This window comes from Fervidobacterium sp. (assembly GCA_026419195.1).
Lineage (GTDB): Bacteria > Thermotogota > Thermotogae > Thermotogales > Fervidobacteriaceae > Fervidobacterium.
On record JANZZV010000003.1, the window covers coordinates 57,672 to 111,453 of the forward strand.

Below are 53,782 nucleotides of genomic sequence, written 5' to 3' on the forward strand. Positions count from 1 at the left end.
AGATGCGCTGGTTCTCGTGCTGTGAGGATCATACCAGTGTACGGTACAGCCAGTCTTATTATTGCAACTAATTTCTTGAAATCATCATCACTGACCTTAGCTGGTGGATTATAACTTAATTCACTACCAAGTGCTGGTTCAATCCTCGGGAACGATATCGTGTGGGGGCCCACACCAAATCGCTCTTCTAAATGAATTGTATGATAAATTAGTCCCATGACCTCATATTTCCAATTATATAAACCGAAGAGTGCGCCTATACCAACATCGTCTATACCAGCAAGCATCGCTCTGTCAAGACCGTATAACCGCCAAGCATAATTTGACTTTGGTCCTCTTGGGTGTAATTTTTTATACGTTGGTTGATGGTAAGTTTCTTGGAAAATTTGAAACGTTCCGATACCAGCTTCCTTTATGATCTTGTAACCTTCCACTGTTTGTGGAGCAGCATTCACATTTACTCTTCTTATCTCACCATTTCCAACTTTTGTATCGTAAATTATTCTTATAGTTTCCGCAATAAACTCCGGACTATATCTTGGATGTTCACCATAGACAACTATCAAACGTTTGTGTCCTTTCGACACAAGTGCTTCTACTTCTCTTCTTAGTTCTTCAAATGTTAGTGTCTTTCTATAAACTTCTGAGTTTGAATTTCTGAAACCACAGTATACACAGTCGTTAACACAATCGTTCCCTATGTAAAGTGGTGCAAAAAGTACTATCCTGTTACCGTATATCCTCTCTTTCAACGTTCTTGCCGCATGAAAAATCTCTTCAAGTAGCTTTTCGTCTTCAACATTAAGAAGTGTCGCAACTTCATCGGGTTCCAGCCTATTTTTGTTGAGAGACTTTTCAAGAATTTCCCTGACTTTCACTTTATCAGGCGATTTCGTAACTTCGAGTAACTCAAATATCTCTGCCTCTGGAATAAATGTTTTTTCATTGTCTATTTCTTTTGTGAACACATACATAAAAATACCTCCTTCATTTAATAAAATCATGTCTGTAGATTAGATAAGATAAAAGAGCCTTTAATAATTATTAATTTCAGTTCATTGATCGAGTTAAAATCTTTATCAAGCAAAGAAACAAAAATATAACAAACATCTTTGATCAATTCACCGCTATACTTTTAACTTTTACTCCTTTTATATTTCCAAGTTTTCCCGTGAATGAACCAATAATATCATTCGTCGCTTTTACTATTAAAAAAACAATCGCTATATTTTCATCTGGAACTGGATATCCAACCCTCAATCTAATAATCTCCGAATACTGATGTAATAATTCATTGACCTTTGAATACGCATTTTCCCTGTCGGTAACTATGATATCGATGGTGTAGTACCTTTCTCCCACATTAATCCCTCCATTATCCTTATGATCAAAAAATTAAATCCCCTTCCCTTGTGTACCAAGGAAAGGGGATAATTTTAGAAAGAAAACAAAAATTCGCACTCAACTCTCCCCTTTCCTTGGTGTCAGAAATGATTCCTCCACCTCAGAAAGATGTGTAATCCGATTATATGAGAAAATATTCACATGCTTTCGTATCTATTTTACTACGAAATATAAAAAAATCTACAGTCAAATATTTGAAAATGTCAAAACTTATCATCAATTATCATCAAATAAATGAAAAATATTTTAGCTATCTCAATGTTCATCTTTGTGCTATAATATGTAAAAAACTCAACTGAGAGAGAATGTCTAAATGGCAATCTTGATTGAAAAAGTTAACCACTTTGACGAAATAACAAAAAATTTAGCTTATGCGTAGTTGAAAACAAAAGCAGAACTTCAAAAATTCAAAAATGAGATGAATACACTCAAAGATGAATGACAACTTTATGAAAGCTCCAAAGATGAAATGAGCGGGTTCAAAGACTGATGTAAGAATACAACATAAAAAGACTCATGAAAGGTGAGAAAACTCTGGGGTGACTTGAAAAAAATATGAACACCTGTTGAAAATATATTCGCTCCATCAATTGACATCGTAATTGAGAAGTACTTTAAAGTAAAGCTTGATGATGTTAGTATGAATAGATTGATTAGCAAAGGTCAAGATACACTCAAGATAGATATTCTTGGTGTATCCCATGAAACAAAGAAAGCTTTTGTTTGGAGGTAAAAGAAGGTCCTGATCGTGTTGAATACGTAGAAAGATCCCAAGAAAGTCTATCTAGACTCAAAGAATCCTTACCATCCTTGGAGAATTATGAGATAGTAGGTATTTACGCAAGTTTAGACATGAGGGACTTTACGACTATCCAGCTTAACAATCGGGGAATTTATGCATTGATAATTCAAGCAGATATGTTTGAGATCCCAAATTCGATTAGTTTCGGTAAGGTTAAGAAACTAAAGCGGTGGAGTTCCACATCGTTTTAGTTTTAATAAGCAAATTCACTCGCGAGGTGCAGAGTTATTATATCCTTTGGTGGTGATTCTTATGCAAAAGAAGATTTTAACCCTTTCATTTTTCTTATTCGTCAATCTGCTATTCGCGGCTTTTGTAACATTCAAATCAGAAGTTTCTGTCTTTCCAGGTCCTGTGTTTATGAAGGATGTGATCGAAGAGACAGATATCGATACACCTACTCTCGAAAAAATTATTGTTGCTTATGTCTCAAGTAATTCAAAGTTGTCTTTAAATAAGAAGTATCTATTAAACTTATTGAAGCGTCATGTCGGGATTGTTGATACAAAACCTGATGATTTGCCAATTGTTATAATAGCAAGTAAACAAACAGTTGAAAGCAGCAAAAGCGATAGCAAGTACAATATTGTAACAAAAGATAAGGTTAACAGTATTGTGTTGCTTGAGTTGTACAAGAACTATCCCTCTGATACACAATTCAATTTAAAATGGCAATCAGGGAGTATTGTTGAACATGATGATTATGTTATTTCTATTCAAATTTCAAATAGAGCTTCACCTTTTGTACGAATAACATTACGAAGATCGGGTAAAGTAGTGGGTTATCTGACATTTCAGTACGAAGCTATACTTCTTAGGAAAGTTGCAGTCGCAAAAAGAAAGATAGAAAAGGAAGAAATTATAGGTGTAAATGATGTTGAATTTACAGTGATTAATGTGTACTCTATAGCCAAAATTCCAGTTTTGCCAGAAGATTTACCGGCTTTATCCGATAAGATTTTTCAAAAAGGCGAAATACTTGATGGTAAATACCTAAAAGATGTTCCTATAGTTGTCAAAGGGCAAATTTTAAAAGCTGTTAGTAATGTTGGCGGTGTGACTGTCTCAACCTTAGTACAATCTCTGGAGCATGGTTATGTTGGAAATGTTATAAGTGTAAAAAACCTCGATAGTGGAAAGATTTTAAGGGGTACTGTACAAGAAGATGGAACAATAATTGTTTTGGAGGTGAAGTAGTTGACTAGGAATGTTTTAGTTTTTTTATTCTTCGTGACTTTTACAATATTGTTCTCCTCTTCGCTTTATACAACATCTTCAAATAATCAATTCAAAAATTTGCTTGGAGAGTATAAAGCAACAAGAGTTGGTGATGCAATTACTATTGTGGTGTTTGAATCTCCACGGATTTCTACCTCATCTCAGGTCAATTCTCTCACAAATGCATTTATAAATGCTATAAACACTGGTACGAAACTTGTTGGACTCGACTTGAGTAAATATCTTCCAGCAAATCCTTCTCCAAATGACAAAAGGGATAATAAAAGTCAAGCCAATGCTGTAGTTCAATTGACAGCTGTTGTAAAACAAGTTGATGAGAGCGGTAAAATGTTTGTCGAAGGACGAAAACAGATAAAAGTAGGTAACGACTTAAGGGAAATAATCGTAACAGGTTGGGTGCATCCTCAGGCAATTAAACCAGGAAATATTGTAAATTCCACAGATTTGATAAACGCACAGATATGGGAAAACGGTAAGTTGGTTTTTCAAGATGATCCTCAACAAAGTACTTGGCTTGGATTGTTACTCTCAGCGATAGCCAGCTTCTTCAAATAAATTTAATAAAAAATGTGTTGGGAGTGATACAAGTGAAAAAAAGAATGCTTGTTTTGGCATCTTTGATTTTAATGTTTTTACTTCCTTCATTATCACTTTCAGTAAATGTTAGAATCAAAGATTTTGCCAAATTTAGAGGTGCTCGAGATAATCAGCTATTTGGAATTGGTCTTGTTGTTGGTTTGAATGGTACGGGTGACAGTGGGACGTTGAATTCAACATTACTTGCAAACATGATTAAAAACTTTGGGATAAACGTTAATCCCAACGATTTGAAGACACGTAATGCTGCCCTTGTTATGGTAGTTGCAGATATTCCAGCTTTTTATAAACCGGGAATGAGATTGGATGTTGAGATAGCAAGTATAAACGATGCAAAGAGTCTTAGAAATGGAATATTGCTACAAACGCCTCTTTATGGAGCAGATGGAAATGTATACGCCGTAGCTCAGGGACCTATCTCTGTGGGTGGCGAAGACGCGAAAGGTAGCGTTAATTTACAAAAAAGGTTTCCCGTTGTCGGCTATATACCAAATGGAGCCATTATTGAACGTGAAATACCATTTACAATAGTTGATTCTAACTCAGTAACTATATTAATTAACCGACCGGATTTTACGGTGGCAGCCAGGACTGCTTTGGCGATAAACACCAAGTTTGGGACCAACATCGCTAAAGCAATAGATAGTTCAAGTGTCAAAGTTGCTATACCAAAAACCTTTCTGGAAGATGTAATTTCATTCTTAGCATTACTTGAGGAGATAGAAGTTCCAATGGATGTAGCTGCTCAGGTAGTTATAAATGAAAGAACAGGAACAGTTGTTTTCGGAGGAGATGTAATCATATCTGACTTTGTGTTGTCCTATGGCAACTTTGTTATCACTATTGTAAACGGAAAAATAGAGGATAAAAAAGCAACAATAGGCAATTTAATAACTGCTTTGAAATCTCTCGGTGCTACTCCTCAAGACATAATAGCAATCGTACAAGAACTTCATAAAGCTGGTGTGATATTTGCACAGCTGAAAATAATGTAAAAGCGGAGATGTGGAGACGGAAAACATGGACTTAAGAATTAATTCTCAACAGTCTTTTAAAATAAATAACAACATTACGAAAATCATAGATCCAAAGTCCGAAGAGTACCAAAAGCAGCTTCGAAAAGTCTCGGAAGAATTTGCCGCTTGGTACATATACGAGGTTTTCAAAAAGATGTACAACACCGTTCAAAAAAGTGGCTTAATCCAAGAAAGTTTTGGAGAACGCTGGTTTCGGGAAATGTTACTTCAACAATACGCCCTTAAATCAGCGAAAACGGACTTGAAAGATCTATCTGAGATGATTTACAAAGCGTTAGGTGGCAAATTGAATGTGGAAGATATCCATTCAGCAAAAAATTCAGTAAATAGAAATGAAAATCTTAAATTACTGAATCTTTTCATTCTTCAAAATCAAAAATCTGGAGAGTGAAGGTGCTGATAATAATACATAATCATCTATCACGTCTACTAAAATGTATTGACTTCCAATTCGAGTAAGCGCACTTTTCAAGAAGTGCGCTTTTGTTTTTATTGAAAAGGACAAGTTAATTTCTATCTCCATACTTCCCCTGTAAGCAATTGGACCGTGCTGGGATACAACAACTAACTCCCCACTCCTTGTATACAGCTGAACATCAGAGAATCTTCCCAAGATAAGTGATCTTCTAAGTAACCTTTGAAGTTGTAAGCTGTTAATTCTCAGCTTGGGTTCAAATGATCGACAAAGATTTCTGATTCGATCTGGACTTTCTTCAGCCAAATCACCACAAAACGTATAATAGTTCGCCGCTTCTATATGTAATTTGAGTACCGAACCATCAAAATATATTGTCAATTCTTCAGTTTGCTCAGTATCTAATGCTTTAATGATGTGCCTTGACGAAACATACGGTATGCGAAGTGAAAATTCCCTGAATTCCTCATCTTTGTTTTCCAACTTAGATTCTGACTTTAATCTTACATAAGAAACAATTCCCATATGATGAGAAATGAACTCAACACCGTCCTTCGTTATAAAAAAATTTGTGTAACTTCCCTCTTCAAGAAAGCAAGAAACAAAATCAAGTTCATTGATAAACTTTTTTCTGGATAATCTTAATAATCTTATATGCAAATCCGAGATTTTTGGAAAACAAATTTCTTTTCCTGCATAATTAACGCGGAGTCTTAAGATTTCGTTCTGACATTTGAAAGTTATCATATTATCTTGAAATAGTAAATTTACTTTTCCATTAAGCTCCAGCGAAAATTGCTTTACCACATCAAGTGGTATCTCAAAAGGTTGGAATGTTTTTGGGAAAAGATATGGAGCCAAATCAAAATATCCGTATAAACAACCATCTGAGGCTAATAAATACAATTTACCCTCATATGAAAAAAGAGATATCTTCCTGTTTGATTGTTCGAGTGTGCCACAAACTTTATCAGCCTTTTTTAGAATGTCTTTAAGTTTTCCAGAATCAATCTCAATAGTGAACATTCCCATCCTTGTCTACCTTTCACCTGGTAATTTTCCATTATTTCATTCCCATCATTTCAAAGAAATTAGGTACAGGTTCTATTCTAAGAGTATCATATTTTCCTTCACGCAATTTTTCCATCCCCGCTCTTGCTATCATTGCCGCATTATCAGAGCAATATTCAAACGGTGGTGTATAAAAATTAAACTCATTAGAATATTGCTGAATTTTTTCCCTTAACCTACTATTTGCGGCCACACCTCCTGCTATAACTATGTCTTTGATTTCATTATCTTTTGCCGCTTTAATTACCTTGTAGATCAGTACATCTATCATTGCCTCTTGTGCACTTGCTGCCAAGTCGGCAATTGGCAGATTTTCTGCGTTGTATCCTTCTTTCGCTAATCTTTTCACTTCATAAAGTACGGCAGTCTTAAGTCCAGAAAAGCTGAAATTGTAATCAGAGTCATACATCTTTGGTCTTGGAAAATTAAAAGAGCTGGGATCGCCATACTTTGAAATTTTGTCTATCTCTGGTCCTCCAGGATAACCAAGTCCAAGAATCCGTGCAATCTTGTCAAAAGCTTCTCCAACAGCATCATCAACACTTCTTCCTAAGATCTCAACTTCATTTTGAACAGATACTTTCAAAATCAACGTATGTCCGCCTGAAACCATTAGTACTATATATGGAGGGTTTAGGTTAGGATAGACAAAATAATTTGCATAAACATGACCTATGATATGATTAACACCAACAATTGGTTTATTAAACCTAAGGGCGAGCCCTTTTGCAAAAGATATACCAACAAGTAACGCACCAATCAAGCCTGGACCTTGTGTTACAGCTATACCATCTATCTTTGATAAATCCACCTCTGCTTCGTTCAGAAGTTGCAAGAAAAGAAGAGGGAGCTTCTTAAGATGCTCCCTTGCAGCTATTTCAGGTACAACACCACCAAATTTTTTATGAGTTTGTATTTGAGAATAAACGAGATTTGATAATACCTTATTATCTTCAACAAGAGCAATTGATGTTTCATCACAACTTGTTTCTATTCCAAGAACTAACATTTGATCACCTTTTTCAAAGTTTATCGATCTTAAGCAGACTGTTTCATATAGATTTTTGGTCTTTCCCTTTTAGTAACACACTCTTCTGTAACGATGACTTTTTCAACGGCTTTCAAATCTGGAATATCGAACATGATATCAATCATTACTTCTTCAAAAACGCTTTTCAAAGCTCTTGCACCAGTTCCTCTGCGTAAAGCTTCTTTCGCTATTGCGTATAACGCACCTTGATCAACCTCAAGAGTTACACCGTCTATCTCAAAGAGCTTTCTGTATTGTTTTAAGACAGCATTCTTTGGTTCCTTTAATATCTTCACAAGATCATCCACACTCAAATCTTCGAGTGTACCTATAACCGGAAATCTACCTACAAATTCGGGCATAAGACCATACTGAACAAGGTCATCAGGTGTCACATGTCTTAAGATATCACCTAACCTCATTTGTTCCTTGCTTTTTACAGGCGCATTGAAACCTATCGTGCTGCCTTCTATCCTTCGTTTGATGATTTCGTCAAGTCCATCGAATGCTCCCCCAACGATGAAAAGTATATTCGTAGTATCAACTTTGATGAATTCCTGATAAGGATGTTTTCTACCGCCTTGAGGTGGTACGTTCGCAACTGTGCCTTCAACAATTTTCAGTAACCCTTTTTGCACACCTTCACCACTAACATCTCTTGTGATAGACGGGTTCGGTGATTTACGCGCTATTTTGTCTATCTCGTCGATATAAATTATACCGTATTGTGCCCTTTCAACATCGAAATTTGTAACTTCAAGTAATCTCAAGACAACGTTTTCAACGTCTTCACCAACGTATCCTGCTTCTGTTAAAGGTGTGGCATCCGCTATTGCAAACGGCACATCTAGTATCCTTGCAAGGATACGTGCCATGAGAGTTTTACCACTACCAGTTGGTCCAATGAGAATTATATTGGATTTTTCAATCTCAACATCACTTGTATCTCTTCCAAAGAATACTCTCTTATAGTGATTATAAACAGCAACCGACAAAATCCTTTTGACACGCTCTTGACCAATCACGTATTTATCTAACTCTGCTTTAATTTGAGATGGTGTTGGTAGTTCTCTTCTATCTTTTGGACCAACACCTACAGTTTTCAGTTTCTTGTCACTTTGCAAAATATCGTGAAAAAGCTCTACACATTCACTACATATATAGACATTACCTGGACCTGCTATCAATTTCTCAACCTTATCTGCTGCTCGTCCACAGAAAGAACAAAATTTTTGAGCCATGTAAATCCTCCTTCTTCGAGTCGTTTTTTAATCCTTTTATCCTTTTAATTTTATTATACAACAATCTTTTCAATTTTACAAAGTCTAATTTATTAAAATGAACTAAATTTTTGTAAACAGTGTAAAAATCCCCTCGTCAGATGACCGAGGGGATTTTTCTACGACATCTATTCAACAGTTACACTCTTTGCAAGATTTCTTGGTTTATCCGGGTCATATCCTTTTTTGTCAGCTATGTGATACGCAAACAGTTGAATTACAGGTGCCATTATCAAAGGATACAAATCTTCATGCACCTTGGGCACATAAATTACGTCGTGAGATATCTTACTAATTTCTGTGTCTCCCTCGGTTGCAACAGTTATTATCCTCGCATTTCTTGCGCGTGACTCTTCTATATTACTGCGCATTTTTTCGTACAAACTATCCTTTGGTGCAATCGCAAAAACTGGAAAGGTTGGATCAAGTAAAGCAATAGGTCCATGTTTCAGTTCACCTGCGGGATAAGCTACCGCATTTATATAACTTATTTCCTTTAGTTTTAAAGCACCTTCTAAGGCTGTAGCAGTGTTTATCCCACGTCCAATGTACATAAAATGGTGATAATTTTTATAATAATCAGCTAATTGTTTTATTCTATCGTCTTGGATAACTTTTTTAAGTATCTTGGGTGATTCGTTCAACTGTTTTGATATTACCTGCTGATCTTCACTCCAAATGTTTCTTTTTTTCATCATGTAAAGTGCTAACGCGTACAAAAGTACCAATTGGTTAACGTAAGTTTTTGAAGCAGCAACACCGATTTCTGGACCTGCATTCATAAGCAACGTCACGTCACTTTCTCTTGTTATAGTTGAGCCAACAACGTTTGTGATAGCAAGGACTTTTCCACCAACTTTTTTAACCGCTCTAACACTTTCGAGCGTATCTGCAGTCTCTCCAGACTGAGAAATTGCGATCGTCAAAGTTTCGTCCGTTACTCTTATCGGTCTGTATCTAAATTCAGAAGCAACATCTATTAGCACATCAACATCAAGGTACTTCTCGACAAAATACTTAAACACAAGCCCTGCATGATAGCTGGTACCACATGCAACAAGGAGTATTCTCTTTACATTCTCCAAATTGAACTCATCAAGCTCTTTCAAATTTGGCTGCAATTTTTCATCGAATCTCCCAACAAGCGCACTTTCAATAGCTTCAGGCACTTCGTTAATTTCTTTTAGCATAAAGTGTTTAAATCCACCTTTTTCAGCAGCTGATTCGTCCCATGAAATATGTGTATGCTTTCTGATAACAGTGTTACCGTGAATATCAGTAATTTTTACCCTGTTACCTTCTATATAAACTACATCTCCATCCTCAAGAAAAATTACATCTCTTGTGTATTTTATTATTGGTGTAACATCAGAAGCAAGTACACATCTCTCATCAGTACAGCCAAGAACAAGTGGACTTCCTTTTCTTGCACCGATCATCACATTTGGTACATCTGCATGTACAACCGCTATTGCAAATGCACCTTTCAATTTCTTAAGTGCATCGAGTACTGCCCTATACAAATCACCTTGGAAAGACTCTTCAATAAGATGACTTATGACTTCTGTATCCGTTTCTGATCTAAATTTGTGACCTTTTTCAAGTAATTCTTTCTTCAATTCCTGGTAATTTTCAATAATCCCATTGTGCACAACTGCAATCTTACCAGAACAATCTGTATGAGGATGTGCGTTCCTATCATTTGGAGCACCATGCGTTGCCCATCTTGTGTGAGCTATACCACCACGGACGATTTTTTGAGTTTCAACAACGTTCCTCAAAGCATCAATCCTACCTACACTCTTGCTAACGTATAAACCTTTTTCGTCAATAACCGCAACACCAGCAGAATCATATCCCCTATATTCAAGTTTTTTGAGTCCTTCTATTAAATCTTCCACCTTAAACTCATGACCAATGATTCCAACTATTCCACACATAAGGAACCCTCCTGTTTTAGCTGGAGTATTTTCAATTCCAGCCTCATCCTTGGAGACTAATCTTTTCCAATGAATTTTTCAATTTATCAATAATACCTTGCTCAACACCATCTGATGCAACTTTTAGCGCATTATAGATAGCAAATTTATCTGAATTTCCATGTGCCTTCACAACCACACCATCCACACCAAGGAAGAATGAACCACCATACGTTCTTGGATCAAGCTTCTTTTTGAGTTTTCTCAGTGTTCTTGAAAATATTAAAGCACCTATTATCCCATCTAAGCTTTTCTTAGCTTCTTGTTTTATTGTATTTGAAATAAGTTTTGCAACTCCTTCCATTGTTTTCATTGCTATATTACCAGAAAAACCGTCAGTTACAACCACATCAACAGTTCCAAGATTAATATCGTTGCCTTCCACGTTCCCAAAAAATTTATCTTTCAAAGATTCTTTTAAGATAAGATGGGCTTGTTTTTCACGTTCTGTACCTTTGTTTTCTTCGGTTCCGACATTTAAAAGTCCAACTTTCGGATTAGATTTTCCAAGGATCTTCGCATATTCAATTCCCATCACCGCAAATTGTAATAACCATTCCGGCTTGACTTCCGCATTTGCTCCGGCATCAATGAGTATTGTGAAATCATTCAAACTTGGTACAGGTACAGCAAGTGCAGGTCTATCGATGCCTTTAATTCTTCCAATAACAAGTGTAGCACAAGATAAAAGTGCACCAGTATTTCCCGCACTAACCAACGCATCAGCACATTTTTCTTTAACAAGCGTTGCAGCAATATACATTGAACTCCCTTTTCTTCTCAGTGCGTCAGTAGGTTTAATGTCCATTGGTAAGTAATCTTGAGCTTCTACAAGTTCAACCAGGTTTTTATAGCGATCAAAACCATTCAAGACATTGGAGGTGCCAACCAAAAGCAATCTTATATCTTTTTGTGTTTTATTCAATTTTTCCAAATACATAAGAGCGCCGGCTTTTATCTCTTCCGGCGCTCTATCTCCGCCCATTAAATCCAGCGCTATACGAATCATTTTGCTACCTCAAACACCTGCTTCTTTCCATAGTAACCGCATCTCAAGCAGACTCTGTGTGGTTGCTTAGGAGCACCACAATTCGGACAACTTGTTACCGATACACTGAATGCTTTGTAAATCTTTGCTCTTTTGTGGTGTGTTCTGCTTCTTGAACGCTTTTGCTTTGGTACTGCCATGTTTATCCCTCCTGTATATGTTTGATTTTTCGCAATATTTCGAACCTAGGATCTATCTTTTCTTCAATTTCTTTGCATTTATGTTCAGGTTCTTCATTTAAATCTGCCCCACAATAAGGGCACAGACCTTTACAATCCGGTTTGCAAACAAAAACATCTGGTGCGCTACTAACTATTGCTTCGATGATCCTTTCTTCAAGATCTATAATATCACCAGTTAATAGAATCTCATTTGACAAGTCTTTAAGTTCTTCACTTTTATGCGAATATTTCTTCTCAAAAGTATACACCGCTTCTATTATTCCGTCAATGTACATTTCTGAAATTTTTAAACATCTATCACATGGACGTTCTACGTAACCCCTTGCATAACCTCCGAGAAGTATTCTGTTGTCGACATAAGTTAAAACAAGTTTAACCTTGAACCCATCGTCAACGACTTTGTATGTCCCTGTGTGTAATTCAACCTCTTTAGTAAAGTATGTATCTTCAATTACCTTTCTCTTTTCATTTATAAGTTCTTTCACGCTTATTTTCCACATTGCAATCACCTCGGCACTTTGGTATTATAATTATAGTACCTTTTTCGGAAATGTTAACTGAGAAAAAATTAATATAGTGTAAATTTTCTTATATTTTTGTGATATAATTGGTTTTTGGTGGTGAAACGAAATGGAGTGGTTCAGGAAGATTGTCGACTGGTTTGCTAATTTCCCTCAATGGTGGAAAAGCTTACAAAAAGGTCAAAAAATGGTTATACTGATGGTTTTAGTATCTATTGTACTAACCACGGTTTTTCTTGCAATAGTAAATGCTCCAAGATATCAACTTTTACTTACGACAAGAACAGAGCAGGACGCAGGCACAATAATCCAACAACTCGAAAATCTTGGAATACCTTACAAAGTAGATGCTGGTAATAGAATATTGATCCCCACGACATACAATGTTTACGAAGTCAGAATGCGCCTTGCTTCTTCTGGTGTACTTTCAGGCTCTACAAAAGGATTTGAGATATTAGATCAAACCTCACTTGGAGCGACAAGTTTTGACAAACAAGTGCGATATCAAATAGCACTTCAAGGAGAGCTTGAACGAACAATCTCAACCATTAAAGGTGTTCAAAGTGCGAGGGTTGTTCTCACACTACCAAAGTACACATACTATGTTCGCGGAGAAATGTCAGAACCAAGAGCCTCTATAATGGTTGTTATGGATGTGGGACAAAGTCTAACAAAAGAACAAGTTAAAGGTATAGTAGCCCTTGTTCAGGGAGCAGTTGAAGGCATAAAACCAGAAAATATAAGGGTGATCGATCAAACAGGTCATGACCTTACAGCTATGCTGAACCTTGATCAATCAACTGCGTTGGCTTCAACCAAGTTGGAATTAAAGGTAAATCTTGAGAATTATTACAAACAAAAGATAAAAGCCCCACTTGAAAGCGTTTTTGGACCAGGAAGAGTGGAAGTTATTCCAGATGTGAATCTAAACTGGGAGAAAGTTGAGAAACAGATTAAAACATACACTGCCCCCAATAAGAAAGAAGGGTTAGTTAGGAGTAAAGAAACTGAATCTGAATTGTCTACAACACGCCAAGGAGTTGGTGGACCTGTTGGTACTGAATCAAATATTCCTCCTACAACATACGAAACTGTTGAAGGAACAGGTACGACAACGTATCAAAAGAGTCATGAAATTGTGAATTATGAATTGAACGAAATGGTGGAAAATATAGTGAAAAACTCCGAAGGCGAGATAGAAAATATAACAGTTTCGGTGATTATAGATTCATCATCCACTGTACTTGAAAAAGCATCAAAAAGTGAAGTTGAAAAATACGTTCAATCTATTATAGAAAAGAGTATCTACGCAAACACTCCAGATGGTTCAATAACCTATGCTGTTGCATTCTTACCATTCAGCAGAGAGCTCCAAGAGCAATTCCATAAGGAACTGCAAGCAATTAGTAATCTTCAAAAAGTGAGAACACGTTTGCTTTTGCTTTTGCTTGCCTCTACTCTAATCTTTTTTGCAACTTATCTTGGCTTAGTACAGTTTAGGAAAATTAAGGCTAAGAAGATTATCCAACAAAGGTACAAAATGCTGCAAGAAGAAGCTCAACGTGCTATTGCTGAGCTCGAAGAAGAGGAAGTTATACCTGGGAAGGAAGAAGAATTGCTGCTTGAGCAACTTAAAGGTTACTTGCAGCAAGTTGCAGAAAATACACCAGAAGAGGTTGCAACCGTGTTAAAAGTTTGGATTTCTGAAAAAGCATGATGAATTTAGGAAGGATGATATAAATGGCTGGTAAACTTACCGGTAGAAGAAAAGCAGCTATATTGCTGGTGACTATGGGACCTGAACGTGCAGCTAAGGTTTTGAAAAACCTTGAAGATTCAGAAGTTGAAGCTTTAACAGTAGAGATTGCTAACTTAGGTAAAGTCACGAACGAAGAAAGAAAGGCTGTACTTGAAGAGTTTCAAAGTCTAACAAAAGCGCGAGAAATGATAATTTCAGGTGGTATAGAATACGCTAAAGAAATGTTAATAAAAGCATTTGGTCCGGAAAAAGCAATGCAAATTATAGAAAGGCTTGTTTCAAATCTTGCCGTTAAACCTTTCGAATTCATGAAGTCAGCAGATGTTGTTCAAATTGTTAACTTTTTACAATCAGAACATCCGCAGACTATTGCTTTAGTTTTAAGTTTCTTAGATACGAGAATTGCAGCACAAGTTCTCGGCTCACTACCAGAGAATTTACAACTTGAAGTTATAAAACGTATATCGTTGCTCGAAAGAGCTTCACCTGATGTTGTCAAAGAAGTTGAAAAGTTGCTGGAGAAGAAATTCGCGGGTGTAGCAACGCAAACACTTAGTGCAGTGGGCGGTCTCGATACTGCAGCTGAAATTATGAACAACCTTGACAGATCAACAGAAAAGGCTCTTATGGAAAGACTCACCTACGAAACTCCAGAACTTGCTGAAGAAATTAGAAGAAGAATGTTTGTCTTTGAAGATATACTCAAGCTCGATGATAGATCTGTTCAACTTGTGCTTAGAGAGGTTAATACTCAAGATCTTGCTGTTGCATTGAAAGGTGCTTCTGAAGAATTAAAGCAGAAGATATTTAATAACATGTCCAAACGTGCTCAGCAGCTTTTAAAAGATGAAATAGAATTTATGGGACCTGTGAGGGTAAAAGATGTTGAAGAAGCACAGCAGAAAATTATAAATGTAATAAGAAGACTAGAAGAAGCTGGAGAAATCGTGATAGCACGTGGTGGAGGAGAAGAATTGATCACCTAAGTTTTGAAGTTTTAAGAAGGGGCTTTTTTCATGTGGGATGAAAATGTATACTGTTGTGTTGACATAGAGACTACAGGTATCGATCCTTCAGGTGGAGATAGGATTGTGGAAATTGCTATAGTTCCTGTATATAAAGGAAAAATTGTTAAGGGATGGATTTATTCTTCATTAGTTAACCCAAAGGTGCACATTCATACTTACGCTCAGAGTGTACATAAAATTAGAAATTCCGATGTAGAAGATGCACCAGGGCTTGAAGAAATAATTTCTGTGGTAAGAAGGTATTCAACTGACACGATAATGGTCTTTCATAATGCAAGATTTGATCTTACATTTCTTGATTATGCGGCAAAAGAGGTAGGGCAATTACCTCTCGATATTTACTATATAGATACTCTTGATATATCACAAGCGGTGTATGGTAAACGAAGAAAACTTGAAAGCTTAGCACAGGAGCTTAAGGTTAACCACAAAGTTACACATAGAGCTTACGATGATGCACTTGTTACAGCGAACGTATTTATAAAGTTTTTTGAAAAATTTGGTTGGGAAGTTATACATGAATTTTTGAAAAGATGGGTAGGAAAGGAGTATTGAACATGGTCAAAAATTACATCCTCGACACTAACGTACTTATCCATGACCCTGAAGCTATATATTCATTCGAGGATAATAATGTTTTCATACCGTTACCTGTTATAGAAGAACTTGACAAACTCAAAAGAGAGCAGGGAAGAGTGGGTAAGAATGCAAGAACATCCATAAGACTACTTGACGAACTCAGAGGAAAAGGGAACTTACACAGTGGAGTAAAGCTTGACACGGGAGGAACTTTAACTATACCCGTGCTGAGTGAAGCTGACTTCAACAGATACCAGGTTAAATTTTTATTTGAGAAGTACGTTGACAATTGGATAATAGCGTACAGTGTTTATTTGAAAGAACACAGGAAAGAACCAACGATAATCGTTTCAAAAGATATAAGTTTACGTATAAAGGCATCCGCGCTTGGAATAGAGGCTGAAGATTACCTCACCGACAAAAATGACCTTGCACTTTTACCACCTGGGTATATAAAAATTGATTCAATAAAAAAAATCGAGAAAGAAAAACTGACTCCAAATGAATACATAGAATCTGACGAAGGATACTACAGATTTAACGGAGATGATTTTGTAGAGATAGACTCAAAATTAAAAGTCTTCGGAATAACGCCAAAAAACAAAGAACAACTATTCGCACTTGATGCGTTACTTAACGATGAAATAAAATTTGTTTCACTTATTGGCATTGCCGGTACTGGAAAGACATTTCTAGCACTTGCAGCAGCACTTCACAAAACTTTACAAGAAGGGACATACGACAACATAATTGTGGCAAGACCACTCGTGCCAATGGGAGGAAAAGACATCGGATATCTACCTGGTGCACTTGAAGAAAAGATATCCCCATGGATGAGTGGTGTGATGGATAACTTAGAGTACCTTTGCAGGCTTAACAGCATTAGTTTTAAAGATTTAGTGAAAAAAGAAATCATAGAGTTAGAAGCATTAACATACATAAGAGGACGTTCGATTCCAAAACAGTTTATCATAGTTGATGAAGCTCAAAATCTTACACCTCTTGAAGTTAAAACAATATTAACGCGAGCTGGTGAAGGTACAAAAGTGGTTTTAACAGGAGATCCCTACCAGATCGACACACCTTACCTTGATGAAAGCAGCAATGGACTTGTGCATGCAGCATCAAGGTTTAGAGGACAACGTATAGCATGTCACATCATACTTAGCAAAGGCGAACGATCAGAACTTGCATCTTTGTCAGCAACGATTTTGTAAGAAAACAAATTAAACCTTGGGAGGAATGGTGAGTGATTGTTGAAGTTAACAATCTAAGATTGTACGATGATTACCCTGGTTTTGGAAAGTTTACTGATCATATATTTAAAAGCAAGGTTAACTTGTTAATTTATCTTTCAAAATCGTTTCCAGACGCTGAATTTGTATTTTATAACATCTTAGGTGAATACGGACTCATCGAAGAAATCGATGATTTGCTGAAAGGAATCTTTCACCGATACAGCATAGTTATTGAAGAGGAAGAAAAAGACTTCAACTCCTCACCGATCAACAACATTCCAAAAATAAAAGTTGATGGCAAAATACAAACATTGGAAGATGTTGAAACAATAGGCTTAATACATGCAGAAAGGCTTGAGAATTTTGTTTGCAACTACACAAATTGTTTTTACATAATTGAGAACTTTGCAGCAAAAACTTACCGTGATAACGTCATCACGTATACAGTTGACGTTACACCTAAAAACTTTGTTGAATCAAACATTATCAGTTCAGTCGACGAACCTGGTAAAAAATACTTCCTTCTCAAACTTCTCAGGGGTGAAGAAATATGTTTTTGAAGAAAGCTAAAATAGCCGGATTTGGAAAGATACTCGACAAAGAGTTCAACTTCAAACCTGGGCTAAACGTCGTATTCGGACCAAACGAAAGTGGTAAAACTACACTTGCTAAATTCATACTATACACACTTTCCACACCTTCAAAAGATTCTTTGAAATACAAGCCTTGGAACAGTGATATTTTTGGAGGAACACTTGAAACTTCTGAAGGAACAATGCAATTTGGAACTATAGATAACAAAAGATACGACAAGGAACTTTTAGAGAGTGTATCGTTTTTGATGGAAGATGATGATTTAGAAACTCTTAGAATTGATAAAGATATAATAGAAAACTCACTTAAAAAGAAAAGTGAACGTACAGAAACTGGAAGGATAATAAAAAACGCAATAGCTAATTTGGAAAAAATCGATCTAAGTAGGTGTTTCACAAGATTATCCACAGAACTTGACGATGTAAAGAAAAGATTAGATAGCTTGAAAAATAATATCAAAAGAAAAAATTCGTTATACTTGTATGGGAAGAAACTTCTTGGTGAGATAAATTCTTCTAAGAATAAGTTGGTCAGTCAATTAAAAGAACTTGAAGAAGTAAGAAGAAAAAGAACAGAAGATTTAAAAAGTGAAATAAACAGATTAAAGGCAAAAATACAAGAATCAAAAAAGAACTTAAACGATGTTCAGTGGGTTGAAAAAATTGATCAAAATATTGTTTTTGAAATTTCAACTTTAATATCGAAGATTAACAACATACGAACTGAAATAGATAAACTGGAAAAGGAAGAAAAAGCTCTTAACCAGATGTTGGAATCAAAAAACAGTGAGATAGAAAATAGATTTAAGTTGCTTGGTGTGACATCTTCGCAAGATCTTGAGAGCGTAAGTCTTAGACTCAAACATTTGAACCTATTAACAAAAATGTACTCAGATGGCATCAGAGAGACGAAAGAAGAAGACCCATTATGGCATATCTTTATAGAAGATCCTACATTAATTGACCGTGCTGAAGATGAGGAACAAAGATACATAGAATCAAAAAATTTCTTAGAACAGCAAAAAGTAGAATTACAAAATAAGATTGAAAAGACCGAAAACAATACAAAATACTCAAAAGATCTATCAATACTTTTTGCAACAGCCGGTATTGTGCTTTTGGTATTGGGATTACTTTTCAATAAGCTGGCTTTTTTCATGTACATCCCTTCCACTATCCTTCTTGGAATTTCTGTTACATTGCTGATGAAATGGCGAAAAAATATCGCTGCCATATCTGTTTTGCAGGAAAGACTTGTTGAAATAGCAACTCGACAACCGGAAATCCCACAAACTTGGAAAATCTTATCTCGGTATGGTATAAAAAATCTAAAGGAACTGCGAAAAAAATACGCAGAGTTTTTAGAATGGAAGGCAGCAAATGTAGAAAATCAACGCAAATTGGTTGAATTAAAAGAAATAGAAAAGGAAATTATTAAAGAATTATCGCGATTCAACATTACGGCTTATTCTCAAATGATAATTTCAGCTGTAGAAAATTTACAAAGAACGTTCAACGAAGTCCAAGAACTGATATACGAAAAAGAGTCGATTGAAAGGAAAATCGGACAGATAAAGGGGGAAGACTTGTCGTTACAAAAGGATCTTAAAAATCTCCATGAAACTCTCGAGGAAGAGTTAAAAAAGTATGGTGTAAAAAGGCAAGATATTGAGAATTACAGACAATACTTTGAAAAATATCAAGAGATAAAAACTGCAATTTCTGAGCAGTCAAAATTGCTTGAAGATTTGGAAAAACAGCTACTTAATGAAGATAGTGACAATACCATACGCCAATTAAAAACGAACATAACCTCTCTTGAAAACAATATAAAAAAGCATGAGGAAGAATTGGAAGATATTCTGGCTAAACATCGTGAAATTACTGTTGATTACGATGAATTCAACGAACTAATTCAAAAAAGAGACGAGTTAGAATTTAAACTTAAACTGATCAGTTTGTTGAGTAGCTACATACCTGGAATTTTCGAATATCTTAAACAAAACTATGCAAATTTCGTTGAAAACTATTACAAGATATTCAGCGAAGAATTCACGAAATTCTTCAACCACGTCTCCGGACAGGTTAAGAATTTCTTTGTTACTCCAGAACTTACCGTAAAAATACTTGTTGAAGGTGACTTAAGAGATCCAGCTGATTATCTGAGTGGTTCAACGAAAGACTTAATTATATTTGGTATAAAAAACGCGCTGTACAAAGCTTTTTACGACGGTAATCTTCCACTTGTAATAGATAACACACTGATTAGATTAGATGATAATAGATTAAACAAAATGTGCGAATTTTTACGTGAAGAAGCTAACCATAGGCAAATAATAATACTTACGAGTGACAAAAGAGTAATTGAAAATCTGCACTCAGAAGCCAACATACTCTACTTGGAGGGATAAACTATGTACAGACGCGTTTTGTTAAAATTAAGTGGTGAGGTACTAAGTGGTGAAGCACAAAAAGGGTTTAGTGATGACCACGTTGGTTATCTCATAAATGAAATAAAAGAGATATCTGATTATGGTACTAAACTTGGTATTGTTATTGGTGCAGGAAATCTTTTCCGCGGAAGAGATTTTGAAGGACTAAGACCAACTATCTCTGATCAAATAGGAATGCTTGGTACCGTTATAAACGCTCTATACCTTAAGGACAGATTTGAGAATTGTGGAATAAAAACTGTTGTTGTTTCTCAAATTGTTACCCTTCCCTCGGTAAAGTTGATTAATTACGATGATATAGATCTATACTTCGATGCTGGTTACGTGGTTATATTTGCTGGCGGTACAAGTAACCCGTTCTTTACTACTGATACTGGTGCGGCACTTAGAGCTGTTGAAATGAAAGCTGAATTGCTTATCAAAGGAACTAAGGTGTCTGGAATATACGATAAAGACCCAAAGTTACATAGTGATGCAAAAAAATTCAATGTGATAACTTACGATGAAGCGATAGAAAAAGATCTTAAGATAATGGACACAGAAGCATTTTCAATCTGTAGGAGATACAATATGAAAATACTTGTCATGAACTTCTTTGAAGATGGTAACCTAAGAAAGGCTATTAGAGGTGAGAATGTAGGAACACTTGTCGTTCCAAAGGTTTGAAGTCTTTTAAAATTAACTGCGGACGTGATAAGATGCAAAAACAAAGTAAAAATGAGGAAATAAATATTTGGTATCCTGGACATGTGCAAAAGGCAAAGAAACAAATCAAAGAAAACATTAGAAAAGTAGATATAATACTCATTACTTTAGATGCAAGAACCCCAGTTGCAACAACCAGCTTTGAAATTAAAATCTTTAAAGATAAGACAAAGATTTTTTTGTTAAACAAATCGGATCTGTCGGATCCAAATTACAACAGGCTCTGGTTAAAAGAAATCTCAAATCAGTTCCCAGCTATATTGACAAACAAAGATACAACTAAAAAAGAACTTGTAAGCTTTATAAAAAGTGTAATAAATAAAGAAAATCCACATATCGCAGTTGTCGGTGTTCCAAACGTCGGTAAATCAACTATTATCAATAAATTACTTGGTCGTCACAAGGCTAAAACAGGTGGTCAACCGGGTATAACCCGCGGTGTCCAGTGGGTGAGTGTAGAAGGCTTAACCGTACTTGACTCACCTGGAATTTTGTATTCCAAGATCTTCTCAAAAGAGATTGCCGCAAAACTATTGTTGATAGGTTCTCTTCCAATCGAAAGTGCCTCTGATGATATCTTCGAGATGGCATTTTCAATCTACAAAAACGCTGCTGCCTTAGACATTGAATTATACACATTACTTGAGGATTTCGGAAAGAAACGCGGATTTTTAAAAAAGGGAGGAATAATTGACATAGAAAGAGCACGTTTTTCATTTTTCAAAGAATTGTCAGAGGGAAAATTTGGCAGATACACTTACGATACAGACTTTGAAAAGTTCTGGGAGGTGCTAAGGCATGGTTGATGTGAGGATCGTTAATTCGGTTTTGGCTTCCGCACAAGGTACATACGAAGCAGTATTGCAAATGCAAGCACAATTTGGAAAACCACAAGCTGTCAAGGATATTACACCGAAATATAATATTGTCACGGTTATAGGCTTTATCGGTGATATCGAAGGTAACTTTGTTTACTCATTCAGCGAAAAAACAGCGTTGAACATAGTTTCAAGAATGATGGGAATGGAGTACAACACTATAGACGAACTTTCACTTAGCGCAATAGGCGAATTAGGAAACATGACCTCTGGAAGCATTGCAACTAACTTAGAAAAATTAGGCTACAAAATAGACATCACACCTCCAACTGTTATAACCGGTAAAGATATGAGAATAACAGCCGAAGGCATTATAATAAAACTACCAGTAACACTTTTCGAAGCCGAAGATGTTGAACTCCATATTGCAATAAGAGGAGGAAAATAAATAAATTGCAAGTTACATATGGTGAGGATTTTTTGTTCATCATCGAAAGCCGAGATTGCATTTGCCTGCAACTTAAATTTATTCACGGGGTGGTTTTATGATTGTCGTTACAGGTGTTTTAAAAGAAGAGATAATAGGAGTTTTTAGAGAATTGCTACCATTGTTAGAAAATGGAGAATTGATAAAACGTAATTACTCAAGAGGAATAATTGGTGGTAACGAAGTAGTGACGTTGTACGGGTTTGTAGGAAAAGTCGAGAGTGCTATGATAGTTCAAGCAATAATAGACAAATTTCATCCATCTTATGTTGTACATTGCGGTTCAGCAGGTTCTATTTCGCCACATTTAAGGATAGGCGATGTAGTATGTGGGGTAGAATACTATGAACATGACTTTCAGGGAGGAAACATACTTCCAATATTTGCATCCACAAAGCTTATAGAAAAGATAAAAGACGTTTATCAAAATATTATACTGGGTCCTATGGTGAGCGGTGATCTTATTGTTAGCGATAAAAAAATAAAAGAAGATTTGTACAACAAATACAATGCCTTAGCTGTTGATATGGACAGTGCTGCGATAGCAAAGGTTTGTCAAGAAAATGGAATTGAATTTTGCTCGTTAAAAGTAATAGTCGATACAAGTGAAGAAAATGCTCATGCAGAATACGAACAATATTTTAGAAAGTTTGCAAGCTTACCATCAACTATTGTATCAGAACTGCTAGATAAACATCTATTTTGATATTTAACAGCCTTCATTATCATATAGGAAGAAGGTGTTGCATGAATGGTAAACAATGTTAAACAAACAAACGTATTAGGACACGTATTCGAGTGGCATGTGGATGAGTCAAATTACTTTTCAAGAATAGACAAGTTTCTTAGAAAGGTGCTTAAAAATGTACCGCTTAGTGCTATTTATAAACTCTTTCGAACTGGAAAAGTGCATCTTAATGGACAAAAAGTTAAAGATCCTTCAACGAAACTTACCTTAGGAGACTTAGTACAAATAATGGGAGAAGACATTAACAAATACAACAGGGAATACAAAGAACTAAAACCAGTCAAAATGAAATTGGATATAATATACGAAGATGAAACACTTCTTGTCATCAACAAACCAGCACACTTATCTGTTCATCCTGGTAAGAACATTAACAAACCATCTTTAATTGAAGGCTTGAAATATTATGGCGAAAAAGCCGGATTTGAAGCTTTTCTGGTCCACAGACTGGATAAAGACACCTCGGGAGTAATGGTCATTGCGAAAGATAGAAATATCGCAAGACAGATAAGTGAAATAATCTCCTCACGCAACGTCGAAAAAAAATACATGGCTTTGGTTTTTGGAAAAGTTCAAAAGTTAGTTATAGAAGAACCTATCGATAACCAATACGCAAAAACTATTCTGACACCTGTAAGATATTTTAAGATTCATCTTGACGGCGAAAATGTTGAACTATCACTGGTGGATGTAGATATAGAAACCGGTAGAAAGCACCAAATACGAAAGCATTTATCTTTAAAAGGTTTCCCTATAGTTTGTGACAAAAATTATGGCGATTTCAAACTTAACAGACTATTCGCAAAAAAATACAAATTACAAAGGCATTTTCTACATTGCACACAGATCAGGTTCAACTTTAGAGGAAAAGAATACAATTTCATAGCCGATTTGAGCGGAGAATTAAAAAACGTTTTACAGCTGCTGGAGCTGGAGAGTGGTAAGATTTGAAAGTACCTCTTTTTTCAAAAAATGAGAATTACATAAACATAATAATAGCACTATTCTCAATAACCATATTATGTGCAACAATTCTCAGAGTGCCTATCGACAGATCAAATCTCTCAGTTACAGTTTTTTTCGATAACGATCCTCGCATCTTATTTTACACAGGTAAGGAAGAAATAAAACCAGACACACAGTTGATTATACCATTTGAAAAAGTGGAACTATCGGAAGAAGACTTCTTAAAAAAAATCAAAGGTAAATACGTCGGAAATCTTGAATTTTACGGCGATACAATCTTTGTCAGAAGTTTCTACCAGAAGACCAGGTACGACAAAATAGTAAAAGTGCACTATGTTAAGCCAAAGGAATTACAACGATATAACTCATTCTCATTATTCAAAAGACTTTGGAGAGCGGTCGTTGAAAGAAGTGTTGAGGTTATAGTACTACCAAATTCAGATGTATCACTCCAAGCTTTTGAGAAATTTAGCAATTTCTTTCAAATTTATAATCAAATTCCAAAGCCAGACAACTCGAATTGGAACACAAAAATATTTTCAGTACTCCTTGGCTTATATGTCTCTCTACAAATGCCAATTGCAACTTTTTGTTTCTTGCTATTTCGTGTAGACTGGCTCTTTGTAAGTATAGTAAGCATACTTGGAACAGTTGCTTGTTATTTTTCATCAAAAAACAACTTCACAAAAATAGCAAACTTTTTCATATTGGGCACGCTAACCAATTTTTCGCTGTATTCATTCCAATATTTAAACGATCTCGATACATACAGGGGTGTAAAAGCTTCACTTACAATTCTTCCAGCAATCGTTGGATTAAAAGTCCTGCTTTCATTGCGCCAAAACGATAAACCCAAAAAAACGAAACTTGACAAAAAGCAACTCACACTGTTTGTCTTCTTGTTCGTGTTGCTCATTGCAACCACAATCGCTTACGTAATACTAAGAAGCGGAAATTATGGATATGTAACTGAATCCGAAGAAAAGATTAGACTCGTACTTGAAAATGTCTTCATAATAAGGCCGAGGATCAAAGAGCTTTTGTTTATACCAATCCTTCTACTATCTACAGACTTTAGAAACAAATACATAAGAATAATCTTTGATTTCCTCGGAACGTTTGCATTAGTTTCCATATTTAACTCATTTTGCCACATAAAAGCCCCCGTATTTATCACTCTTTACAGGGAAGTTATAACTATAATTGTAGGTGCCGTTGTATATGCAGTCATAGTTATATTCAAAAACCTTCTCAAACTTTGGACAGGAAAAGCATAATAAAAAAGGCAGGCTATAAGCCTGCCTGAACAGCTTTTTCATTGGTGGGTGTGGTAGGAATTGAACCTACGACCCCTTCCTCGTGAGGGAAGTGCTCTTCCACTGAGCTACACACCCACAAAAACCTTGAATATTCTATCACAAATCATACTTTTTTCAAGATGGTCTTCATGCCAATTTTGACAGTGCAAACTTTTCTTCCGCAGTAAGTAAATTATCTACCTCAAGTGTCAAAACCATCTCCGAAGGTAATTTTATAACACCAGAAATAAACTTAGCATTAGAAATTCCACCTACATGTGCTGGTGGCTCATCTATTAAATCATCTGTAACAGTTAAAACTTCCCTAACATCATCGACTAAAAAACCAACCTTTTTTCCGTTTTCTAATTTAACAACTATTATCTTTGTCTTTTCCTTATTAGAAAAATCCTCAAGCATAAATTTCCTTCTCAAGTTAATTATTGGAACTATTTCCCCCATTAAATTGATTATCCCCTCAACGTAATCTGCAATATTCGGCATCTTTGTGGTTTTTTCGTATTCTTTAACCCTTTCCACTTTCATTATATTGATGGCAAACAACTCTTCACCTAAGTGAAATGTCAAAAATTTCATCTCCATTATACCACCTCCAATTTGAGATGTTCTGCAAAAACAATTTTACCACATTTTTTGTGGTTTGCAGCAATGCCTTTTGATTTTTTTACTTAGAATTTGAACAAAGAGAAAACTATCGAGAGGAAAAGAAAAGCAAGCGCAAAAAATAGCCATCGAAAACCTAAAGCATTACTTTCCTTTGACTTACGCTCACTTTCCTTTCTCAAAGCTCGCAAACCTATCTCGAAAAATATAATCGAAATAACCAGAGCCACAACAAATGCAATGAAAAATATATTGGAAATAAAAAAAGAAATTCTCATTCAATTCACCTACAACAATACACGAAAGGATTAAAAAGTTAGATTAATTCTCGGTTTATTAACGTCTATCTGACTTGCTGTGCTTCCTGCCGATTTCATAGCCTCGCGCCAAGTTGATAGCAAATCAGAAAGCAGAGTTTTAACATCGTCTATCATATTCTTATCTTTCTTTATATTCGCTTCAACTAAAGTTCTATACATATAGTTATAAAGTGCTCTCAAATTTTTGGCTATGTCACCGCCTTTTTCCAAATCAAGAGCCAAATTAAGCTCCATAACGATATCTTGTGCTCTTACTATCTTATCGTTGGCTTCTGTGTAATTTTTTTCATCAATCAATCTTTTAGCATCTTCCAAGACACTTATCGCCTTATCAAGCAAAAGTTCTATCAACTTGGCGGGACTGGCCGTTAAAACCATTTGTTCAGTGTAATCCATAAGCATTCCTCCTTGAAATAAGGGTCTTAATTTACCCTTGTTAAGGCTTCAAGAACCTTTGAAAAGTACTCAATATAAAAATCAAGCACACGAGGAATCTTGTTTTCCACAATATCCGAAATCTCAAGATTATCTTTTTTATCAAGAGCAGCAAGCAATTCTCTCAACGTCGAGGTTACTTCCTCTAAGGTTATAGACATTCCAAGTTCACTTTCCGGAAGTTTAGTAATTTGATTTGTTGAATTCCTCAAATTTTCCATTGCAGAAATCCCATCGGACAGATCTTTTATTGCTTTCCATCCATCCTCATTCCCAATTATTATATTATTCGAAACTCTTGGTAGCAAAGTTTTCACATTATTTATATAACCAAGCACATCCTTCAAAGTATCCTTCAAGAACTCAACAGTGTTAACAATTTCCATCTCTATCAATATATCTTCATCAATTTTTGCACCTTTCAGTTCATCAACATAAGAAATTGGGACAAGTTTGTCGTTAACTTTTAGACTTTTCAAAACCTTTCCAGCTGGAATCATTCTCCTGAGAAAGTCTCCGAAATTTTCAAAATCATTTGCGTTATGCATTTCCTCTTTGCCGTTTATAATAACCCTAACCATCATCTTTCACCTCTTAATTTGAAATATGCTCTTAATATCCCTATCACTGTTTTTACATCTGTGATCTCTCCATTAATACATTTCTTTACCACATCATCAAAATCCTCAATGTGTACCTTAAGTATCTCATCCTCATCTGGAGCCATTGTACCTTTGTACAAATCCTGAGCCAAATACAAATATATCACCTCGTTTGAAAAACCAGGTGTTGTATGTATATATCCAAGATAAATAAATTTCCCAGCTTTGTAACCAGTCTCTTCTTCAAGCTCTCGCTGAGCACACTCAATAGGATTCTCGTCTGGTTTGTCAAATTTACCTGCTGGTATTTCCACCAAACTTTGTTTCACCGGATATCTGTACTGTTCAACAAGAACGACTTTACCATCGCTTGTTACAGGCACAACAGCAACAGCCCCGGGATGCAACACATACTCTCTAACACTTACAACTCCATTTTCAAGCAAGACTTCATCTTTTAAAACTCTCAATAAAACTCCATCGAATATCACCGAAGTACTTATCGTCTTTTCCATAAACATTATAACCCCCATCTTTGTAATCATTTAAGAATAATTGAAATATCAATTTTGTAAAGTCCAACACCTTGCGCTGTAACAATTCTCCCCGTGCTTTTTGAGATAGCTATGGCTAAAATCGACTGCTTAAAATTATTGTACTGAACAACAGGTACAAAATTATTATTCCAAATTTTCATGAGATTGTCAGTTCCTGCTGTTATAATAAAATCGCCATATATCATAACCTTGAATATTGTTGAATTGTGGCATTTCTTAACTAATTTCACGTTTAATTTATCATCGAGTACATACACATAACCATCCCAACCTGCAGTGTATACACTCGTAATTTTACCACCTTTTCCATCGATAGACCAGAGTGTATCATTACACAATCTATTCTTTTCAAAACCGTTAGACGTTAGCTTTAAAACATAACCTTCCAACGTAGATGCATAAATTTTATCATTTGAAATTGCAAAAATATCAGTTACAGATAAATTTGTTTCATAAATCCTCAGAGATTTGTTGGAAATCACATCCCAAAGGATAATTCTACCGTCCCAACCACCACTAATCAAATAATTCCCAATAGAATAGAGTGCCCACACATAACCCTTGTGTCCAGAAAGAGTGTTGATCAACTTACCACTGTTTAGGTCCCACACCTTTATCGTTTTATCGCTTGACGCAGAGAAAATTTTATTCCCGATCTTTACAATCTTTTTCACCGCATCCGTATGATCATCTAAAACCTTGGAAATGTGAAAACTTCCTGTTTTTTCATCGTAGTTCCACACAACTAACTTTCCGTCCTCATGACCAGAAACCACCGTATCATCAGCGTACAAAGTTGATACCTTTCCCAAATTAGATGCAAATTGTCTGACAACCTTTGTTCCTTCAAGCTCCATAACCCTTCCGTTTGACAAACCAACGAATACACTATTCGCATAAAAAGCAACAGAAACTACAGGTGCTTCGAATTCCAAATCACTTACATCCATTCTCAAAAAACTACCACCGATTACCAATTTCTCACCGTATTTCTTTATCAAAACAGCGTCATAAATAGGCATAAATATAATTTTCTCCCGTAAGATGGTCTTATTTACTAAAGACAATTCTTTCAATATGCCATTGTGTAAAAATATCAGCAACCTCTTTTCATCAACAATTAACTTCACAATAGCAGAGCCAAAATTACCAACTTTTGAATAACTTTTTCTAACATGATTAAATTCATACAATTCACCTGTGTTCGTACCAATAAACAAGACATCATTATATAAAACAGCAGAAGTAATCCAGGTTCCAACCACAGAAAACAACTTGTGGAAAGCATTAGACGAATACTCATACACAACTTCATAACTTCCCAAAAACAATCTCTTTTCATCAGCCGCTGTACTGATACAAGCATTTTCCAAAACAAACAGCCTTAGAATCTTACCATTAGCTATGAAATATACATTACCATTTCCTGTTGTAACCACAAGGTTACCTTTATACTTTTCAATGCAACGTACTGAACTGTTCAGATTCAAACTCCAGGCAACCATTCCGGAACTTCGATTGTATGCTTCTAAAACACTATCTTCACGTCCAACATATAGGAAATTACTATCTGCATGTAACCTAATAGAAGAATAGAAATGCCTTGATGATTTAGAAATATACTTTCCATCTAAGGTATAACAGAATACCTCTCCTTGCCTATTACCAGCAAATAATTTCCCCTTTAAAACAGTAACAGATGTCAATTCAGCAGGTGAAATCTCAAAACGATAAGCAATATCAAAATTTTTCTTAACATCCAAAAAAACAACCCCACCACCTTGAGTTGCAACAACATAGTTTCCGTAAACCCTCAAAGCATATATTCCTTCATGCAATTTAGCCACTTTTTGCAACTTTAAATCTCGACTGAGTTTGTATATACTTCCATCCATTAATCCAATCAATACAACATCAGAATTTGAATTTACTTCTACCAAACGTACCATCGACAATATCTGGCTTTTAAGTTCAAAAGATTTTATCAACTCAAAATTTTTCAAATCAACAATGTTGACTCTACCTTTTTCATCTCCACTGAATAACCAATCGTCAACCACTAAAAGACTTCTTATCCATCCATCGTGGATATTCAATCTTTTGAACTCTGAAAACCGTTTCCAAAAGATAAGCATATTATCAGATCCACCGGATATAATGTAATCTTTATAAAATACAACAGAAAAAATAGAACCCTTGTGTCCAATCAATTCACTTAACAACTTTCCAGAATTTTTCTCATATACCCTTAGAACATTATCTGGCTTGTACCCTCCAACAACCATAAACCCCTCATAAAGTCCAACACACCTTGCCCAACTATTGTGTGTACTCAGACTTTGAATAATTCTTAAATTATCATCCCAAACCTTTAACATGCCATCAGCACCAACAGAATAAAGAAGTTTTCCATCTGTTTCAACCTGCCACACACTGTCCTTGTGACCATACAAAGAGAAATCCAAACAAAAAATATTACTTAACAAAACAATTAGAAATAAAATACAAGAAAATTTTTTCACCTGATATATTCCCTCCGAGAATCATCTCATCTAGATAAAATTATTATATCACTCATTCAGCAAAATCTTGTGTTATGATACGTAATATGATATTATTTAATAAGAAAAGCATTGCGATGATAAATTTTAGTTTAGCTTAAAATAAAAGCCAGCTTTTTAAGAAGCTAAAAAAAGCATATGAATTGAATACAGGAAAGATGAGAACAGACAATTCGTGGTATGCAGCAAAATAACACTTGAGAATTGCGAAAATGGTAGCTTAGATAAAAAAACACTACAGAAGGCTATAGTTGTCCCAAATACCGCCAGCTGGGGAAGGGACAACTCGAAAGGCGGTAAGAAATACCCCAGCCATCTAGACGTGTACAGTTTTGTACAGTTTAGATGATCAGGTGATTGGTATGAGAACTATGAGATTTGTTGTCATACTTTCTGTTTTTATTTTGTCAACTTTGGTATTTTCGCAACAAGTGCAACAAAAGACAGCCAACCTTACTTTAGGCTTAGGATTCTCAGCCGAAATTTTAACTGGTGGTGTAGGTATCGGATTCGCTTTTCATACCAATTCCCCTGTTGCTATATTTGTCTTTGGTAATGCACTTCAGAACCTTCAAGGGTATTGGCGAGCCGATGTTAACGCAGGTATAGGTTTCAAAATTTCGTTGATACCCAACTTTGAAAACTACTTAACTGGTGGAATAAGCTACGGTATGTTTCACAATGGAAACACAATAGGAGTTTACGGCGGACTTGCAGTTGAAACACAGTATGATGGTTTGGGATTTTACCTATTGGCAAATGCTACTATTTTTTTAGGTGGCGGGCTCATACCAATAATTCCAGTCTTTCCAACACAGATAGGAGTAAAGTACGCATTTTAAGATATTATATCAATAAGTAAATTCAACAGTCGTACACTAGCATAGTAAAACAAAAACCAAGAGTCGGTTTAAGGTGGTTTAATCTTTCTTTTAAACTTAACAATTACTTCAGTGATAACGTTTTCGTTATCCTATGTTTTTATTTTCGTACCAATATTGCATGTGTACTTAATTTATGTACAATTTCCAACTTAATAATGCCATTACGCACCATTCCCTCAAAGCTCAATTTTTTCCAACAACTTAAACAATTACTATAAACACATGTCCGGTGAAAATCTTACCCCTGCTTGCATACACTGACTGTTGTCTAACATTTGGTCGTGTCATTCTTAACCGGATTTCATAAACCTATTATGGTATCAACCATCCCCAAAATCCTCAACTCATAACTCTATACCTAAACATCTGCTTCATATCAAAACTCTTTGTTTTCGCTCATTCACGTCCAAACATCCATCTTACCCAAAACCATAGCACGCAAACAAGCAGCTAAAAATACAACTATCTTAGCGCAGTTCCCATCTCTTTCAGAGAGAAGTACCTTCCTGACTCTTGGATTCCAGAATGCTCTTAAATTCTTGCTTTTAGACTGCGTTTTTCCGTACCTCTTATTTTAGCTTTCATTAAGCGTGTCTTCTTATGACTTACTCTTTACCTACTTGCCCTTGGATTCCTGACTCCGGACCTGTTTTTTGGTTTGTTCCAACTTCAGAGTTGTTCATTATTTGCTTTATCTCCCGTGTTCACAATCGTAATATTGTTTTCATAATAGGTACGGAAATGGTTTTTAAAACAGAGCGATTTTCAAGTTTTGTTGAATTTATGCCATTTGTTGAATAAATTGTTTTTTCCAATTATCAGTGCCGCGCCTGTTTATGCGGAGTTTGGATTGTTGTCATGGAAGCTTTAAGATTTTTCAACTGATGTAGGTAGTTATAAACATTTATTATATGAGTTAGTTTTTTGAAAACTATTACATATTTTGTTGCGTTTAAAATTTTTTATTCATAAGTACATTTAACCATTTTTCATTTTTTTTTGTCAAGTTGTTGCTCTGTTTTCCTCATATACTCATATTAAAGATAGTATTAAAGATAGTACCCTTGCCGGGTACTATCTTGTTTTTGTATTTTGATTTTTTTCCAGTATGTTCAATACTTTTTTAACTCTTCCGATGAATTTTTTCATTCAATGATAAGTGTATTTGTCTGAAATGGTTTGCCAGTTTCGTTATTTATTGTGTTATTGTAACCGTGGATTTTGATATACGGTTCTCATCGCACTATTCGTTTCTTGTGCTGCTGCGCTTTGCTGGTCGAATTCGCTGCTAAGTTTTCTATTCGGTTTGATGACTTTGTCACGTCTTGGAAACTTGTTGATATTTCTTCTACTTTGCTTGTTACTTGTTGGACTAATGCTGATACGTTTTGTGAGGCTTTTTCCATTTGTTCAAGTGTTTCTTTCGATGCCTTTTTCCTTTGATCAGCACCATTTATTTCAGATATTTTGGCACAAAATTTTTTGAATCTAAGCACATAAACTCACATGTATACATTTACAACTGAAATTATACTGGAAGATTATCAGTCTAAGTAACACTTTTAATTTCCATGCTTTAAAATTTTTCTTAAGTTTGCCATTTCAAGTGCAGCCATGGCTGCTTCGAATCCTTTGTTTCCACTTTTTATTCCGGCTCTATTCAAAGCTTGTTCCACAGTTTCGGTTGTTAGTACTCCAAAAGATATTGGTATTTGAGATGTGAGGTTGAGCTGAGCAACAGCTTTTCCTATTTCGTTTGCTACAATGTTGAAATGGTAAGTTTCACCTTGTATGACGGCAGCTAAAACTATTATTCCGTCATATTTTTCCGTATTCTTACTCATGATGTTCAATGCATAAATAGCTTCAACACTACCTGGAACTTTGATAACCTCTATATTTTCATCTTTTACACCGTGTCTTTGTAAACAATCTAAAGCACCTTCCAATAGTTTATCGGTTATTGCACTGTTAAATCTTGAAACTACTATTCCAAATTTCAACCCCTCACCGTTATAGCTGCCTTCCCAGATACGCATCCTCATCCCTCCACATTTGTGATTTCACTAATAGTATGTCCGAATTTCATTACTTTCGTTTTCAAGTATCTTATATTGTGTGTTTGTATTTCTCCTATCAATGGTATTCTTTCCTCAACTTTAATACCGTAATTCTCAAGTTGGTTTGCTTTGTCTGGGTTATTTGTTAAAAGTTTTATTTTTGTGATTCCTAAGGTTTTAAGCATTTGAACGGCAATTGCGTAGTCCCTTTCGTCTGGGTTGAATCCAAGTTTAATATTGGCATCATATGTATCAATACCAGAATCTTGCAACTCGTAAGCACTTATCTTCCAACTTAAACCAATTCCTCTTCCTTCTTGTCTCAAGTACAAAAGTATTCCTCCATGTTTTTGAATAATTTTAAGTGCTTTCTCAAGTTGTGAGCCACAATCGCATCTTAGTGAATTGAGACAGTCACCCGTTACACATTCGGAATGAATCCTTACTAACGGAATTCCTTTGTATTCTTTTAATAAAGCGAAGTGCTCTTGTTGATCTAAGTTATTGTCAAAAGATAGTACTTTGAATACACCAAATTTTGTTGGTAAGTTTGCACATGCTTTAATTTTGAGTAATTGATTATTTTTAATGTACTCTCTCCATACCTGTTTGATTGTCAATTTTGCGAGATTAAATCTTTCGCATATTTCATCTATGTATTGTAAGTTATGCGAATCGCCTTTTTCGTCTAAGATTTCTATTATGACAGAGTATGGTTTGAAACCTAACATTTTAAGTAGTTCGATTGATGATTCACTGTGTCCTTTACGCTTAGAAAATTCTATGGCACCAATTAATGTGACATGCCCTGGATACTTAAAGTTACTTATTGTTAGAGTCTCATCAACTAGTTTTTGGCAGGTAATAGCCCGTTCCTTAGCGGGTATACCTGTTGATAATTTCGTTGATGGAAAATCCACAGGTATAAAGTAATTTGCACTATAGTTTGATGGTAGTCTGAAGAATCCTCGTCTTAACAGTTCATTTTGAGGACCAACAAGACAAAATAGTCCTTTCCCGTACTTTGTCATAAACTCCACTATGTCATCTGTTATCATTTGTGCTGGGTAGACAAAATCTGCTTCCAGTTCTCTTTCTTCGTCTATTAAGACAATCGGTTTACCACTCAGGAATTCCTCTTTTATTTTTTCTAAAATTCCCATTGTTTTGTCATCTCCTTTTGAATTATTACGTTCCTTATATATCTTGCCAGTATGTCTATTTCATAGTTTACGTGTTCCCCCGGTGTTAGATGTTTAAGGTTTGTTTTTTCCAATGTATGTGGTATTATCTGGACAATAAAGGTGTCAAAGTCAACATCGGCAACTGTTAAGCTTATTCCATTGAGTGTTATAGATCCTTTTTTTGATATTGCCCAACGCTCTGATGGGATAGAAAATTTCATGTATGTTGTGTTTGCAACACTGTTTTTTGATATGAATTTAATCGTACCATCAACATGTCCAGTTACAAAATGACCAGAGATACTATCTCCCATTTTGAGCGCCTTTTCTAAATTGAAAAGCTTACACTTTCCAAGATTCGTCTTTGACAATGTTTCGAGCCCAACATCGAAATACATAAATTCTTTGTCAAACTTAGTAAGTGTAAGGCATACACCATTGACTGCTATGCTTTCACCAACTGACAAATTCTCCCAACATCTTTTGATTTTCAATACCCCACTTACCAACTCTCCAGGTTGTACTTGCTGGATTATCCCGCTAAACATTTTTCCATCACCACCAAGAATTCTTTCTTGTTCTTTGAAATTCTTAGTTCTCTGATAGAAAAATTGTAGGCATTTTCCAAGTTTTTAGAAATCAATGCAAATATATCTCTGCCTTCACCAAGTATTTTTGCACCATAAAAACCATAAATCTCGTCTGATAGTGGTAAGAATTGTGAAAAGAGAGTTGAGCCACCTTCGATCAATACCGAGTCAATACCCTCTGTGTACAAAGCTTTTAAAATTTCAATTGGTTCAGTAACATTTATCGTTTTTATATGTCTTGGAAGGTTCTTAAACAATTTTTCGGTAAAGACTATTACTTTGGTTTGGTCCTTATATACATTGTAAATGTGCCAATCTTCAAGTGTAATACCTTCTTTATCCAGGATAATTTTGATTGGTGAGGATTTCTTGGATTTGGTAAGTCTGATGTTGAGCTGAGGATTGTCTTTAATTACCGTCCCGCTACCAACCATTACTGCCATGTGTTCAACTCTCAGTTTATGCACCATTTTCCTAAGTTCGTCAGTTATCCATTTTGAATTCCCATATTTATCCGCTATCTTACCATCTAAGGTGCTCGCATATTTCAGAGTGACATAGGGTAGGTTTTTAGTTACATATTTTAAGAAAAATTTCATTAACTTGTGTGATTCTTTTTCTAAGATTCCAACTTCTACTTCAATACCTGCTTTTTTTAGTTTTGCTATGCCATCTCCACTAATTGGATTTGGATCTTTTGATGCAATAACAACACGTTTAATACCAGACTCGATAATCAAGTCAGTACACGGTGGTGTTTTACCATGATGATCACATGGTTCAAGGGTCACGTATAAAGTAGAATTGGATAAATCTACACCTTTCTGCCTTGCTTTCAAAATAGCATTTCTTTCAGCATGAAAGCCACCATATCTTTCATGATATCCGGTACTTAAAATTACATCATCTTTCACTATAACAGCGCCAACAGGTGGATTCGGATTCACATACCCTAATCCTTTTTTGGCTAATTTAAGTGCCAATTTCATGTAGTAGTCTTCGAGCATCCTAACACCTCGCTATGGAATAATTATTAATAACAAAAGCCCCGAGAAAAGCTCTCGGGGCGTGAAGATATGACATTCTTTCTAGTAAATTTAACGTACATATATACCAGCATACTCTCTCCCATCCGGACTTTTACCGTCGGCTCTGGAATTTCACCAGATCAACCTTCATTTCTGAAGGCTCGCGGGCTATACCGCCGGTCGGGAATTTCACCCTGCCCCGAGAGTATACAGTTGTTCTTTTGAATAATATTACAGCTTAAACCCAAGATTGTCAATAAGAAAGACTGTATTTTACAAAATTAATCATTTTGCCCATTTACGTTTGGTTGTAAATGAAATTGTTATCCACTTATCACATTTTACCTCTTTTAAGGCACTGTAAATCTTCTCCCTGATTTCATCTTCGTCTTTAACAGTTTTTACTAAGGAATTGTCATCAACTACAAAATCTATTTCAACCCAAATGATCCTCCTTCCCTGTGATGCTCTTAGAAATGATTCTTTTATTTTATACTCTTCTTCAATGTCTTCAACAATACTTTCTAACTTGTCTCTTAATTCATCTTCGGGAGAAACATCCAGTATCTCTCTTGAAGATTCTAAGATTATTCTGATGGATTTCGTTATAAAAAGCACCGAAATAATAATCACAACGGTAGGATCAACAAATCGCAGATAATTGATAAACAATCCTCTCTTTGAAAGATTGTCCACAATGAAAAATGTTATCAAGACTGATAAGCTTATTAGTGTATCGTAAAGCCAACCATCGGCTTCAACATTTAAAAGTCCAGAGTTTTTTCTTTTTGCCAAGGCATTCAAGATAAAAAATGTAAATGCGCACAAAGAAGTAGTAATTAAAGAATAAGTAATAGCAACATCGGTTTCGACGCTTCTTCCGCCCTTAAGTAATATGCCTATGTTTTCAATTGTAAATTCTAACGCCAAGAATATTAATACATTGTAGTTGAATATCATTGCTAATGGTTCGGCAGCTGCTTTTCCGAATGGATATTTTTTCCAGTCATTTTTTGCCATGAATTTTGCAGTATAAAACGATGTCAACGACAGAACAAGACTTACAAGTGAATATAATCCGTCGAACAAAATGACTTGTGATTTAGAAGTCGTTCCAAATACAATTCCAAGTACCGAGGAGAAAACTGTCATCACAACTGAGAATAGGATTATCTTTTTTTCTTTTTCCAATTGCTTTCTCATATTATCACCTTTTCTACAAATGTCACAAAGCGAGTAGATGCAACGTTACACCAATAGCTATTATTAAGAGAAGGATTTTGACTAGAACATTTTCAACCAGAAACATTGCAGTTGTTAAAATCACCGCCCACAATGTTACAATCGAAATCAACTTTGTTTTAACTGGAAGCTTTTTATGAATTAAATAATCTCTGATGTATCTTCCAAGCAATTTGTGATTAACAAGCCAATGAAACAACCTTTGCGATGTTCTTAAGAAAGCCCATGCAGAGACAAGTAGAAATGGAGTTGTAGGTAAAACTGGGAGAAATATTCCCGCTATTCCTAAGAAAAGGGAAAGAAAACCAACTGAAACCAGAGCAATCTTTCTTGCTTTACTTAAGATCGTTTTATCCATTTTAGACAACCAGCCTTTGAATATACTCACATTTTTCAGAAACACGCTAAAACTCTATAAAATTTTATCATACTGTATTATATTCTGTCAAAATTTTGCGTGGTTTGATGTTTTATATAAAATACTATGACTCTAAATTGGAAGCTTAAACGTTCTAAATTCTAAGATTGAAAAAAGAATTAACGTAGGCTATAATTAGCACGGAAAAATTTTATCGTTTTCTGGGTTAAGAAGTGAGCAAGGAGGATGAGAAAGTGAGCAAAAGTTGGAAGAGTATTTCAATGCTTATTTTTAGCTTTGTTTCGTTCATGGTGCTTGGAAGTGTGTACTCATGGAGTGTTGTGAAGACTCCGTTAGAGAAGGCTTTGAATCTGACATCATTTCAAAGTAACTTACCATTTATGATATTTCTCATGCTTTACGCTATTTTTATGCCATTGGGTGGTGTTTTCCAAAAAATTATGGGGATAAGAAGAACATTTTTGTTAGGAGCTCTCCTTGTTAGTTTAGGTTATTTCTTGGCTGGTCAATTCAAAGCATTCTATACGTTAGTATTTTGGTATGGAATTGTTGTTGGAAGTGGTGTCGGATTGTGTTATAATGTCCCGCTTACTATTATTGCAAGGTATTTTCCAAAGAGTCAAGGTACGTTGTCTGGATTTGTGTTAGCTGGCTTTGGAATATCTCCACTGATCAGCGCTCCTTTATACACCACGTTGATAAAGATGGTAGGGGTTTTTAATGCGTTGAAGTTGTATAGCTTAATAGCTTTTGGAGTATTGTTTACAACTTATCTTATCTACGGGGCTTCATTAGAATCATTCAAAATCGATACAAAAAATGCTCAAAAACAAAAAACTTCAAAATCTGTCGCAAAAAATAGTGAATTTCAGGCTGTTTATTTATTATTCTTTTTTGCAACTTTAATTGGATTGATGTTCATAGGAATAAGTTCGCAAATTGGATTGGAGATAGTTGGACTTTCGATGGAGAGTATCTCTGTTTTCATATCCATATTTGCTGTATTTAATGCTTTTGGTCGGCTGTTAGTTGGTTTTATACTTGACAAAGTAGATGAGATAATCGTAGTTTCCGGCTCATATATTTTACTTTTGATATCGTTATTACTCGGCTTGTTCTTAGATAAACAGCAAGTAGTAATTTATTTTTCATCACTATCATTGATATGGTTTAATTTCGGAAGTTGGCTTGCGATCGCACCCTACTTGACAAGAAAGTACTTTGGGGTAGAGCGTTTTGCACAAAATTACGGTTTAATGTTTACAGCCTACGGTTTAGGAGCAATTTTTGGAAATACGTTATCAGGATTAGTAAAAGACAAGCTCGGAAATTACAAACTTATATTTTATCCTTCTATCTTTCTGATCATAACTGGTATTGTTATCATATTCACGATATTTAAAGCCAAATTCTCAGATCCTTCTACTGAACTTTCAACAGTTGATGAAGAATAACACAAGTAGACTTTGTGGTCTGCTTTGATTAATATCTTAAGATTCTTCAGCTTGCTTCACTGTATACTGAAACACGATTCCGTCCTAAGTTCTTTGATTGGTAGAGAGCGATATCAGCACGTTTTACCAATTCATCCACTGCCAGATTAACTTCGTTAAAATCAAATTCCGAAATGCCAAAGCTAGCGGTTATTTTTATTTTTACTCCTTTATAATCAAATTCTGAATTATAGATCATATTTCTTAAGTCTTCAGCTAATAATCTCCCATGCGATGCGTCGGTTTCTGGAAGCACTATTATATATTCCTCTCCTCCATACCTTCCAATTATATCAGAACTTCTCAATCGCTTCTCCACAAGTTTTACAATGTGTTTGAGTACTTCATCGCCAGTTTGATGACCATAAGTATCATTTATTCTCTTAAAGTGATCAATGTCCATTATCACTATAGAAAATTTTCTTTTATAGCGTTTCGCAAGCTCAAATTGTTTTTGTATAAAATTGAACACCGTTCTTCTATTGAATATTCCTGTGAGATAGTCATGTGAGGCGCTATATTCTAATTGATTGGATAACTCACGTCTTTTGGTTACGTCTCTTGTTATTAATGCCTTTCCAATTACTTCTCTCTTGTCGGTGATCTCAAATTTGCTTATTTCTATGTATTTTTTCTTTCCAAAAACTTCCATTTCTATCTCTTCAGTGTTATTTGACAAGAATTCTTCGATAGGAATAATCTTAGAAAACTCTTCTCCTTTCAAATTTAAATTCAGTTGTTCAAACATTTCTTTGGCTGCCATGTTAAATTCTAATAGTCTGTTGTTCTTATCCAAAATTATAATACCTTCCTTTATCCCTGATAATAGAACATCCTTTAAAATTTCATCGATGTACAAGAAACCATAACGAAACACCGCAAAACTTAAGAAAACAAAAGATATACTCAAAGCAAATGGCATTATGTCAAGGTTATATGGTGACAACTTCACAAAATAAAATATTTCGGAGATCATGGGAAACAAAATGGATAAAATTATCATAACTGAATGTTTTCTTACAACTGGGTTTCTTGCGTTTTTGGCAAGCTTGAATAAAGAGGCTATCATGAACATTGAAAGAATGTAAACATACAATCCAAACAGAGCATACCATAGCCCAAACTTAAGATCAGCAACGATGAAATCACCATAATTTTTCAAAGATACTTGTGTAAACATAAGATTATGATATTCATTCGTCGACGAGAAGAAAACAGTTAGGAAAGCCATCATAAGAACTGGAATCTTTACTTTGTTCGGTAGTTCTCTTGCAAAAAACATCCTGTAAATCAATGCTAGTAAAAGTGGGATAACAAATGGGATTCCGAAGAACTTAAGCTTTAAAAGAAAAATAACTTGCTCCGTATTTTGTGCTCGTAACTCAAATGCGTGAGCTATTACATACGTTGCCAGAGAAAAGCAAAGAAAAGCAAAAGTCAATGAGCGCTTTTTTTCGCTAATAAATAGAGAATATATTCCCAATATGACAAAAAATATTCCACTAACTAGCAAAAAGTGGAAAGCAATGTTCACAAGAATCTCTCCTTCCTCACCTAAGAAATGTGTAAAATAAACACAAAAATATAAGTCTGTTAATAAATATAAAATATTATATCACAAACATTGTCACTTTTGTCTTTGAGATCATTTTTGATATAATTTAAAGTGATTTTCAAGAAAATTTATTAATGACTCAAAATAAAGGATTTTGAGAATTATCTTCTAATTTAGAGAAAAATTATCTATTTTCGCCACTTTGCAAGGGTGATTTTTCTGGTAGAATATTTAATGTGGAGTAAAATAGTCTATTTTTGTTGTATTTCTCTTTCCAAGGTTTTAAACAAAATCCTTTAAAGGAGGGATTTTTTATGAGTTTTTCCGTTTTTCTTGTGAGTTTTTTCACTTGGATTTTACTCACATGGTCATTTGATTGGCAAGAGGTTATTGTAGGCTTAGTTGTTTCATTTTTCATATCTGTTATCTTCAAGAGGTACTATCGGATAAGGTTTGGAAGGAATTTTTTGGTAGGTTTATTTAAGTTCTTGTTTGTGTATGTTCCAGTTTTTACTTGGGAGATGGTGAAAGCGAATGTTGACGTAGCTTCAAGATTGTGGTCGAGTAAAGGGAATGTTAGACCTGGATTTGTTAAAGTGAAAACAGAATTGAAAGGTGATGTTGAAAAGTTACTGCTTGCAAATTCTATTACTTTAACCCCTGGAACGATTACAATGGATATCGTCGGAGATGAGTTGTATGTTCACTGGATTGATGTCGCCGGTCTAGATAATGAGTCTAAGAAAGTTTTTTACGGTCGTTTTGAAAAGATACTCAAGGGGGTGTGCAAATGAGTGGTTCGGTTCTAATTGATCTGATCGTATTTGGACTTACAGGATTTGGTATCTTTTTCTCGCTTGTTAGGTTTTTACTCGGACCATCAACGTTTGAGCGGCTTGTAGCTGTTGATATGATGAATGTAATGTTTATAGGTGTTATTGTTATTATTTCTTACAGTTTTAAGAATAGTATGTACATGGATATAGCTATTTTATACGGACTTCTTGCTTTCATAGAGACTGTTGTTTTTGCAAGATATCTGGAAAGTAAGGCTGGCAAGAAAAAGTGTGGTGATGAGAAATGATTGGAATGATTAGAGAGATGTTTGGTTATTCACTTATCGGACTTGGAGCTTTATTTTATTTCTTCGCTGGACTCGGTTTGTTAAGAATGCCGGATATTTACACTAAATTGCAAGCTTCTACAAAGGCAACAACACTTGGTACTTTCTCCGTTGCTCTTGGTATTGGTATACTTGATTTCTCGTTTCTTGGGAAAGCTTTTCTTGTCATAATTTTCGTTGCGTTGACTAATCCAGTTGTTGCATCGCTCATGATTAGAGCAGCTTATAAAAATAACGCACCAAAATGTAAGGAAACTGTTGTAGACGAACTTTCTGAGCGATATCAAGGTGGTGAGGAAAAATGAATAATGTTTTGGATTTTTTGAAAGATGTTTTTACTAATTTTAATAGGCTTTACTATTTCTTAGTGGGTGGGTTGATGATCGTGTTTGCAATATTTTCAGTCGAAGCTAAAAAGATAATCGATGCACTTATTGGACTTTCGGCGGTGAGTTTGTTGTCAGTTTTGATTTTTATCATGTTAAAGGCTCCCGATGTTGCTATAACGGAAGCTGCGGTTGGTTCAGGCCTTGCCACTGCTGTTATGCTTTTTGCACTATGGAAAATAGAGGCAGGTGAGAAGAAATGAGAAGAATCTGGGCAATCTTGATCGTTATAGCTTTTCTGTACTTTTTCTTTAAGGATGTTTTACCAGCTCTCCCTGAATTTGGTAAGGTGGATTTATTTACAAGGGTATCGTTTGATATAATCAGTAAATCTACAAAAGGCAAATATGAACCAATTGAATTCAAAAAATCATCGAATCGTGAAGAAGGTAGTGCTAATGTTGTGACTTCAATTGTTGTTAATTACAGATCGTTTGACACGCTTGGTGAGGTTACAGTTCTTTTCACCGCCGCTATTGGTGTGGGGATCCTTAGTTCTGCTTTAAGAAAAAGAAGGTTTATTGAGTTTGAGGAACATTTTGTTTTGAAGATCACTTCTGGAATTATTCTTCCACTCGTATTGCTGTTTGGTACTTACATTTTCATACATGGTCATCTTACACCCGGTGGTGGTTTTCCAGGTGGCACTGTGATTGCCCTTGGCATTTTGCTTATGCTGATTTCAAATAATCAGTTTAGAGTGACTGAAGCTTCAAAACATGTAGAGCAAATTTCAGGTGTTGGGTATGTGATTTTAGGACTGATTGGTATGGCTTTGTCTGGGATATTCTTGACAAATTTCTTACCAACAGGTGTCATCGGAGATTTGTTTAGTGCTGGTGTCGTTCCAATTGTATACGTATTGATCGGTTTCAAAGTTGGCGCTGAGTTGTCGAGTATTGTCTTTGAAATGAAGGAGGGATGAGGTATGGTATACTACGTAGCATTTATAATCATAGGAATAGGGCTTTATGGCATCGTTTCTCAGAAAAACCTTTTCAAGCAACTCATTTCTCTTTCATTGATAGATACAGGTGTCAATATGTTTATTGTTGCCCTTGGTTACGTTGATAACATGGAAGCACCAATCTATTCACCAATAACTCCAATTGCTAATTTTGTTGACCCACTTCCACAGGCACTTGTGCTTACTGCTATAGTCATAGGTGTAGGAATTCTTGCACTCGGCGCTATGTTGTTGATCCATCTAAACGAAGACTACGGTTCTGTAGAATTGGATGAGATTCGTGCGGCAAAGGAAGTGATAGAATGAGTGCATTATTAGTTGCTGTACCGTTAGCATTTGCATTTGCAAGCATTCCAAACAAAAAGTTGGGAAATTACTTGTTACCTTTCGTAAGTTTGTTTAATGTAATTTTTACGTTGCTCTTTGTAAAACCTAACACTTTGGTAGAAATCGGTGGATGGGATGCAGTGTATGGTATAGCGTTAGTTGTGGATAACGTCAATTATCCGTTTTTGATATTTGTAAATGTTTTGATGTTTTTAATTTCAGTATCATCTCAACTTGAAGAGAGGATAGGAACTTTATTGATTGTCTTACTTGCTTCTTTGAACGGCTTGTTATTAACTGGTGATTTCTTTAACTCATTTGTTTTTCTTGAGATAATAGCAGCTGTATCGTATATTATAGCAAGTCATAAGAAGAATTCATATGGTGCGTTCAAGTATTTGATATTCGGTGGTGTTGGTGGAACATTGTATCTTGTTGGTACTGTATTGATTTATGTCAAAGCCGGTACGTTGAATATGGCCTATGCAGAATACTTAATTGAACCAAATTTTGTACCAATGATTTCAGTATTTTTCTTAATTGCTCTTCTTATTGAATTGAAGGTGTTACCACTCGGATTTTGGGCAGTTGATGTATATTCGAATGGTAGCTCTTTAACACCAGTTGTTTTGGGTTCCACAATTGCAACATCCATGGTCTATCTCTTTTCAAGAATTTTTGTTAATGTACTTGGTTTTGAGCAAGCCGAAATCGTTCGGGTCATAGCTATGATTTCAGTGATTGTTGCACAGCTTGGTGCGGTTAAACAAAGAAATCTTGGAAGAGCTTTAGCTTTTGCGGCAATATCTTCTACAAGTATCATTGTTTCTAGTTTATCGACCATGGATCAGCAAATTATCTCTGCTTCGTATTTCTACCTTTTCAGTGATGTGATATCGAAGTTTATACTTTTCACTATCTTTGCCTATCTTGGACAAAACGGTTTTAGAAATGATCAAACCTCTGGAGTCGCTTTTACAATCGCTTCATTGTCTCTCATAGGTTTTCCACTTCTTGGAGGGTTTTGGGCAAAATTCTATCTACTTAAAGCATTGTTCGAAGCAGAAAATTATGTTCTGCCGGTTGTAATATTAATAGCAACAATAATAGAGGCTGGTTATATTGTTAAGTGGAATGTTGATTTATGGTACGCAGAGGGTGAAAAAGATGAAAGCACACAACAGCTACCATTTGTTAGTCAGCTTGTAGTATTATTGCTTGCAATGCTACTTGTTGTTGTTGGATTTCTTCCTCAAATTATTCATTCTCAGAGTAACACTATTGCTGAATACGTAACTGACTTTAGATCGTACATGGAAGTCGTACTCAAAGGGGGTATGTAATGATGCAAACTTTAATAACTTATTTGGCTGTTGGTTCGATTGTAGGTTATTTACTCTCCAAAATTAATAAACGCATTGGACCTATTGTGCTTTTTGCCTTGTCAATTTACAGTTTGATTATCTTATGGAACCTTCCAACAGGTGCTGTGGAGAATTTGTACGGTTTTGAGGAAGTGCTTAAATTTACAGCTATGTCAAGATATTTCTCGATCTTGTCGTTGATAGTATTTGCAAGTTTTTCATTCTTCAATATTTCATGGATAGATAAAGCAAAAAATCCCCATGCCTTTAACGCATTGTCTATACTCACATTACTTGGTACTCTTGGAGTTTTCTTTTCTTCTAACCTTATAGTTCTCTACATATTTTGGGAACTTGCCGTTCTTGGTTCGCTGTTTATAGTTCCAATGGGGAAAGAAGAGTCAAAGAAGGCGACAATTTGGTATATAGTTATAAGTTCTATAGGAACCTACATGTTTCTGTACGGTGTGTTTATGCTTTACTCCAAATACAACACGTTCGATGTTTTTGAAATAGCTAAATATTTACCAAATGAATTATCAAGTTTTAAGTGGACTGTTTTAATACTCCTACTTGCAGCAGGCATAGCTAAGAGTGGGATTTTTCCATTACACACGTGGCTTAGGAATGTGCATGGTAACGCTCCAGATACTTTCAGTGCCGTGCTGTCCGGTCAACTCGTTAAGATGGGATCGTACATACTTGCTCTTGTTCTTACTATTTTTCCAGTATCCGTTATGTTCAGTGAATTTTACAATGGAATAAATTTACTTTCGTACTTACTTATCTGGCTCGGTAATATTTCTATATTAGTTGGAACACTAATGGCGATAAAGCAAAATGATATGAAAATGCTCATCGCATATTCAACCGTAGCAAATGGTGGTTATATATTGATAGGTTTGGCAACGCTAGATAAGGTAGGATACGCTGGAGGATTATTCCACGTGATAAATCACGCACTTGCAGCTACGATGATTTTTCTCTCATTTGCTGCGGTTGTTTACAGGACGGGTACTACTAAAATAGATGAACTTGGTGGTTTGATACACAGAATGCCAGTAACATTTGTAACGTATCTTGTCGGTATCATCTCGCTTGCTGGAATACCACCAACAAGTGGCTTCATATCAAAATGGATGATTTTTCAGTCGCTTGTGTCAAGAGGAATGTTTGTAACAGAGATGTTCACGTTTATAGGTAGTATAGGTTCGTTTTTGTACGTCTTTAGACCTCTCGCTGGTGTTTTCTTAGGACAGCTTAAGAGTAAGCATAAAGATGTGAGAGAAGCTCCGATTTTCATGACTATTCCTATGATTTTGCTCGTTACACTTACGGTACTTTGGGGAATTTTTCCACAACAAGTACTTGTGTGGATAACGGATATCCAAAAAGAATTTAGTATGGCGGTATTTCAATTTGAAGGTACAAAGCTCATGACTGATATGGGTTATTGGGACACCTGGACCGTTTTTGTAATGTTTGCCGTAGGTTTTGTTATAGCTGCAGTGATTTATATACTGATGCCAAAGGGTAAGAAGATACCTCTTGAAGATCAGTACACCTCAGGAGAGTTTTTGCATAACTATGACTTATATCATTATGCGAGTAAGTTTTATGCATTCTTTGAAAGGGAATATGAAGGTCATCCATCGTTTGAGGATTTGTACCTATCTTTTGTAAATGTGCTAAAGGCAGTTGGTAAAGGAGTGGATTACCTAGCTCGTAGGGCAGCTTCGGCTTATCTATTTTGGACTGCGATTGTTTTAGTAATATTGCTATGGGTGAGGTGGTAATGATGACAGCTGTGAGAGTCGCTCAGGTGTTGCTGACGGCATTTTTCTTTGGATTGACATTCGAAGGAATTGGTAGGAAAATCACCGCAAGAATCCAAAAGCGTTATGGTCCACCTTGGTATCAAAATTTTATAGACGTCTTTAAAACACTTACTAAGCATGGTTGGACCCACGGATGGATATTTGATTTTGGGGTACTGATGGCTCTTGGAGGAGTTATAGCAACTCTTTCTTTTGTACCACTTGGTAACCTTGTGGCATTTCCTGGACTTGATAATTTCTTTGTTATAGTTTATCTATTCACAGTTGGCGCACTTGGTATGGCAATGGGAATGGTTGGTACAGGTAATCCATGGGCATCGATAGGTGTGGCAAGGGCATTAACACTTATGCTTGGATATGAAGTACCATATTTGATAGTTATTACTTCAATGCTTTATTTTTATAAAACATCCAATATTTCGAACATAATCGCATCACAGGGAGAGGTTTGGAATATATTTAGATTTCCTATAGGTGCACTTGTTGCATTTATATCACTTCAAGGTATGCTTGGAAAAGAACCCTTCGAAGCACCTATTGCTCCAGCCGAGATAGCCTCAGGTCCTATGGTTGAACTCTCTGCTAAGTATATGGGGCTTCTAATGCTTATGAACACATTCATGGAATTTGTCGAAATAAGTTTGTTTGTTAATTTCTTTCTTGGAGGAGGAACTTATTTTGTTTTCTTATTGAAGTATTTGGTAGTTTGGATACTTGCCGTCATGATTTCGGCTGTTTTACCAAGGTTTAGAATAGAACAAGCAGTTGCATTTTATTGGACGGTACCGATGTTACTCGCTTTCTTACAAGCTTTTCTCGTAATTAACGGTTGGGTATTTTGAGGAGGTGAAATGAATGAGTAAGATAGATGAAAGAAGTGTTTGGGAAAAGATCGCAGATCAGCTTAGGAGTCGTTCAATGTGGATGCTACACTATTGCACAGGATGTGGAGCTGTTGAGCTGCCACCATCGATGACTTCAAGATTTGACATGGAGAGGCTTGGTATGGGACCAATGGCAACACCAAGACAAGCAGATATATTCTTGATAACAGGATATTTAAGTGTCAAAACTTTAAGAAGAGTTATATACACATATGAAAAAATGGCTGACCCAAAATACGTTATAGGTTTTGGATCTTGTACAATCAACGGTGGAATTTACTATGATTCCTATTCAACAATAAATAGACTTGATTATTACATACCTGTAGATCTGTATATAGCTGGATGTATGCCCAGACCGGAAGCCATCTTGAACGCGTTTAATCAATTGATGGAAATGATTAGAAAAGGTGAAGCGAATGGTTGGAAGAGGTACAAAGAAAACTATGAATGGTACAAACAGAATCAACTTAGAAGCCTTGGTGAGGTGATTGTACATGACGAATTCCACGAATAATATCCAGGAATTTTTTGGAAGGTTGAAAACCTTGTACAATGTTGAATTCTCGGAAATAGATAGTAAACAATTTAAGATAATCGCAGAGCCGGATAAAATGCTTCCGTTGCTTGCTTATCTCAAGGAAGTTGGTTATTCACATCTATCGATTCTCACCTGTGTTGACTGGATCGAACAAAAGAAATTCGAACTTGTGTATATACTCTTTAATTGGTCAAACGGAATAACATTTTTAGTCTCAACGTTTATTGATAGGGACAAACCAATTTTCTACACTGTGAAAGATATGTGGCCTACTGCTGAGTATTACGAACGTGATGTTCATGAGTTTTTCGGTGTGGAATTTGAAGGTAATGAAAATTGCAAAAAGCCTATGATTTTGGAGCTTTGGAATGATTTACCACCTCTTAGAAAAGATTTTGACCCTCTGAAGTATTCAAAAGAACACTATCCTGATAGAGAATATGAGAAAGACGTAATCCATGAAGCAAGGATAGTAAGAGGAGATATAAGGGGTGATATCAATGGGTGAGGTAAAACTCTTTTTTGGTCCAAATCACCCTGGTATGCATGGAAACTTCAGTGTGCATATGTACGTTGAGGGAGATGTAGTTGTTAAAGCAAGACCAGTACCAGGATTTTTACACAGGGGCTTTGAAAAACTTATGGAAAGAAGATTGTGGTATCAAAACGTTGCCCTTATACCGAGGATATGTGTTCCGGAACCTGATATAAATGAAGCATGTTATGCAATGGCAGTGGAGAAAATTGCTAAAGTTGAGGTTCCAGAACGAGCTACATGGATAAGAATGCTCGTCCTTGAACTTGCAAGAATTGCAAATCATCTATGGTCGTTTGGTGGCATTGGTGGTCCCATAGGTATGTATACCAGCATGTTTTGGTCTGTTAGTGACAGGGACAAAGTACTTGATATATTTGAGGAATTGACAGGTGCAAGGATATATCACATGTATATAATCCCAGGCGGCGTTAGAAAGGATTTACCAACTGGATTGGAAGAAAAAATCAGTAAGTTAATGGATTATTTGGAACAAAAGATGCCAGAATACGAAACTTTCATACTAAAAAACAGAATTTTGCATACAAGGTTAAAAGGTATAGCAAAAATAGATACAGAAACTTGTCTAAAACTCGGTGTTACGGGTATTGGTCTTAGGGCAACTGGTGTACCATACGATATAAGAAAAATAGACCCCTACATGTTTTACGATAAAGTTGAATTTGACGTCCCTACAGCAACAGAGGGTGATGCTTACGCAAGAATAAGCCTGAAACCACAGGAGATAAAGCAAAGTATAAGAATAATTAGACAAATATTGGAAAAAATGCCAAGCGGACCTGTAAACATAAAAATTTCAGACGGTAATGGTCTTAGGATAAGGGTTCCAAAAGGTATGGCATATGCAAGAGTTGAGTCCACCAGAGGAGAATACGGTTATTTGGTTGTATCCGATGGGGGCGAAACTCCATACAGAGTTGCGGTCCGCGGTGCTTCGTATCCACAAGGTTTGTATGGTGTTGAACATCTGTTACCTGGTACAAGAATAGACGATGTACCTATTTGGCTCGATTCGATGGGAGTGTGTGCACCAGAAATTGACAGATAAATTGAAGTAGGTAGTCCAAAAATGTAAAGAAACGGAGGTGTTCAAATGGCTGAGAAGAGCTTCTTTGCACCATTAATAGCTTGGAAGAATATATTTGAAAAACCAGTTACGATAAAAATTCCTAAGGAAAAAAGAGAAGCAGCACCAAGATACAGGGGTTTTCATGTTAACAACTGGGAAAAATGTATAGGTTGTGGAACTTGTGCAAAGATATGTCCCACCGATGCAATAACAATGGTAGAAGTACCAGACATGAAGCAAGAATACGGTATGAAACCACAAAGACCAGCTATCGACTATGGAAGATGTAGTTTTTGCGCTATGTGTGTAGATATATGCACAACAGGTTCACTTCAAATGACTAGAGAGTATATCTTTGTATCACACAATCCAGAAGATTTCTATTATGTTCCAACAGAGAAAGGTATATTAAGAAAAGAACCCTCTGAGATAAAAATAGGTTGGACAAGAGAAGCTGAGAATGATTTACTTGACCTTGAAAGAATAGTTCCTGAACACTTACCCGCTGAGGAACGGTCAAACTCGTTTGTTGAATTTGTTAAAGGTTACAGTAAACAACAAGCTATAGCTGAGGCAGCACGTTGTGTTGAATGTGGTATATGTACCGATAGATGTCCAGAGCATATGCAAATTCCTCAATATATCAAAGCCATTTGGAAAGATGATTTAAAGGATGCTTTGAAATGGCTACTCAAGGGAGTGGAGGAGCAAAGTAATTTTGGTGCAAATCCACTATCAGGTGTTTGTGGTAGGGTGTGTACACACAGGTGTGAAGAAGTTTGCGCAATATCACACAGAGGGGAAGCAATAGCTATAAGATGGTTGAAACGTTACATAACTGACAGTATACCTATTGAAATATGGCATGAGATAGTGAAGTTTGACACACTGAAGAAGAACAAGAAAATTGCTATCGTTGGAAGTGGACCTGCTGGTCTATCTGCTGCGTATTTCTTGGCAACTATGGGTTACGATGTTGATATCTACGAAGCACTTAATAGGCCTGGTGGAGTAATGAGATATGGAATACCGCGTTATAGATTACCTGATGAAGCGTTGGACAAAGATATTGCCTTCATTGAGTCTCTTGGTGTCAGAATTATAACCGGTGTTGCTGTGGGTAAAGATATATCTTTTGAAGAACTTAGAAGCAAATATGATGCGATATTTATCTCAACAGGGTTAACACTTGGTCGTTCAACAAAAATACCTGGTGCAGATCATCCCGATGTAGTCCAAGCTCTACCATTACTTAGAGAAATCAGAGACTACTTACGTGGTGAAGGACCAGAACCAAAGATAGCAAAGAGAGTTGTGGTTATAGGTGGAGGAAACGTTGCAATGGATATTGCACGCAGTATGGCAAGACTTCAAAAAATGAAATTTGGGCAAGTAAATGTAATAGTTACGTGCCTTGAAAGAACTCATGAAGAGATGCCAGCAGACATGGAGGAAATAGAAGAAGCAATTGAAGAAGGAGTAAAAATATACCCAGGTTGGGGTCCAAAAGAAGTTATATTCTACCCAAATGAAGATAAAATTAAAGGACTAAAGTGTGTTAAGTGCACAGAGGTCTTTGATGAAAACAAAAGATTTAATCCTAAATTCGATGAAACAGAAATTTGCTATTACGATGGAGATATGATTATTGAAGCGATAGGTCAAGCCCCTGACTATTCTTATCTACCAGATGAGTGGAAATCGAAAATTCAATTTGTTGGTTCAAGAATACTCACAAATAACCTTAGGCAAACACAAATTCCATGGCTCTTTGCTGGTGGTGATATTGTTAATGGACCAGACATAATTCATGGTGTAGCGGATGGTTATTGGGCAGCAAGGGGTATAGACGAGTATTTGAGAGAACAAAAATAAATAATTAAAAAGGGGGTATTTAAATGAACGATATATTGAAAATAGCCGAAAAATTTGAAATAGAAGGCTATAGCTTTTACAATCAAAAATCAAAAGAAGTTAAAAACAAAAGGATATCCGAGATTTTTCAGGATCTAGCTCAAATGGAAAAGGAGCATACAGAATTTATCAGGAGACTAATGAAAGAAATAGAAAATAGACAAGAATTAACCGATATTCCGAAAGATACTCAGCAAATTTTTAAGAAGCAATACACGGAGCAAAGAATTGAAAAAACGTCCCAGGAAGATGATCTTATGGATTTGGCAGTGCTAAGAATGGCATACCTCATAGAGAAAGACTTCATGGAATTTTATGAAAAGGCAGCAAAAAACGAGAAAAATGAAAAATTGAAAAGAATATTAGAAATATTAAGGGACTGGGAAGAAGGTCATAAGAAAATAATAGAAGAGCAGATCAGAGAAATCATCGAAAAAAATAACTTGGAACTTGGATTTTACCCATTTTAAGAAAGTGAGCCTTTAAGGCTCACTTTCTACTACTTGAGGTTTAACTCATAATATAAACCATAATGATCAGAAACTTTCGTTTCCTTAAAAACCACATAACCACTTTTGCACGATATATCCTCAGGAATCAGCACATAGTCTATCCTTGATTGCTGCGATTGTTTATCACCAACAAAAGTAGGTTCATGGGGAGTATCAGCATTTACAATCAGCCAGCAATCAATAAGCTTTTTTCCAATTACTTTTGATTCTGTTATAGCTTTATAACAGTTACTTTCAGAAGAAACATTAAAATCTCCTGCTATAATGAATTTCTCATTTTTTCTTTCTTCTATCCATTCTAATAACTTTTCAAACTCATTTTCAAATCCATCCTCAAACCAATTAAAGTGTACATTGTAAACATCTAAATATACACCATTTATATCTATAGTCGCTCTTAATATCCTCCTTGTGTGAAAATCCTCCGGTGAACAATTCTTCGATAAACATCTGCTTTCAACTTCACAGATCTTGTGTTTAGTTATTAAACCATTGCCTTCCTCCCAAATCCCAAAACCATAGTGAGTAAATGACCAAACAAAGTTATTCGGAAAATTACACTCGTTCAAAATATCGCTAATTATGCGGATATAGTTGCTTTTCTTCAATTCAAAACCAAACAACGAAAGATCAGCGGTTTCTTCCTTGTATTGACCTGCTTCTTGAAAAAAAGCTATATCAACATCTTTTTCCATTATGAACTCAGCTATATGTTTTTGAATTGGGCGATATACACTCAGAAATTTCTGAAGATCATTAAACAATTCAAATTTTACTTCTTGGTAAGTGTGCAGGTTCAAAGTTAAAATTTTTACAATCATTCGTTATCCCCCTATGCAAAAGAATTTTGAACAGATTAAACTCTTTCCAAAAGAATCATTTGAAAAAACAAAAAGCCCCCAAAGGGGGCTCATTATTATCCTCACAGTCTTACTTCAAAATTTTCACATTTGCAGCCTGAGGACCTTTTTGACCATTTTGAATGTCGAATTCGACCTTTTCTCCCTCTTTAAGGGTTTTAAAGCCATTCATCTGAATGGCACTGAAGTGCACAAAAACATCTTGTCCGTTCTCTCCAGTTATGAAACCGTATCCTTTTGATGAATCAAACCACTTAACTGTACCTTTCATGCTAACTGCCTCCCAAAAGCTCGTTTTTCTTTTTCGTTGCTTCCCATATGCAACGTGATGATTCATTATACCCCTTTATTTGAAATTGTCAATAGGTAACATTTAAAATAAAATATTGTGCTTTAACATTTAACTGCTTAAGGTCTTACCATTTTTAAACATCAATGTTTATGATATCAAGCGTTTGATTTTACTGAAGGATTTCTTGCTGCGTTTCTAACAAATCTATTTTTCTTATTTTATTGAACAACCATCTTATGTCTTCTCAAGATTTCCGAAAAACCACATTCTTATCATTATACCTTAATATTGTATCTACAATGCATCTTCGCAAACATGTGATGTACTGATTGCAGTATCCAGTTATTCAGTTATATTT

Annotated in this window: 58 protein-coding genes, 1 tRNA gene and 1 riboswitch (1 of these 60 running past the window's edge); of the genes, 33 read left to right on the forward strand and 26 right to left on the reverse strand. The window is 35.6% G+C overall.

Going from position 1 to position 53,782, the window contains the following annotated elements; all coding sequences use genetic code 11:
- Both hydG and N2Z58_02210 read right to left on the reverse strand, forming a co-directional pair.
- On the reverse strand, positions 1–974 hold the 5' portion of the coding sequence (gene hydG, locus N2Z58_02205) for a [FeFe] hydrogenase H-cluster radical SAM maturase HydG (protein MCX7653476.1). Its footprint begins 436 nt before the window's first position; only the first 974 of its 1,410 coding nucleotides appear in the window; its start codon is at positions 972–974; the stop codon falls past the left edge of the window.
- A gap of 142 nt (positions 975–1,116) precedes the next feature.
- A complete protein-coding gene (locus N2Z58_02210) occupies positions 1,117–1,362 on the reverse strand; it encodes an iron-only hydrogenase system regulator (protein MCX7653477.1) in 246 nt (81 codons plus the stop codon).
- Positions 1,363–2,127: 765 nt separating this feature from the next.
- Between N2Z58_02210 and N2Z58_02215 the strand changes: the two genes are divergently transcribed.
- The 5 genes from N2Z58_02215 to N2Z58_02235 all read left to right on the forward strand — a co-directional run bounded on the left by N2Z58_02215 (position 2,128) and on the right by N2Z58_02235 (position 5,470).
- Positions 2,128–2,397: a hypothetical protein gene (locus tag N2Z58_02215; GenBank protein MCX7653478.1), complete on the forward strand. Its 270-nt coding sequence runs from the start codon at positions 2,128–2,130 to the stop codon at positions 2,395–2,397.
- A gap of 61 nt (positions 2,398–2,458) precedes the next feature.
- On the forward strand, positions 2,459–3,403 hold the full coding sequence (gene flgA, locus N2Z58_02220) for a flagellar basal body P-ring formation chaperone FlgA (protein ID MCX7653479.1): 945 nt from the start codon (positions 2,459–2,461) through the stop codon (positions 3,401–3,403).
- Complete coding sequence (locus N2Z58_02225) at positions 3,404–4,000, forward strand: flagellar basal body L-ring protein FlgH (GenBank protein MCX7653480.1); 597 nt, start codon at positions 3,404–3,406, stop codon at positions 3,998–4,000.
- Positions 4,001–4,032: 32 nt separating this feature from the next.
- Complete coding sequence (locus N2Z58_02230) at positions 4,033–5,037, forward strand: flagellar basal body P-ring protein FlgI (protein MCX7653481.1); 1,005 nt, start codon at positions 4,033–4,035, stop codon at positions 5,035–5,037.
- A gap of 25 nt (positions 5,038–5,062) precedes the next feature.
- Complete coding sequence (locus N2Z58_02235) at positions 5,063–5,470, forward strand: rod-binding protein (protein MCX7653482.1); 408 nt, start codon at positions 5,063–5,065, stop codon at positions 5,468–5,470.
- On the opposite strand, the gene N2Z58_02240 is transcribed toward N2Z58_02235, so the two are convergent.
- The 7 genes from N2Z58_02240 to N2Z58_02270 form a co-directional block, all read right to left on the reverse strand.
- The gene (locus tag N2Z58_02240; GenBank protein MCX7653483.1) at positions 5,426–6,526 is read right to left on the reverse strand and encodes a hypothetical protein; all 1,101 of its coding nucleotides are present in this window, start codon (positions 6,524–6,526) and stop codon (positions 5,426–5,428) included. The genes N2Z58_02235 and N2Z58_02240 overlap by 45 nt on opposite strands.
- 31 nt (positions 6,527–6,557) lie before the next feature.
- On the reverse strand, positions 6,558–7,574 hold the full coding sequence (gene tsaD / locus N2Z58_02245; GenBank protein MCX7653484.1) for a tRNA (adenosine(37)-N6)-threonylcarbamoyltransferase complex transferase subunit TsaD: 1,017 nt from the start codon (positions 7,572–7,574) through the stop codon (positions 6,558–6,560).
- 29 nt (positions 7,575–7,603) lie between these two features.
- Positions 7,604–8,836, reverse strand: a complete 1,233-nt coding sequence (gene clpX / locus N2Z58_02250; GenBank protein ID MCX7653485.1) for an ATP-dependent Clp protease ATP-binding subunit ClpX — start codon at positions 8,834–8,836, stop codon at positions 7,604–7,606.
- 167 nt (positions 8,837–9,003) lie between these two features.
- Positions 9,004–10,815, reverse strand: coding sequence for a glutamine--fructose-6-phosphate transaminase (isomerizing) (gene glmS, locus N2Z58_02255; protein MCX7653486.1), 1,812 nt, complete (start codon positions 10,813–10,815; stop codon positions 9,004–9,006).
- A 43-nt stretch (positions 10,816–10,858) separates the two neighbouring features.
- On the reverse strand, positions 10,859–11,863 hold the full coding sequence (gene plsX, locus N2Z58_02260; GenBank protein ID MCX7653487.1) for a phosphate acyltransferase PlsX: 1,005 nt from the start codon (positions 11,861–11,863) through the stop codon (positions 10,859–10,861).
- A complete protein-coding gene (gene rpmF / locus N2Z58_02265; GenBank protein ID MCX7653488.1) occupies positions 11,860–12,042 on the reverse strand; it encodes a 50S ribosomal protein L32 in 183 nt (60 codons plus the stop codon). The genes plsX and rpmF overlap by 4 nt, the downstream gene beginning before the upstream one ends.
- Before the next feature lie 2 nt (positions 12,043–12,044).
- A complete protein-coding gene (locus tag N2Z58_02270) occupies positions 12,045–12,584 on the reverse strand; it encodes a DUF177 domain-containing protein (GenBank protein MCX7653489.1) in 540 nt (179 codons plus the stop codon).
- A gap of 130 nt (positions 12,585–12,714) precedes the next feature.
- On the opposite strand from N2Z58_02270, the gene fliF reads away from it, so the two are divergent.
- The 12 genes from fliF (at position 12,715) to N2Z58_02330 (ending at position 25,256) form a co-directional block, all read left to right on the forward strand.
- A complete protein-coding gene (fliF, locus tag N2Z58_02275) occupies positions 12,715–14,322 on the forward strand; it encodes a flagellar basal-body MS-ring/collar protein FliF (GenBank protein ID MCX7653490.1) in 1,608 nt (535 codons plus the stop codon).
- A gap of 23 nt (positions 14,323–14,345) precedes the next feature.
- Positions 14,346–15,350, forward strand: coding sequence for a flagellar motor switch protein FliG (gene fliG / locus N2Z58_02280; protein ID MCX7653491.1), 1,005 nt, complete (start codon positions 14,346–14,348; stop codon positions 15,348–15,350).
- A 30-nt stretch (positions 15,351–15,380) separates the two neighbouring features.
- The gene (locus N2Z58_02285; GenBank protein ID MCX7653492.1) at positions 15,381–15,947 is read left to right on the forward strand and encodes a 3'-5' exonuclease; all 567 of its coding nucleotides are present in this window, start codon (positions 15,381–15,383) and stop codon (positions 15,945–15,947) included.
- 2 nt (positions 15,948–15,949) lie between these two features.
- On the forward strand, positions 15,950–17,188 hold the full coding sequence (locus N2Z58_02290) for a PhoH family protein (GenBank protein MCX7653493.1): 1,239 nt from the start codon (positions 15,950–15,952) through the stop codon (positions 17,186–17,188).
- Positions 17,189–17,220: 32 nt separating this feature from the next.
- On the forward strand, positions 17,221–17,769 hold the full coding sequence (locus N2Z58_02295) for a hypothetical protein (GenBank protein ID MCX7653494.1): 549 nt from the start codon (positions 17,221–17,223) through the stop codon (positions 17,767–17,769).
- Positions 17,760–20,213, forward strand: a complete 2,454-nt coding sequence (locus tag N2Z58_02300) for an AAA family ATPase (protein ID MCX7653495.1) — start codon at positions 17,760–17,762, stop codon at positions 20,211–20,213. Before N2Z58_02295 ends, N2Z58_02300 begins: the two co-directional genes overlap by 10 nt.
- 3 nt (positions 20,214–20,216) lie before the next feature.
- The gene (gene pyrH, locus N2Z58_02305; protein ID MCX7653496.1) at positions 20,217–20,921 is read left to right on the forward strand and encodes a UMP kinase; all 705 of its coding nucleotides are present in this window, start codon (positions 20,217–20,219) and stop codon (positions 20,919–20,921) included.
- A 32-nt stretch (positions 20,922–20,953) separates the two neighbouring features.
- The gene (locus N2Z58_02310) at positions 20,954–21,766 is read left to right on the forward strand and encodes a 50S ribosome-binding GTPase (GenBank protein MCX7653497.1); all 813 of its coding nucleotides are present in this window, start codon (positions 20,954–20,956) and stop codon (positions 21,764–21,766) included.
- The gene (locus N2Z58_02315; GenBank protein MCX7653498.1) at positions 21,759–22,226 is read left to right on the forward strand and encodes a chemotaxis protein CheX; all 468 of its coding nucleotides are present in this window, start codon (positions 21,759–21,761) and stop codon (positions 22,224–22,226) included. Before N2Z58_02310 ends, N2Z58_02315 begins: the two co-directional genes overlap by 8 nt.
- A gap of 97 nt (positions 22,227–22,323) precedes the next feature.
- Positions 22,324–22,971 carry a 5'-methylthioadenosine/S-adenosylhomocysteine nucleosidase gene (gene mtnN, locus N2Z58_02320; GenBank protein ID MCX7653499.1) on the forward strand — a complete coding sequence of 216 codons (648 nt, stop codon included), beginning with the start codon at positions 22,324–22,326 and terminating at the stop codon, positions 22,969–22,971.
- 45 nt (positions 22,972–23,016) lie between these two features.
- Complete coding sequence (locus tag N2Z58_02325; protein MCX7653500.1) at positions 23,017–23,964, forward strand: RluA family pseudouridine synthase; 948 nt, start codon at positions 23,017–23,019, stop codon at positions 23,962–23,964.
- On the forward strand, positions 23,961–25,256 hold the full coding sequence (locus N2Z58_02330) for a DUF5693 family protein (GenBank protein ID MCX7653501.1): 1,296 nt from the start codon (positions 23,961–23,963) through the stop codon (positions 25,254–25,256). Before N2Z58_02325 ends, N2Z58_02330 begins: the two co-directional genes overlap by 4 nt.
- Positions 25,257–25,298: 42 nt before the next feature.
- On the opposite strand, the gene N2Z58_02335 is transcribed toward N2Z58_02330, so the two are convergent.
- The 7 genes from N2Z58_02335 to N2Z58_02365 form a co-directional block, all read right to left on the reverse strand.
- Positions 25,299–25,373 (reverse strand) — tRNA-Val (locus tag N2Z58_02335).
- Between the two features lie 51 nt (positions 25,374–25,424).
- Positions 25,425–25,880: a chemotaxis protein CheW gene (locus N2Z58_02340; GenBank protein MCX7653502.1), complete on the reverse strand. Its 456-nt coding sequence runs from the start codon at positions 25,878–25,880 to the stop codon at positions 25,425–25,427.
- Positions 25,881–25,966: 86 nt separating this feature from the next.
- Positions 25,967–26,179 (reverse strand): hypothetical protein, encoded by a 213-nt coding sequence (locus tag N2Z58_02345; GenBank protein MCX7653503.1) that lies wholly within the window; start codon positions 26,177–26,179, stop codon positions 25,967–25,969.
- Between the two features lie 30 nt (positions 26,180–26,209).
- On the reverse strand, positions 26,210–26,617 hold the full coding sequence (fliS, locus tag N2Z58_02350) for a flagellar export chaperone FliS (GenBank protein ID MCX7653504.1): 408 nt from the start codon (positions 26,615–26,617) through the stop codon (positions 26,210–26,212).
- 26 nt (positions 26,618–26,643) lie between these two features.
- Positions 26,644–27,237, reverse strand: a complete 594-nt coding sequence (locus tag N2Z58_02355; GenBank protein ID MCX7653505.1) for a hypothetical protein — start codon at positions 27,235–27,237, stop codon at positions 26,644–26,646.
- Positions 27,237–27,773, reverse strand: a complete 537-nt coding sequence (locus tag N2Z58_02360; protein MCX7653506.1) for an NUDIX hydrolase — start codon at positions 27,771–27,773, stop codon at positions 27,237–27,239. The genes N2Z58_02355 and N2Z58_02360 overlap by 1 nt, the downstream gene beginning before the upstream one ends.
- Positions 27,774–27,799: 26 nt before the next feature.
- The gene (locus N2Z58_02365; protein ID MCX7653507.1) at positions 27,800–30,337 is read right to left on the reverse strand and encodes a hypothetical protein; all 2,538 of its coding nucleotides are present in this window, start codon (positions 30,335–30,337) and stop codon (positions 27,800–27,802) included.
- A 401-nt stretch (positions 30,338–30,738) separates the two neighbouring features.
- Here N2Z58_02365 and N2Z58_02370 point away from each other — a divergent pair, with 401 nt between their 5' ends.
- Positions 30,739–31,218 carry a hypothetical protein gene (locus tag N2Z58_02370; protein ID MCX7653508.1) on the forward strand — a complete coding sequence of 160 codons (480 nt, stop codon included), beginning with the start codon at positions 30,739–30,741 and terminating at the stop codon, positions 31,216–31,218.
- Positions 31,219–32,495: 1,277 nt separating this feature from the next.
- Here the strand turns inward: N2Z58_02370 and N2Z58_02375 are convergent.
- The 7 genes from N2Z58_02375 to N2Z58_02405 all read right to left on the reverse strand — a co-directional run bounded on the left by N2Z58_02375 (position 32,496) and on the right by N2Z58_02405 (position 37,767).
- On the reverse strand, positions 32,496–32,756 hold the full coding sequence (locus N2Z58_02375; protein ID MCX7653509.1) for a hypothetical protein: 261 nt from the start codon (positions 32,754–32,756) through the stop codon (positions 32,496–32,498).
- A gap of 66 nt (positions 32,757–32,822) precedes the next feature.
- Positions 32,823–33,299 carry a 6,7-dimethyl-8-ribityllumazine synthase gene (ribH, locus tag N2Z58_02380; GenBank protein MCX7653510.1) on the reverse strand — a complete coding sequence of 159 codons (477 nt, stop codon included), beginning with the start codon at positions 33,297–33,299 and terminating at the stop codon, positions 32,823–32,825.
- Positions 33,300–33,301: 2 nt separating this feature from the next.
- Positions 33,302–34,483 carry a bifunctional 3,4-dihydroxy-2-butanone-4-phosphate synthase/GTP cyclohydrolase II gene (locus tag N2Z58_02385; protein MCX7653511.1) on the reverse strand — a complete coding sequence of 394 codons (1,182 nt, stop codon included), beginning with the start codon at positions 34,481–34,483 and terminating at the stop codon, positions 33,302–33,304.
- Positions 34,471–35,052, reverse strand: coding sequence for a riboflavin synthase (locus tag N2Z58_02390; GenBank protein ID MCX7653512.1), 582 nt, complete (start codon positions 35,050–35,052; stop codon positions 34,471–34,473). Before N2Z58_02390 ends, N2Z58_02385 begins: the two co-directional genes overlap by 13 nt.
- Positions 35,037–36,101, reverse strand: a complete 1,065-nt coding sequence (gene ribD, locus N2Z58_02395; GenBank protein MCX7653513.1) for a bifunctional diaminohydroxyphosphoribosylaminopyrimidine deaminase/5-amino-6-(5-phosphoribosylamino)uracil reductase RibD — start codon at positions 36,099–36,101, stop codon at positions 35,037–35,039. Before ribD ends, N2Z58_02390 begins: the two co-directional genes overlap by 16 nt.
- Before the next feature lie 109 nt (positions 36,102–36,210).
- Positions 36,211–36,333, reverse strand: a riboswitch (FMN riboswitch).
- Positions 36,334–36,407: 74 nt separating this feature from the next.
- Positions 36,408–37,325 carry a cation diffusion facilitator family transporter gene (locus N2Z58_02400; GenBank protein MCX7653514.1) on the reverse strand — a complete coding sequence of 306 codons (918 nt, stop codon included), beginning with the start codon at positions 37,323–37,325 and terminating at the stop codon, positions 36,408–36,410.
- 22 nt (positions 37,326–37,347) lie between these two features.
- A complete protein-coding gene (locus tag N2Z58_02405) occupies positions 37,348–37,767 on the reverse strand; it encodes a YbaN family protein (protein ID MCX7653515.1) in 420 nt (139 codons plus the stop codon).
- Between the two features lie 209 nt (positions 37,768–37,976).
- Between N2Z58_02405 and N2Z58_02410 the strand changes: the two genes are divergently transcribed.
- A complete protein-coding gene (locus tag N2Z58_02410) occupies positions 37,977–39,197 on the forward strand; it encodes an MFS transporter (protein ID MCX7653516.1) in 1,221 nt (406 codons plus the stop codon).
- Between the two features lie 46 nt (positions 39,198–39,243).
- On the opposite strand, the gene N2Z58_02415 is transcribed toward N2Z58_02410, so the two are convergent.
- On the reverse strand, positions 39,244–40,770 hold the full coding sequence (locus tag N2Z58_02415; protein ID MCX7653517.1) for a diguanylate cyclase: 1,527 nt from the start codon (positions 40,768–40,770) through the stop codon (positions 39,244–39,246).
- A gap of 335 nt (positions 40,771–41,105) precedes the next feature.
- Between N2Z58_02415 and N2Z58_02420 the strand changes: the two genes are divergently transcribed.
- From N2Z58_02420 to N2Z58_02485, 14 genes are read left to right on the forward strand one after another with little or no spacing between them, the layout of a single operon-like run.
- Positions 41,106–41,585, forward strand: a complete 480-nt coding sequence (locus tag N2Z58_02420) for a Na+/H+ antiporter subunit E (GenBank protein MCX7653518.1) — start codon at positions 41,106–41,108, stop codon at positions 41,583–41,585.
- Positions 41,582–41,875: a cation:proton antiporter gene (locus N2Z58_02425; GenBank protein ID MCX7653519.1), complete on the forward strand. Its 294-nt coding sequence runs from the start codon at positions 41,582–41,584 to the stop codon at positions 41,873–41,875. Before N2Z58_02420 ends, N2Z58_02425 begins: the two co-directional genes overlap by 4 nt.
- Positions 41,872–42,219 (forward strand): monovalent cation/H(+) antiporter subunit G, encoded by a 348-nt coding sequence (mnhG, locus tag N2Z58_02430; GenBank protein ID MCX7653520.1) that lies wholly within the window; start codon positions 41,872–41,874, stop codon positions 42,217–42,219. Before N2Z58_02425 ends, mnhG begins: the two co-directional genes overlap by 4 nt.
- A complete protein-coding gene (locus N2Z58_02435; protein MCX7653521.1) occupies positions 42,216–42,503 on the forward strand; it encodes a DUF4040 domain-containing protein in 288 nt (95 codons plus the stop codon). The genes mnhG and N2Z58_02435 overlap by 4 nt, the downstream gene beginning before the upstream one ends.
- On the forward strand, positions 42,500–43,225 hold the full coding sequence (locus N2Z58_02440; GenBank protein ID MCX7653522.1) for a Na(+)/H(+) antiporter subunit B: 726 nt from the start codon (positions 42,500–42,502) through the stop codon (positions 43,223–43,225). The genes N2Z58_02435 and N2Z58_02440 overlap by 4 nt, the downstream gene beginning before the upstream one ends.
- Positions 43,226–43,228: 3 nt before the next feature.
- Entirely contained in the window at positions 43,229–43,573 is a 345-nt protein-coding gene (locus N2Z58_02445) for a sodium:proton antiporter (GenBank protein ID MCX7653523.1), read from the forward strand.
- A complete protein-coding gene (locus N2Z58_02450; protein ID MCX7653524.1) occupies positions 43,570–44,937 on the forward strand; it encodes a proton-conducting transporter membrane subunit in 1,368 nt (455 codons plus the stop codon). Before N2Z58_02445 ends, N2Z58_02450 begins: the two co-directional genes overlap by 4 nt.
- Positions 44,938–44,939: 2 nt before the next feature.
- Positions 44,940–46,754 carry a proton-conducting transporter membrane subunit gene (locus N2Z58_02455; protein ID MCX7653525.1) on the forward strand — a complete coding sequence of 605 codons (1,815 nt, stop codon included), beginning with the start codon at positions 44,940–44,942 and terminating at the stop codon, positions 46,752–46,754.
- Between the two features lie 2 nt (positions 46,755–46,756).
- A complete protein-coding gene (locus tag N2Z58_02460; GenBank protein MCX7653526.1) occupies positions 46,757–47,638 on the forward strand; it encodes an NADH-quinone oxidoreductase subunit H in 882 nt (293 codons plus the stop codon).
- Positions 47,639–47,660: 22 nt separating this feature from the next.
- Positions 47,661–48,197 (forward strand): NADH-quinone oxidoreductase subunit B, encoded by a 537-nt coding sequence (locus N2Z58_02465; GenBank protein ID MCX7653527.1) that lies wholly within the window; start codon positions 47,661–47,663, stop codon positions 48,195–48,197.
- The gene (locus N2Z58_02470; GenBank protein MCX7653528.1) at positions 48,178–48,729 is read left to right on the forward strand and encodes an NADH-quinone oxidoreductase subunit C; all 552 of its coding nucleotides are present in this window, start codon (positions 48,178–48,180) and stop codon (positions 48,727–48,729) included. The genes N2Z58_02465 and N2Z58_02470 overlap by 20 nt, the downstream gene beginning before the upstream one ends.
- Positions 48,722–49,825, forward strand: coding sequence for an NADH-quinone oxidoreductase subunit D (locus N2Z58_02475; GenBank protein ID MCX7653529.1), 1,104 nt, complete (start codon positions 48,722–48,724; stop codon positions 49,823–49,825). The genes N2Z58_02470 and N2Z58_02475 overlap by 8 nt, the downstream gene beginning before the upstream one ends.
- A gap of 45 nt (positions 49,826–49,870) precedes the next feature.
- The gene (locus N2Z58_02480) at positions 49,871–51,721 is read left to right on the forward strand and encodes an FAD-dependent oxidoreductase (GenBank protein ID MCX7653530.1); all 1,851 of its coding nucleotides are present in this window, start codon (positions 49,871–49,873) and stop codon (positions 51,719–51,721) included.
- 23 nt (positions 51,722–51,744) lie between these two features.
- Positions 51,745–52,230, forward strand: a complete 486-nt coding sequence (locus tag N2Z58_02485) for a ferritin family protein (GenBank protein MCX7653531.1) — start codon at positions 51,745–51,747, stop codon at positions 52,228–52,230.
- Between the two features lie 29 nt (positions 52,231–52,259).
- Here N2Z58_02485 and N2Z58_02490 read toward each other — a convergent pair whose 3' ends face one another.
- Both N2Z58_02490 and N2Z58_02495 read right to left on the reverse strand, forming a co-directional pair.
- Positions 52,260–53,093: an endonuclease/exonuclease/phosphatase family protein gene (locus N2Z58_02490; protein MCX7653532.1), complete on the reverse strand. Its 834-nt coding sequence runs from the start codon at positions 53,091–53,093 to the stop codon at positions 52,260–52,262.
- 109 nt (positions 53,094–53,202) lie between these two features.
- A complete protein-coding gene (locus N2Z58_02495) occupies positions 53,203–53,403 on the reverse strand; it encodes a cold-shock protein (GenBank protein ID MCX7653533.1) in 201 nt (66 codons plus the stop codon).
- Positions 53,404–53,782 lie beyond the last annotated feature (379 nt).

Bases quoted from the DNA above. Each gene is read 5' to 3' on its own strand.
- N2Z58_02485 (MCX7653531.1), top strand. From the start codon at position 51,745: ATGAACGATATATTGAAAATAGCCGAAAAATTTGAAATAGAAGGCTAT.
- N2Z58_02315 (MCX7653498.1), top strand. From the start codon at position 21,759: ATGGTTGATGTGAGGATCGTTAATTCGGTTTTGGCTTCCGCACAAGGT.
- clpX (MCX7653485.1), bottom strand. From the start codon at position 8,836: ATGGCTCAAAAATTTTGTTCTTTCTGTGGACGAGCAGCAGATAAGGTT.
- N2Z58_02480 (MCX7653530.1), top strand. From the start codon at position 49,871: ATGGCTGAGAAGAGCTTCTTTGCACCATTAATAGCTTGGAAGAATATA.
- N2Z58_02470 (MCX7653528.1), top strand. From the start codon at position 48,178: ATGACGAATTCCACGAATAATATCCAGGAATTTTTTGGAAGGTTGAAA.
- N2Z58_02290 (MCX7653493.1), top strand. From the start codon at position 15,950: ATGGTCAAAAATTACATCCTCGACACTAACGTACTTATCCATGACCCT.
- N2Z58_02310 (MCX7653497.1), top strand. From the start codon at position 20,954: ATGCAAAAACAAAGTAAAAATGAGGAAATAAATATTTGGTATCCTGGA.
- N2Z58_02240 (MCX7653483.1), bottom strand. From the start codon at position 6,526: ATGGGAATGTTCACTATTGAGATTGATTCTGGAAAACTTAAAGACATT.
- N2Z58_02450 (MCX7653524.1), top strand. From the start codon at position 43,570: ATGAGTGCATTATTAGTTGCTGTACCGTTAGCATTTGCATTTGCAAGC.
- tsaD (MCX7653484.1), bottom strand. From the start codon at position 7,574: ATGTTAGTTCTTGGAATAGAAACAAGTTGTGATGAAACATCAATTGCT.
- N2Z58_02440 (MCX7653522.1), top strand. From the start codon at position 42,500: ATGAGAAGAATCTGGGCAATCTTGATCGTTATAGCTTTTCTGTACTTT.
- N2Z58_02435 (MCX7653521.1), top strand. From the start codon at position 42,216: ATGAATAATGTTTTGGATTTTTTGAAAGATGTTTTTACTAATTTTAAT.
- fliS (MCX7653504.1), bottom strand. From the start codon at position 26,617: ATGGATTACACTGAACAAATGGTTTTAACGGCCAGTCCCGCCAAGTTG.
- N2Z58_02460 (MCX7653526.1), top strand. From the start codon at position 46,757: ATGACAGCTGTGAGAGTCGCTCAGGTGTTGCTGACGGCATTTTTCTTT.
- N2Z58_02370 (MCX7653508.1), top strand. From the start codon at position 30,739: ATGAGAACTATGAGATTTGTTGTCATACTTTCTGTTTTTATTTTGTCA.
- glmS (MCX7653486.1), bottom strand. From the start codon at position 10,815: ATGTGTGGAATAGTTGGAATCATTGGTCATGAGTTTAAGGTGGAAGAT.
- N2Z58_02400 (MCX7653514.1), bottom strand. From the start codon at position 37,325: ATGAGAAAGCAATTGGAAAAAGAAAAAAAGATAATCCTATTCTCAGTT.
- fliG (MCX7653491.1), top strand. From the start codon at position 14,346: ATGGCTGGTAAACTTACCGGTAGAAGAAAAGCAGCTATATTGCTGGTG.
- N2Z58_02325 (MCX7653500.1), top strand. From the start codon at position 23,017: ATGGTAAACAATGTTAAACAAACAAACGTATTAGGACACGTATTCGAG.
- N2Z58_02385 (MCX7653511.1), bottom strand. From the start codon at position 34,483: ATGGGAATTTTAGAAAAAATAAAAGAGGAATTCCTGAGTGGTAAACCG.
- N2Z58_02235 (MCX7653482.1), top strand. From the start codon at position 5,063: ATGGACTTAAGAATTAATTCTCAACAGTCTTTTAAAATAAATAACAAC.
- N2Z58_02455 (MCX7653525.1), top strand. From the start codon at position 44,940: ATGCAAACTTTAATAACTTATTTGGCTGTTGGTTCGATTGTAGGTTAT.
- mtnN (MCX7653499.1), top strand. From the start codon at position 22,324: ATGATTGTCGTTACAGGTGTTTTAAAAGAAGAGATAATAGGAGTTTTT.
- rpmF (MCX7653488.1), bottom strand. From the start codon at position 12,042: ATGGCAGTACCAAAGCAAAAGCGTTCAAGAAGCAGAACACACCACAAA.
- N2Z58_02390 (MCX7653512.1), bottom strand. From the start codon at position 35,052: ATGTTTAGCGGGATAATCCAGCAAGTACAACCTGGAGAGTTGGTAAGT.
- fliF (MCX7653490.1), top strand. From the start codon at position 12,715: ATGGAGTGGTTCAGGAAGATTGTCGACTGGTTTGCTAATTTCCCTCAA.
- N2Z58_02345 (MCX7653503.1), bottom strand. From the start codon at position 26,179: ATGAGAATTTCTTTTTTTATTTCCAATATATTTTTCATTGCATTTGTT.
- N2Z58_02355 (MCX7653505.1), bottom strand. From the start codon at position 27,237: ATGGTTAGGGTTATTATAAACGGCAAAGAGGAAATGCATAACGCAAAT.
- mnhG (MCX7653520.1), top strand. From the start codon at position 41,872: ATGATTGGAATGATTAGAGAGATGTTTGGTTATTCACTTATCGGACTT.
- N2Z58_02360 (MCX7653506.1), bottom strand. From the start codon at position 27,773: ATGGAAAAGACGATAAGTACTTCGGTGATATTCGATGGAGTTTTATTG.
- N2Z58_02285 (MCX7653492.1), top strand. From the start codon at position 15,381: ATGTGGGATGAAAATGTATACTGTTGTGTTGACATAGAGACTACAGGT.
- N2Z58_02475 (MCX7653529.1), top strand. From the start codon at position 48,722: ATGGGTGAGGTAAAACTCTTTTTTGGTCCAAATCACCCTGGTATGCAT.
- N2Z58_02490 (MCX7653532.1), bottom strand. From the start codon at position 53,093: ATGATTGTAAAAATTTTAACTTTGAACCTGCACACTTACCAAGAAGTA.
- ribH (MCX7653510.1), bottom strand. From the start codon at position 33,299: ATGCGTATCTGGGAAGGCAGCTATAACGGTGAGGGGTTGAAATTTGGA.
- N2Z58_02300 (MCX7653495.1), top strand. From the start codon at position 17,760: ATGTTTTTGAAGAAAGCTAAAATAGCCGGATTTGGAAAGATACTCGAC.
- plsX (MCX7653487.1), bottom strand. From the start codon at position 11,863: ATGATTCGTATAGCGCTGGATTTAATGGGCGGAGATAGAGCGCCGGAA.
- N2Z58_02495 (MCX7653533.1), bottom strand. From the start codon at position 53,403: ATGAAAGGTACAGTTAAGTGGTTTGATTCATCAAAAGGATACGGTTTC.
- N2Z58_02420 (MCX7653518.1), top strand. From the start codon at position 41,106: ATGAGTTTTTCCGTTTTTCTTGTGAGTTTTTTCACTTGGATTTTACTC.
- N2Z58_02340 (MCX7653502.1), bottom strand. From the start codon at position 25,880: ATGGAGATGAAATTTTTGACATTTCACTTAGGTGAAGAGTTGTTTGCC.
- pyrH (MCX7653496.1), top strand. From the start codon at position 20,217: ATGTACAGACGCGTTTTGTTAAAATTAAGTGGTGAGGTACTAAGTGGT.
- flgA (MCX7653479.1), top strand. From the start codon at position 2,459: ATGCAAAAGAAGATTTTAACCCTTTCATTTTTCTTATTCGTCAATCTG.
- ribD (MCX7653513.1), bottom strand. From the start codon at position 36,101: ATGCTCGAAGACTACTACATGAAATTGGCACTTAAATTAGCCAAAAAA.
- N2Z58_02425 (MCX7653519.1), top strand. From the start codon at position 41,582: ATGAGTGGTTCGGTTCTAATTGATCTGATCGTATTTGGACTTACAGGA.
- N2Z58_02270 (MCX7653489.1), bottom strand. From the start codon at position 12,584: ATGTGGAAAATAAGCGTGAAAGAACTTATAAATGAAAAGAGAAAGGTA.
- N2Z58_02445 (MCX7653523.1), top strand. From the start codon at position 43,229: ATGGTATACTACGTAGCATTTATAATCATAGGAATAGGGCTTTATGGC.